This window comes from Pseudomonas sp. Marseille-Q1929, assembly GCF_017316265.1.
Lineage (GTDB): Bacteria > Pseudomonadota > Gammaproteobacteria > Pseudomonadales > Pseudomonadaceae > Aquipseudomonas.
In genome coordinates, this window is sequence record NZ_JAFLWU010000028.1 from 1 (window position 1) to 56,817 (window position 56,817).

Genomic DNA, 56,817 nt, shown 5'->3' on the forward strand with positions numbered 1-56,817 from the left:
CCACCACCGCCTCCTCCGCACCCGGATGATTGGTATCACCCCTGGGCGGCGGCAGCGGTGGTCGGGGCCACCACGGCAACGATCCTCGCCATCGGCACCCAGGTCAGCGCGGTGCCGGCGGAATGTGTGTCGGTGGTCGCCAACGGCGTGGCCTACCAGCATTGCGGGCCGACCTGGTATCAGCCGCGTTACGTCGGCAGTTCGGTGCAGTACATCGTGGTCGCCGCCCCCTGGTGATCCAGCCTTTCAAGGAGCAATGGCATGACAGCGCTCGATGATGTGAAGGCCTTGCAAGCCAGCATGGCCGAAAGTGTCCTGGGCCAGGACCAGGTGATCCGCCAGATCCTGCTCGGCCTGTTGGCCAACGGTCACCTGTTGCTGGAAAGCCTGCCGGGGTTGGCCAAGACCCGCACCGTCAAGGCCCTGGCTCGGCACCTGGACGCACAGATGAGCCGCATCCAGTTCACCCCTGACCTGCTGCCGTCCGACATCACCGGCGCCGAAGTGCTGCACCAGGTCGACGGCCAGAACCAGATCCGTTTCCAGCCCGGGCCGTTGTTCGGCAACCTGATCCTCGCCGATGAAATCAACCGCGCCCCGGCCAAGGTCCAGGCCGCGCTGCTGGAAGCCATGGAAGAACGCCAGATCACCGTGGCCGGCGCCAGTCACCCGTTGCCGCCGTTGTTTATCGTGATCGCCACACAAAACCCCATCGAGCAGGAAGGCACCTACCCGCTGCCGGAAGCGCAGATGGACCGCTTCGTGATGAAACTGCTGCTGGATTACCCCAGCGCCGACAATGAAAGCCAGGTGTTGCGCCTGCTGCGCGAAGAGGAACAGGCCACTGCGACCCAGGCCATCCAGGGTTTCACCCTGGCGCAGGCGGTGATCTTCGCCGCGCGCCAGGAAGTCAGCGCGATCCAGGTCTCCCCGGCCATCGACCGCTACCTGATCGACCTGATCAACGCCACCCGCCACCCTGGCGACTATGACCCCGACCTCGCGCGCTGGATCAGCCTCGGCGCCAGCCCCCGTGGCGGCATCGGCCTGGACCGCTGCGCCCGTGCCGATGCGTGGTTGCAGGGCCAGGCATTTGTCACCCCGGACAACGTGCACGCCGTGCTCCACCCGGTGCTGCGCCATCGCCTGCAACTGAGCTATGACGCGGTGGCCGATGGCGTCAGCGCGGATCAGGTGCTGGACCGCCTGCTGAGTACAGTGGCGCTGCCCGCATGAACGCCGACGGCCTGGTCTACGTCAGCCTGGCGCAGTTGATGGCCTTGCAGTTCCAGGCGCGGGGCTTGAGTTTTGTCGCACGTCAGCCACAAGGCAGCCTGCTGGCCGGCAACCACGCGTCACGTCTGCGCGGGCGCGGCCTGAACTTCGATGAACTGCGCCGCTATCAACCGGGTGATGACCTGCGCCATCTGGATTGGCGCGCGTCGTTGCGCACCGGCAAACCGGTGGTGCGCACCTTCACCGAAGAACGCGACCGCCCGGCGCTGATTGTGGTGGACCAGCGCATGTCGATGTTTTTTGGCTCGGTGCGCAGCTTCAAATCCGCCGTCGCCGCCGAACTGGGCGCGCTGGCCGCGTGGATGGTGTTTGACGCCGGGGACCGGGTCGGCGGGCTGGTGTTCAACGATGCACGCATCGACAGCGTGGCGCCGTTGCGCAGTCGCAAGCGCGTGGAAGCCTTGTGCAGCCGTATCGCGCAGCACAACGCCGAGCTTAAGGCCAGCAATGCCGACCACGAGGGCGACAGCCGACTAGACAGGGTATTGCAGCAATGCCTGGCCGTGGCCGGGCATGATCACCTGATCTGCCTGGTCAGTGACTTTGCCGGCGCCGGCCCGCGCACCTTGCAACTGCTGCAACAACTGTCGGCGCACAACGACGTGGTGGCGTTGCAGGTGTACGACCCCTTGGCGCTCAACGTGCCCAGCAGCGGGCAATTGCTGATTACCCAGGGTCAACTGCAAGTGGAACTGGCGGTGAGCCAACGCAAGGTGCGCCAACCCCTGGGGGATTTTCTCGGCGGGCGCCTCAAGGACGTCGCCAGCCTGCTGCGCCGCAGCCAGGTGCCGCTGTTGATGATCAGCACGGCCCTGCCCGCAGCCGTGCAGTTGCGCAATGAGCTGGGGAAACGCCGGTGAACGCCCATGTGCCGAGCATCGAACAACTCCAGGAGTTGAGCCTGCCCGCGCCCATCAGTTATTGGCCGCAGACCTGGGGCTGGGGCGTCTTGTTGGGCCTGCTCGTGCTGGGGTTGTTGGTATTGGGCGTGCGCCAGTGGCTGCATTGGCGGCGCAATGCCTATCGGCGCGAAGCCTTGGCGCAGTTGGAACACATCCGTGATCTGCGCGAGCTACCCGCCCTGCTCAAGCGCGTCGCCCTGTCGATGCCGCTGACCCCGCAGGAGCACCAGCGCGTGCCCACCTTGCGCGGCGCCGAGTGGCAAGCCTTCCTGCAACGTCATGCCGGTGCGCCGGTGCCTGAGGACTTCAGCGAACAACTGGCGCAACTCGCCTACGGCGCGCCAATTCTTGCCGTGCAACACCCGCAATTACTGGCCCAGTGCAAAGCGTGGGTGGAGCAACACCATGTGGCAGCTTGACTACCCCTGGTTGCTGCTCATGCTGCCGTTGCCGTGGTTGGCCTACCGCTATTTGCCCGCGTACCACGAAGCACGCAGCGCGGTGCGGGTGCCGTTTTTTCGTGGCATGAGCCAGGCGGTCGGTGAAGTCCCCGCTACCCATGGCGCACGCACCAATCGCCCGCAGTTGTGCCTCAACCTGCTGGTCTGGGCCCTGTTGGTGCTGGCCATCGCCCGCCCGGTGTGGGTGGAAAAACCCATCGAGCGCCAGCAACCGGTGCGCGACTTGATGCTGGCCATCGATATTTCCCAGTCCATGCAAACCCAGGACTTCACCGACGCCGACGGGCACAAGATCGACCGCCTCGCCGCTGTCAAACAGGTGGTGCAGGGCTTTATCCAACAGCGCAAGGACGACCGCATCGGCCTGATCCTGTTTGGCAGCGGCGCGTTTCCCCAAGCGCCGTTGACCCTCGACCACACCAGCCTGTCACGCTTGCTGGACGACAGCGGCATCGGCATGGCCGGGCCCAATACGGCGATTGGCGATGCCATCGGCCTGGGCCTCAAGTTGCTCGACCAGGCCCACGAGCCGCAAAAAGTGCTGATCCTGCTCACCGACGGCAACGACACCAGCAGCGCAATCACCCCGGACCACGCCGCCGACATGGCCGCCGCCAAGGGCGTGGTCATCCACACCATCGGTATCGGCGATCCCCAGGCCAGTGGTGAAGCCAAGGTCAACCTCAGTGCCTTGCAAGGGATTGCCAGCGCCACCGGCGGCCGCTATTTCCGTGCCGAGGACCGCGACAACCTCAAACAGGTCTACGCCACCCTCGACATAATCACCCCGCATCAAGTCAACACCCTCAGCCACCAGCCCAAGCGCGACCTGTTCTGGTGGCCGCTAGGGGCGGCGCTGGTGTTGCTCACGCTGTATCACCTGGGCGCAGCGCTGTGGTCGCAACGGTTCAAACGGGAGGTGGCGGATGGACTTGAGTGAGTTCCACTTCCTGCGCCCCGCCTGGCTGTTGCTGGCAATGTTTGGCGCGTTGTTGCCGCTGCTCTGGCGGCGTAGCCGTGACCTGCAACGGCGCCTGCGCGGCCATATCGCCCCGCACCTGTTGCCGTATCTGCTGCTTACGCCCAGCGACCCGCATCGGTTGCGCCCGGTGCATCTGCTGAGCGCCGTGCTGGTGCTAGGCGCCGTCACCGCTGCCGGGCCGACCTGGCAGCAGGACCGCCCGGGTTTTCTCGAAAACCGCGCGCCGCTGATCCTCGCCGTGGACCTGTCGCCGTCCATGGACACCGCCGATGTGCCGCCCACCCGGCTGACCGCCACCAAACACAAACTGCACGACCTGATCCAGCGCCGCAAAGGCGCGCGCACGGCCCTGCTGGTGTATGCCGGCAGCGCGCATCTGGTGTTGCCGCCCACCGATGATCCCGCCCTGCTCGACACCTTTATCCAGGCGCTGAGTACCGACCTGATAGACAAGCCGGGCAAGGACGTCGCCGGGGTGATCGGTCAGGCCCAGCGCTTGCTCGGACAGTCGCCTGGCACGTTGCTGCTGGTGACCGATGGCGCCGCGCAACTGCCCACACTCAAGGAAGATTCGCTGCAAGTGCTGGTCCTCGGCCTGGGCAGCAGCCCCACGCTCAAGCAACTGGCCGCGGCCACCCACGCGCCGCTGGCCAGCCTGACCCTGAATGACGACGACCTGGACTGGATCGAACGCCACGCCCAGCAACATTTCCAGGCCGCCGACGAGCAACAGCGCCTGTTGCAGTGGAAAGACGCCGGCTATTGGCTGTGCTGGCCGTTGTTGTTGCTGGTGCTGTTCAGCGTACGGCGCGGCTGGAGCCTGAACTGGACCGCCGTGTTGCTGCTGGGCCTGCTGTTGCCGCCGACGCAGGCCGAGGCCAACCCGTTCCTCACGCCGGACCAGCAAGGCCGCTGGGCCTTCGAACACCACCACTACCCCGAGGCCGCCGCACGGTTTGTCGACCCGTATTGGAAAGGCATCGCCGCCTACAACGCCGCCGACTACGACCTGGCCCAAGCCACCTTCGCCACAATGAACACGCCGCAAGCGGCGTTCTACCTGGGCAATATCCAGGTGCGCCGCTTCAAGTTCGATGACGCCATCAGCGCCTATCAACACGCCTTGCAACTGCAAGCGGATTTCCCCGAGGCCAGCGCCAACCTGGCCCTGGCAATTGCCTTGAAAAAGGACACCGAAAGCGCGGCGAACAACACCCCCGAGGTCAAGCCCGATGAAGTCAAGTTCGACAAGGCGCCCGGCAAGGGCCAGAGCAAGACGGTGCAGACTGAACAAGCGAACAACGACGCGCTGTGGTTGCAAAACCTGACCACTTCGCCGGCCAATTTCCTGCGGCGTAAATTCGCCCTCCAGGACCAGGCGGTGCAACCATGAATCGCTGCTGTGGCGTGCTGTTGCTCCTCGCCGGGCCGTTGTGGGCGGCCGAACCGCAATTGCGGGTGCAGGCGCAGTTGCTGCCGGGCAGCTCGGTGGTGGTCGGCGAACAGCTGCAGGTGCAAGTGGATGTATTGACCGACACCTGGTTTACCGCTGCAGCGACCCTGCCAGACCTCAAGTTGCCCGGCGCGCGAGTGCAGCCGCCCAATGGCGAAGCGCAGCACACCACCCAGGTGATCGACGGGCAGACCTTCTACGGCATGCGCTATAGCTACAGCATCACGCCGAACGTGGCGCAACACTTCAACGTGCCGGCGCTGACGGTCAGCGCCCAACCCGGTCAAGCCAGCGCGCCGTTGAGTGCGCAGAGCCTGCCGTTGGCCTTTGACGCGACCCTGCCCCCAGGCTTCGCGCCTGGCGAGCCGGTGCTGGTGGCCAGTGCCGTGCGCTTGAGCCAGACCCTTGAGGCCCACGACCTCAAGGTCGGTGACAGCCTGACCCGCACCCTCACCCTGCAAGCCGACAACACTCCAGGCTTGTCGCTGCCCCCGCCAAGCACCGTGCCGATCAACGGCCTGCGCCTGTACCCGCAAGCGCCGAGCATCAGCAACCTCGACGATGGGCGCGGCGCCGTCACCGGTGGTCAGCGCATCGACCATCTGGTGTTCCGCGTCGAACAAGGCGGCCATTACACCCTGCCGGCCATCAGCGTGAAGTGGTGGGACAGCCGCAACCATCGCCTGCAAGTGGCGCAATGGCCGGCGCTGACGGTCGAGGCCCAGGCGATCAGCACCTACACGCCGACGTTTGCCATCGAACAGCGGCACGGGCAATTCCCCCGGCAGTGGCTGCTGTGGATCGCCTCCATCGCGGTGCTGATTCTCGCGGGTTATCTGTTGCATGTCTTATGGCCGCGAATGGCGCGGACCTCGCGAAATACGTGGGCTGCATTGCGTTGGTGGTGTCGTCGACTACGCTTGCTTCCACTGAACCCCCGTCACGAAAAGGACTTCCCATGACGTCGCTGCGTTCTGCCCTGCCCCTGTTCCTGCTGTTGAGCCTGCCCGCCTTCGCCGCCGACCCGTTGCCCTCGTGGCACGAAGGCGCAAACAAAAAACAGATCATCGAGTTCGTCCAGGCGGTCACCACCGAAGGCTCCAAGGACTACGTCAAACCCGCCGAACGCATCGCGGTGTTCGACAACGACGGCACCCTGTGGACCGAACAACCGGCGTATTTCGAGGTGCTGTTCGCCTTTGACGAAGTCAAGCGCCTGGCGCCCCAGCACCCCGAGTGGCAAACCACCCAACCGTTCAAGGCGGTGCTGGAAGGCGACCATCAGGCGCTCACCGCCAGCGGCATGGACGGCCTGCTGAAAATCATCGGCGCCACCCACACCGGGGTCAGCACCGAGGCGTTTATCGATAACGCGAAAAACTGGCTGAAACAGGCCCGTCACCCCAAGACCGGCAAGCCCTTCGACCAGATGATCTACCAGCCCATGCTGGAAATGCTCGACTACCTGCGCAGCCAGCAGTTCAAGACCTACATCGTCTCCGGCGGCGACACCGCGTTTATGCGCGCGTTTGCCGAAGAAGTGTACGGCGTGCCACCGGAGCAGGTGATCGGCTCGAATTTCGTCACCCAGTACCAACTCAAGGACGGCCAACCTCAGGTACTGCGCACCGCCAAGCTGGCCCATAACGACGACGGCCCGGGCAAGCCGGAAAGCATCGACGCCATCATCGGTCGCAGGCCGATCCTGGCCTTCGGTAACTCCGACGGCGACCTGCAAATGCTGCAGTGGACCGCCGCCGGCAAAGGCAAGCGCCTGATGGGCCTGGTGCACCACACCGACGCCCAGCGCGAATGGGCCTATGACCGCAATTCTCAGGTGGGGCGCCTGGACAAGGCGTTGGACCTGGCCAAGACACAGCACTGGACCGTGGTGGACATGGCGAGCGACTGGCGCCGCATCTACCCGTTCGATCCAGCTGTGCAAGCAGATGTGCAATAAGCAAACACGCAGGTCGCATGCACTGCGACTCAAGCCCTACCAAGGAGCAAGTCTTATGACTCGCATACGTAAGTGGCTGCCGAAACTCGCGCTGGTAGCGGTTTCGGTGATAGGGGCCTCGGCATCCGCCTGGGCCGCTGAAAAGCCGAATATCCTGGTGATATTCGGCGATGACATCGGGCAGACCAACATCAGTGCCTATTCCATGGGCGTGGTGGGCTACAAGACCCCGAATATCGACCGGATCGCCAAGGAAGGCATGATGTTCACCGACTATTACGCGGAGAACAGCTGCACGGCCGGGCGCTCGTCGTTTATCACCGGGCAGACGCCGTTGCGCACGGGCCTGTCCAAGGTCGGCGCGCCGGGGGCGTCGGTGGGCTTGCAAAAGCGCGACATCACCATTGCCCAGGCCCTCAAGTCCCTCGGCTACGCCACCGGCCAATTCGGCAAGAACCACCTGGGCGACAAGGACGAGTACCTGCCCACCAACCATGGTTTCGATGAGTTCTTCGGCAACCTCTATCACCTCAACGCCGAAGAGGAGCCGGAGCGCCCCTATTGGCCCAAGGACGACGCCGCCTTCGTCAAGGCCAACTCGCCCCGTGGGGTGATCCACAGCTTTGCCGACGGCAAGATCGAAGACACCGGCGCCTTGACCACCAAGCGCATGGAAACCATCGACGATGAAACCACGGCCGCCGCCCAGGCGTTCATCAAGAAACAGGCCGAAGCCGACAAGCCCTTCTTCGTGTGGATGAACACCACGCGCATGCACTTGTTCACCCACGTGCGTGACTCGATGAAAGGCCAGAGTGGCATGCCCGGCAACGAATACGCCGACGGCATGGTGGAACACGACGGCGATGTGGGCAAACTCCTGCAAACCCTCGACGACCTGAAAATCGCCGACAACACCATCGTGGTCTACACCACCGACAACGGGCCGAACCAGTTCTCCTGGCCGGATGCGGCGACCACGCCGTTTCGCAATGAGAAAAACTCCAACTGGGAAGGCGCCTATCGCGTACCGGCGATGATCCGCTGGCCGGGCAAGATCAAGCCGGCCGAGGTCTCCAACGAGATGATCTCGGGCATGGACTGGTTCCCCACCCTGCTGGCGGCTGCGGGGGATACCGAGGTCAAGGACAAGTTGCTCAAAGGCTGGGCACCGACTTCCGGTGGCGCGAGCTTCAAGGTGCACCTGGACGGTTTCAACCAGCTGCCGTACCTGACCGGCCAGCAACCCAAAGGCGCCCGCGACGAGTTCTACTACTTCAACGATGACGGCGTACTGGTCTCGGCGCGCTTTGGCAACTGGAAGGCGGTGTACTGCGAACAGCGCGCGCCCGGTGGGTTCAAGGTGTGGAGCGAGCCCTTCGTGTGCCTGCGGGTGCCGAAGATCTTCAACCTGCGCATGGACCCATATGAACGTGCGGACGTGGTCTCCGATCAGTATTACGACTGGAGCACGAAAAACGTCTACCTGGTGGCGGTGGCGGTGACCAAGTCGGCGAAGTTCCTGGAAACCTTTGTTGAATACCCGCCGAGCCAGAAGCCTGCGAGTTTTAGCATTGATCAGATTCGTTCAGCGGTGGATGCGAAGATTGCCGAGAAGACAAAAGCAGGCAGTGCTCAATAACTGACACAACACAGGGCAAATGTGGGAGCGGGCTTGCTCGCGAAAGCGGTAATTCAGTCAGTATATTCGGCGACTGGCACACCGTCTTCGCGAGCAAGCCCGCTCCCACAGGGTTCTCTACGCAATTTGGGATTTGGTTATGACCACACGCACCGCCAGCAAGCCGATAACCGTCAGCCACACCCCTTCAATCCTCATCCCCGCCCTCCTCCTGTTCATCTCTGGCGGCGCGGCGTTGGTGTACCAGGTGCTGTGGATTAAGCAACTGTCGCTGGTGGTCGGCGTGGAGGTGTACGCAATCACCACCGGCATCAGCGCATTTTTTGCCGGGCTGGCCCTCGGTGGTTTACTGTTCGGCCGTTTGGCGGACCGCTTCGCGCGGCCGCTGCTGTTGTATGCCGGTCTGGAATTATTGGTCGCCCTGTTCGGCGTTGGCGCCACATGGGCGCTGGGCACGGCGGCCGAGCCGTTTGCCTGGCTGGAAGCCCGTATCGGCCTGCTGGCCTGGGCGCTGCCGTTTGCCCTGGTGGGCCTGCCGGCGTTGTTGATGGGCGGTACGCTGCCGGTGCTGGTGCGTGCGCTGAACATCGACGCCAAGGGCTTGAGCCAGGTCGGCGGGCACTTGTATGCGGCGAACACGGCGGGGGCGATTGTCGGTACGTTGCTCACGGCGTTTGTGCTGATCGCGCAGTTTGGCGTGCGTGGCAGTGCGCTGGTGGCGGCGCTGTTCAACCTCGTCGCGGCGGCGGGCGCGTTGGCCGCTGTGCGTCATCACGCGCCGGTGGTGGTTGCGCCCACGCGCGGTGAAGCGCCTGCGCGCCTGGCCCTGGTGTTGTACGCCATCGCCGGCGGCGTGGCGTTGGGGTATGAGGTGGTGTGGTCGCAATCCATCGTACAGTTCATGAGCACGCGCACTTATGCGTTTGCCGTGGTGCTTGCCACTTATCTGTGCGGGCTGTTTATCGGCAGCCAACTGATGTCGCGCCGGGTGGAGCGGATTCGTGATCCCTGGGGTGTATTCGGCCTGTTGATCGCGGGCGCGGGGCTGGTCACGTTACTGGAAATCGCCCTGCTCGGACGCTGGCTGGTGCTGCTGCAAACCCAGGCCGAGGCGCTGGTGTTGGGCCTGGGCGGCAGCGAGTTGCCAGGGATGAGCGCGCGCTTTGCAGTGGCGGCGTTGTGCATCGTGTTTGTGCCGACGCTGTTGCTGGGCGCGGCGTTTCCCCTGGCGCTGCGCCTGAGTGTCGGCCACCGCCATGTGGGGCGTGATGTCGGTGCGGTCGTGGCCTTCAACACCTTGGGCGGGATCGTCGGGGTGATACTCTGCGGTTTTGTGCTGATCCCCTGGCTGGGGTTGGTGCGCACCTTGGGGTTGCTCGCCGTGATTGCCGCCGGTGTAGGCTACCTGGCCGTGCGCCGGGGCCATGGCGTAAAAAAAGGCCGGCGCCAAGCGGTGGTCGCACTGGGCTTGGTGTCACTGGCCATAGCACTGCTGACACCGGTGGATCGCCTGGCGAAATTGCTGCCGGGGGCGCGTAATGCCAGCCTCGCGTTTTATCAGGAAGGCCGTGGCGCGACGGTCGCGGTGGTCAGCCAAGGCCAGGGTGCGCGAGCGTTTCAGCGCCTGTATATCCAGGGCGTGTCCAATACCGGTGACGCCATGCCGTCCCTGCGCTATATGCGGGTGCAGGCGTTGCTGCCGCTGTTGATTCACAACGGTGAACCCAAGTCGGCGCTGGTGATCGGCTTTGGCACCGGGATAACCGCCGGCGCGCTGCTGCGTTATCCCGGCCTGGAACAGCGTGTGGTCGCCGAGCTGCTACCTGCGGTGATCGACGCGGCGCCGCTGTTCAAAGGCAATTTCAATGCGGCCACTGACCCTGGCATCGACCTGCGCCTGCGCGATGGTCGCCAGGAGTTGCTGCGCAATCCGCAGGCCTATGACCTGATTACCCTGGAACCACCGCCGCCCTCCGCTGCTGGCGTGGTCAACCTGTATTCCCAGGATTTCTATGCCTTGGCGGCCACGCGCCTGGAGAAAAACGGCCTGCTGGCCCAGTGGCTGCCGTTGCAGACGCAGAACATCGACGATTCCCGCGCGCTGGTGCGCAGCTTCCTGAATGTGTTCCCGTATGCCTCGCTGTGGACGAGCGAATTTCACGAGATGCTGCTGGTGGGCTCTCGCGACCCCATCGAGTTGGACGCGACGCGCATCCGCCAGCGTTTCGCACAACCCGGCGTCAGCCGTGCGCTGGCCGAGGTGGGCATCGACTCGGCCGCCACCTTGCTGGCGACCTGGGTCACCGATCGCCACGGCCTGGAGCGCTTCGCCGCTGATGCGCTGCCGGTTACCGATGACCAGCCGCGCATCGAATATGCGCCGTGGGTACGCAGCAAAGAGATCAGCCGCGTCTTGCCGGCCCTGCTCGACCTGCGCGTGCCCGCACCGCTGCTCAACGCCGACGCCGCCTTCAGCCGCACCCTCGCCGCCGAACAGCAGCGCCTGATGCAGTTCTACCGCGCGAGCCTGCACGCCTACGACGGTGATCGCGATGCCTGGGGGCGTGACATCCGGGAGGTGTTGCAGCAGGACAGTGCCAACCCGTACTACCGCTGGTTTTGCGCAGCGCCTTGTGGGAGCGGGCTTGCTCGCGAAGGCGGCGTGTCAGCCAATGCATCAGGTAACTGAACCAGCGCTTTCGCGGGCAAGCCCGCTCCCACAGGGGATTGGGTTTACACGCCAGATCAGGTTGGCACCGCTCAAAAATGTGGGAGCTGGCTTGCCTGCGATGTCGGCGTGTCAGCCAATACTTCAGGTGACTGAACCAGCGCTTTCGCGGGCAAGCCCGCTCCCACATTGGTTTTGTAGTGCTGCGGGATTTAGTGTTTTTTCAGCTTTACATAAGACTGATGCAGGTCCGACGCCCAACCATCAATCACGCTTTTGACATCGTCGGCCTTCATCACCTGGGCTTCATTGGCCAGCGGCTTGCCGGTGCCTTTGCGTACCACTTGGGCGATCACCTTGCCACTGGCACCGTCGAGGAACTGCGCCTCGGTGCCCAAGGTGGTTTCCTGGTCACGGTGGCCAGACGCGGTACTGGCGGCGGCCACGACCAGCGCGACGGGGATGTATTCGTAGGGTGCGAGGGCTTCGGTCTTGCTGCTCACGGCGGTGATCGCCGCACGCACCACAATCACCCCGGGGCCAGGCGCGTTGGCCAGTGGCAGGGATTTTTCCAGCTCACGCTTGAGCGCCTGGTTGTAGTAGGTATTGATGCCGTTGAGGGTACTTTTCGGAATCTTCGCGGTTGCTTGGGGCTTGGGATAGAACTGGGTCGGCTCGACGTAGACGGCGGTGTAGCGGCTCAGGTCCAGCTTGGGATCGACCCAGCGCATCACCTCGGCACCGGACGGTGACTGGGCTTGCTTGAGGTGGCTGTAGTCCGAGAGAAAGCCGGAATACTCGTCCGGTTGGGTGACTTTGCTGGCACAGCCTGTCAGTCCGAGCGAGGCGACACACAGCGTGCTGATCACTAGCCTTAGTTTCATCATTGAACTCCCTGGCGGTCATCACTGAAACATTGAGCTGTAGGTATAGCCAACTCTGGGGAAATAGCCGTTATTTCATGTCCCGGGTTTGACAGACCTGTGACCTGCGTCAAAGCTGCACACAGCTTAAGCGCGCCGTAGAGCGTCCACGCATCAAGACAGCGGAAGTCGGAATGCCAGAGCCCAAAAAAGCCAAAAAAGCCGTACCCCACCGTGATGCATCCCGTCGTTACCTCTACCCCGTATTGATTGTGTTGCTGTTGTTGGCCATGGCCGGGATCTGGTTTTTCCTGCAAGCCAGTACGCCTCGGTTGTCAGCACCCGTTGTCGCCGCCAAGCCAGCGGCGATTGCCCCGGCGCAGATGGTCGATGAGCAACAGTGCCAGGGTTGCCACCAGGCCCAGGCCAAGGACTGGCAAGGCTCCCACCACCAATTGGCGATGCAGGTGGCGACGGCGCAGACGGTGCCGGCCGACTTCAATGACGTCACGTTCAGCGCCGAAGGCGAGACCACGCGGTTTTATCAACGGGGCGCCGAGTTCTGGGTCAATACGCCGGGCCGCGATGGCCAGGCTGCCGACTTCAAGGTGGCGTACACCTTTGGCATCGCGCCGTTGCAGCAATACCTGATCGACGTCGGCGACGGTCGCCTGCAAGCCCTTGGCGTGGCGTGGGATATGCAGCAGAACCGCTGGTTTCACCTGTACCCGGGCCAGGGCGTGAACTTCAAGAACCCGCTGCACTGGAGCAAACCCAGCCAGAACGCCAACTTCATGTGCGTGGAATGCCACACCACCGGCTACAAACGTAATTTCGACCCTGTGAAAAATAGCTTCGACAGCCAATGGAACAGCCTGGGCGTCGGTTGCCAGGCCTGCCACGGCCCGGCCTCCAACCACCTGCAATGGGCGGCGAAAAAAGGCGACCTGCTGCACGCCGGCTTCGCCGTGGACCTGAAGGACAAGGACGCCACCGTTGAAATCGAAACCTGCGCCCGCTGCCACGCGCGCCGCGCTCCATTGGGCGATGGGTTTACCGTCGGCAAACGGCTGATGGACGACTACCTGCCTAGCGTGCTGACCCGCGAGCTGTATGCCCTGGACGGCAAGATCAAGGATGAAGTGTTCGAACACGGCTCCTTCGCCCAAAGCAAAATGGCCGAAAAAGGTGTGCGCTGCAGCAACTGCCACAACCCCCACAGCAATGAACTCAAGGCCCCGGGCAACGCGGTGTGCCTGCAATGCCACAACACCGCCGGCAAGACGCCCATCGCCACGGTGGATGGACGCGGCTTGCAGGCCAAGGACTACGACTCTGCCGCGCACATGGGCAAGACCGGCGCCTTTTGTGTGGATTGCCATATGCCCGGCAAGGTCTACATGGGCAACGACTTGCGCCATGACCACAGTTTCAGCATCCCGCCCGGCGCCCGTGATGTGCTCAAGGCACCCGCCTACGCCGAAAGCATGGCGCTGATTCGTGGCGGCCAACCGGGCGCCGCCCAGGCGCTGTATGAGCAACTGGCCCGTGGCAACCTGCCGGCGATCCAGCGTGCAACGTTGCTGGTCGAGCTGCCCAATTACCCCAGTGAACAGGCGTTGAAACTCGCCACCCAGGACCTTGGCAACCCGGCGCCGCAGGTACGTGAAAGCGCCGTGCGCGCGGTCAGCGCCCTGCTCCCGCCGCCGGAGCGTGTCGCCCTCTATGGGCCATTGCTGCGTGACCCGGTGCGCGCCGTACGCATCCTCGCCGCACGGGATCTGCTCAGCGTGCCCGGCCAAGGTCAGGCCTGGAGCAGCGCCATCGCCGAATACGAACAGGTGCAACTGAGCCTGCTGGAGCGCGCCGAAGCCAACCTCAACCTGGCGATGCTCTACCAGGCCAGCGGCCGTGGCGACAAAGTCGAAGCGCAGTTGCGCAGCGCCCTGCTGCGCGACCCGGATTTCTTCCCGGCGCTGGTGACCCTGGCGCAGTGGCTGGAGGCCAATGGCCGTGGGCAAGAAGCGCGAGGCCTGATCACGGATCAGTTGGCGCAACACCCGGACGCGGCGCTGTTGCAACACACCCGCGGCTTGATGGCGATTCGCGCCGGTGACTCCGCGAGCGCCATGGCGTATTTGCGCAACGCCGTGCGCCTGGAGCCGACCAGTGCCCAGTACGCCTTTGTCCTTGCGGTGGCGCTGCATGACAGCGGCAAGGTCGACGAAGCCTGCCAGCAACTGGAAAACCTGCTCCAGCGCCAGCCGTACAACCGTAATGCACGGCTGTCGCTGATCCAGTACTACCTGGAAAATGGCCAGGAGCCAAAAGCGCAGGTGGTCATGCAGAGCTGGAAAAAACTCAACCCAGGCGATCCTGCGCTGAAGTAATCAGCCGCGTTCGCGCGGGATCAGGCTCTGCAACTGCGACGCCAGGAAATTCGCGTCAAAGCCAAAGGTGTCCGGGTCCTTGAGGCCGTTGGTCTTTTTCCACAGCCAATCGTGCTTGTCCGCCGGCAGCACCAGCGACACACTGCCGTGGCGGGCGGCGGTCAGGCCCATCACCGACACCGAGATCAGCGCACCTGCGCCCATCACTTCCGGCACAAACTCGACGCTTTTGCCGGTGATCTGCACCGTGAGTTTCTCGGTCTTGAAGGTCGAGGTCTCCAGCGGCACGCTGGGGCCACTGGCGACGTAGGCTTCACGGTGCACTTCCAGCAAGCCCACCTGCTTGACCGGTTCCAGCCACTGCTCGATCTGGCCGAACAACTCGCCGAGCTTTTGCGCCCAACGGGCGGATTGCACGTCGAATTGCTGCTTCTTGTGCGCTTCGCTGTCGGCGTAATGACGAAGCATCTCGCCCAGTTGTTGTACGTCGTCCATTGCGGATCTCCTCCGGTGAGCCAGGTTGCGTAGGCTGATCATGGCAGATGCAACGCTGGCGCGTATGACTAACGCCTCACGCGTCCATCAACCGCCCTGCATAGACCCGCTCCTTGAAGGGCTCCAGGCCGATGCGCTGCACAGTGTCGACAAAGCGCTCTTCACTCTCGCGGTAACGCACAAAGGTGTTGATCACCCGTGCGATCACATCGGGAATTTCGGCCGCGCTGAATGAGGGGCCGATCACTTTGCCCAGCGCACTGTGATTGCCCTGGGCGCCACCCAGGGTGACCTGGAACCACTCGCTGCCGTTTTTATCCACGCCCAGGATGCCGATATTGCCGATGTGGTGGTGGCCGCAGGCGTTGATGCAACCGGAGATGTTCAGGCTGATCTCGCCGAGGTCATGCAGGTAATCCAGGTTGTCAAAACGCTGCTGGATTGCCTGGGCGATGGGGATTGATTTGGCATTGGCCAGGGCGCAGAAGTCGCCGCCTGGGCAGGCAATGATATCGGTCAGCAGGCCGACGTTCGCCGCACCCAGGCCGTGGGCGCAGGCCAGTGCCCACAAGGCATGCAGGTGCTCCTTGGGTACGTCCGGCAGGACGATATTCTGTTCATGGGCGATGCGGATTTCGCCAAAGCCGAAGCGCTCCGACCACTGCGCCACCGCGTCCATTTGCTCGGCGGTGACGTCACCGGGCGGTGCGCTGATCCCCGGTTTGGTGGACAGCACCACACTGGTATAGCCCGCGACTTTGTGCGGCATTACATTGCGGCTGACCCAGCGGGCAAACGCGGGGTTTTCCGTCAACGCGGTGCCGTAGGCCAGGCTGGTGCCCGGCAGGTTTGCATAGGTGGGTGGAACGAAGGCCGCGGCCACGCGTTCGTACTCGGCGTCGGTCAATTGCGCCGGGCCGTCACGCAGGTACTGCCACTCCTCCTCAACTTCGCGGGCAAACGCCTCGATGCCCAGGGCCTTGACCAGGATCTTGATGCGCGCCTTGTATTTGTTGTCCCGGCGACCATGGCGGTTGTACACCCGCAGCACCGCCTCGACGTAGGACAACAGGTGCTGCCACGGCAACCCCTCGCGGATCTGCACCCCAAGGATCGGCGTGCGCCCCAGGCCGCCGCCTACCATCATGCGCAACAGTTTGTTGCCCTGGCGGTCGTGGTAAAGGTACAGGCCGATGTCATGCATCATGATCGCGGCGCGGTCGTCACGGGCCGAGCAGATGGCGATCTTGAACTTGCGCGGCAGGAACAGGAATTCCGGGTTGATGGTCGACCATTGGCGCAGGATTTCCGCCAGTGGGCGCGGGTCCAGCAGTTCGTCGGCGGCCACCCCGGCAAAGGCTTCGGTGGTGATATTGCGCACGCAGTTGCCGGAGGTCTGGATGGCATGCATGTTGACGTGGGCCAGGCGTTCGAGGATATCGGGCACCTGATGCAATTCGATCCAGTTGAACTGCAGGTTCTGCCGCGTGGTGAAGTGGCCGTAGCCGCGGTCGTAATCCCGCGCGATGCTCGCCAGGGTGCGCAGTTGTTCGGCGCCCAGCGTGCCGTAGGGAATCGCCACCCGCAGCATGTAGGCATGCTTTTGCAGGTACAGGCCGTTTTGCAGGCGCAATGGCAGAAACTCTGCGTCGCTCAAGTCCCCCGCGATATAGCGCCGGACCTGGTCACGAAACTGCGCCACGCGCTCGAACACCAGCGCCCGGTCGTATGCGTCGTATTGGTACATATCACGGCCTCATCAAATGATGGGGCGACTATGCACCGACGGCGCAGTGCGTTGAAGATTCAGGTGCAGTCTTAAAAAGCGGATCAGATCGCCTGAAAGCCGCGTTTTCAGGCCAAAGCAACTGATCCGCAGGAATGAGCTTTTTCTGAGTCTGTTTTGTTTTACCCACCCTTCCTACAGTGCCCGCCACTTGGAACCGTGGGAGGACTGAGCATGAGCACAGCAACAATCGGGCAGGCCTATAACTATAAAGTCGTCCGTCAATTCGTCATCGCAACTATCGTTTGGGGCGTGGTCGGCATGGCCATGGGCGTGTGGATCGCCTCGCAACTGGTGTGGCCCGAGATGAACCTGGACCTGCCCTGGACCACCTTTGGCCGCTTGCGGCCCTTGCACACCAGCCTGGTGATCTTTGGTTTTGCCGGCAGCGCACAGTTTGCCGCCAGCTATTACGCGGTACAGCGCACGTGCCAGGTGCGGCTGTTTTCGGATCGCCTCGCCGCGTTTACCTTTTGGGGTTGGCAGTCGGTGATCGTAATCATGCTGATTAGCCTGCCGCTGGGCTACACCACCACCAAGGAATACGCCGAGATCGAGTTCTCCGGCGCGGTGTGGATGGCCGTAGTATGGGTGGCTTACGCGGTGGTGTTCTTCACCACCGTGGTGCGGCGCAAGGCCAGGCACATCTATGTGGGCAACTGGTTTTTCGGCGCGTTTATCCTGGTGATCGCCATGTTGCACGTGGTCAATCACTTGGCGATTCCGGTGGATTGGTTCAAGTCCTACCCGGTGTATGCCGGGGCGACCGATGCGATGGTGCAGTGGTGGTATGGGCATAACGCCGTGGGGTTTTTCCTGACAACAGGCTTCTTGGGGATGATGTACTACTTCGTGCCGAAACAAGTCGGGCGGCCGGTGTATTCCTATCGCTTGTCCATCGTGCACTTCTGGGCGCTGATCACCCTGTATATCTGGGCCGGCCCCCACCATTTGCACTACACCGCGCTGCCGGATTGGGCGCAGTCATTGGGCATGGCGATGTCGCTGATCCTGCTGGCCCCCAGCTGGGGCGGGATGATTAACGGCATGATGACCTTGTCAGGCGGCTGGCATCAGTTGCGCACCGACCCGATCCTGCGCTTTCTGGTGCTGTCATTGGCGTTCTACGGCATGTCGACCTTTGAAGGGCCGATGATGGCGATCAAGACCGTCAACGCCCTCTCCCACTACACCGACTGGACCATCGGCCATGTCCATGCCGGCGCGTTGGGCTGGGTGGCGATGATCACGTTCGGCGCGCTGTACCACATGATCCCCAAGGTGTTCGGCCGCGAGCAGATGCACAGCGTGCCGCTGATCAACCTGCACTTCTGGCTCGCCACCATCGGCACGGTGCTGTACATCGCGTCGATGTGGGTCAACGGCATCACCCAGGGTTTGATGTGGCGCGCAGTGAACGATGACGGCACCCTCACCTACTCGTTTGTCGAGGCGTTGCAGGCCAGCCATCCGGGGTTTGTGGTGCGTTTTGCCGGGGGCGTATTTTTCCTCACGGGCATGCTGCTGATGGCCTACAACACCTGGCGCACGGTACGTGTGGCGGATGCGCGCCTGGCGCAGCTCGACGCGCGGATCGCCTGATGTGGGGCTGGCTGATGCTGCTGTGCCTGTATGGAGCGGTGGAGTACTGCTTGCGCGGGCAATCCGAGAAAAGCCTGGATGAAGCCAGCCTGATCCCCTTCGCCGACGACCCGGACGTGGCGCGGCGGGTGGAACAGGCCACCGGCAAACAGGTGAATGCCGTCGCGCCGGAGCAGGCCAAACCGGGTTGGATCAACCTGGACATGTAAAACTGCACCGGTCAAATGGCGGGCAACTGCGTATGACTATTCGGCGGCCGATGGGTAAGGTGGAGCGACTTTCCTTGTAAGGAGCATCGCATGCGCACCATCGGCCTGATCGGCGGCATGAGCTGGGAGTCCAGCGCCGAGTATTACCGCATCATCAACCAGCGTGTACGCGACCAGTTGGGCCCGCTGCGCTCGGCGCAACTGTTGATGTACAGCGTGGACTTCGGCCCGATGGAGCAAGCCCAGCAGGCCGGGCGCTGGGACGACACCGCGCTGATCCTTGAAGATGCCGCGCGTCGCCTGCAAGCCGGTGGTGCCGATTGCGTGGTGTTGTGTACCAACACCATGCACTTGGTGGCGCCACGTATCGAGGCGGCGGTGTCGATTCCGTTCCTGCATATTGCCGATGCTGCTGGGTTGGCCGCAGTGGCAGCCGGTACGCTGACGGTCGGCCTGCTGGGCACGGCGTTCACCATGGAGCAGGACTTTCTCAAGACGCGCCTGGCCGCGCACGGTTTGACCGTGTTGGTGCCTGAGGCGGACGAGCGCCAGGCCGTGCACCGGATCATTTACGAGGAATTGTGTGTCGGTGTAATCAGCGACGCTTCGCGCCAGGTCTACCAGCGAGTGATCGAGTCCCTGGCCGCGCGCGGCGCCCAGGCGATCATTCTCGGTTGCACGGAAATCGGCCTGCTGATCAAACCGGAGCACAGCGACCTACCGCTGTTGGACACCACCGAGCTGCATGCGCAGGCTGCGGTGGCGTTTGCGTTGCAGGACTAAGCCGATTGGCGCAGGCGCGCCATGCTCACGGTATCGACGAACACGCCGTCGCGCAGGGCGAAATCGCGCATGCGGCCTTCAACCTCGAAGCCGAATTTGCGGTACAGCTGCTGCGCGGCTTCGTTGTCGGCGTACACCGTCAGCTCGACGCGGCGCAGGTTCATCCAGTTGTCGGCCACGTCCAGCGCCGCCGCCAACAGCCGCGAGCCCACACCCTTGCCCTGCCAGGCCGGCGCCACGCCCATGCCGAACGAGCCGACATGACTGCGGCGTACGCGCAGCAACTGTTCCAGCCCCAGTTGGCCGATCACCTCGCCGCCATGCACCGCCACCAGCTGTAGGCGCCGCTCGTTGTCCAGCTCCAGCTTGTTGCGCCACGCCTCCACCGACTGGAAAGGCATTTGCAGCACCTGTCGGCACACCGCCGGTTCGTTATAGAGCGCGGCGACGCCCTCAAGGTGGGCCTCGGTAAAGCGCTGGATGACGATATGGGGTTCAGGCGTGTGCATGGTGTTTCATCCTTTGAAAGACACGTGGCCGACCAGTGTAGAGGCCGCGCCTGCCCGCTGGCTAGGGGGCCGGAACCGTGGACCACAACGACGGCCAATCACCGTAGAACACACCCGTGCAGCGCGGCATCATGTGAAACTCACTGAGCCGGAAGGACTTGCCGTCGAATACCCAGACGCCACCCGCGCCACAATCACCAATCCCACGCTGCTTATAGAAATAACTCAGGGTACCGGTGGCTTCGTCATAGCCGGCCGAGCCTTGTAGCGCTGCGCCGTCCATGGGCAACGGTTCGAGGTCAAGCAGGGTTTCGGTGTAGGGCGCTTGCCGCTGCCGGCTGCTGACGGCGTACTCGCAGTTGTAGGCCGCGCAGTCATAACGCACCACTGTCATCGCCTGCTCTGCGGTGAGGGCGCCAGCGTGGGCCTCCGGTTCGCCCTCTGCCGGTGTGACTGCCTTCAAGGCGGCGGCTACCAGCCCGGCCTGTTCTTGTGCGGTCAACGGTGGCACGTGAGTGAATTGGCGCAACACCGGTGTCGGCAAACGCGGCGGCACGTCACTGGCCGCGCCCTTGCCCGGTCGGGCGAGCGCGGTGGTGTTGTCTACCCGCCCCTGCACGGCATCCATCAGCAGCAATGACGCACTCAATCCGCTCAGTGAAACGTGCGCCTGCTCATCGCCTGGCAGCTGTAAGCGCTGGCCATTGCGCAGCCGCTGTAACCAGCGCCGTGCCGCCGCCTCGTCGATCACCCCGAAGGACTGCGCTTCGGGATCATTGCCTTGATCGTCCAACTCAACCTGCAAATCGCGGGTCAGCTCCAGCCCTAGAGGCTGGCCGTCCAACCGCAAAGCAGAAAGATCCACGCCCTCGCCACGATGATCGAAGCGCAAGCGCAGATACCCCTCGGGCCCCGCTTGGTGCCAGATATGCAGGGTCAGCGAGCTGTAGTCTTCTTCATCGACACCACTGGGGGCACTGAGAGCGTGGCAATTGCGCAGGTTGTCGCAACCGACGACCCACTGCTTGATTTCCCGTAGCAGTGGCACGGTTTCAGCAGGTGGTTGAGCGAAGGCTTGGGAGGTGGCGCCAGTCAAGAACAGGGCCAGCAGTGCGGGGCGCAGCATGGGGACTCTCCGTGTCGAAAAATGGCGCGGATTGTCCCATGTCTGTGAGCTCGCGTCAGCGTCGAGCGGCGGTACGCCACACCCGCGCAACATCCGCCGCACGCTCGCGCAACAACCTTGGCGCCTCGCTGCACGCCTGCTCCAGGCTCATCGGCCCGGAAGGCAAGGCGAACGCTGCTTCCACACCGTGGGCGTACATCTGTTCGTAGCCATCACCCAAGGTCCCGGCGATGACGATCACCGGGACGTTGTGCTGCTTCGCGATGCGTGCCACGCCAAAGGGGGTTTTACCGCGCAGGGTCTGGGCGTCGAAACGGCCTTCGCCGGTGATCACCAGGTCGGCGCCTTGCACGGCGGCATCCAGGCCGACCAGGTCGGCGACGACTTCGACGCCGGCGCGAAATTGCGCGCCGAGGAAGGCTTTGGCCGCAAACCCTAAGCCACCAGCCGCGCCGCTGCCGGGTTCGTCGCGTACGTCTTTATCCAAGGCGCGCGCGCAATGGTCGGCGAAGTGGCCGAGGGCGGCGTCCAGCTGTTGGACTTGCGCGGGATTCGCGCCTTTTTGCGGGCCGAAAATCGCTGAAGCACCGTGCGGGCCGCAGAGTGGGTTGTTGACGTCGGCGGCGATTTCAAAACGCACGTCGGCCAGACGCGGGTCCAAGCGCTCAAGATTGATCCGGGCCAGGCGCGACAAGGCCAGCCCACCCGGTGGCAACAGCTGGTCCTCAGCGTCGAACAGCTGTACGCCAAGCGCCTGCATTGCGCCGGCGCCGCCGTCGTTGGTGGCACTGCCGCCAATCGCCAGGATGATGCGCTGGGCGCCGAGGTCGAGGGCGGCGCGGATGAGTTCGCCGGTGCCAAACGTGGTGCTGGAGCAAGCGTCGCGTTGCCCCGGCGGAACCAGTTGCAGGCCGCTGGCTTCGGCCATCTCGATAATTGCCGTGTGGCTCTCGGCCAGCCAACCCCAATGGGCTTCGACCGTGCCGCCCAGCGGACCTTGCACGGTTTGGCTGCGCAACTCGCCGTTGCACGCCGCGAGTACCGACTCAACCGTGCCTTCACCACCATCCGCCATCGGGCATTGCACCAACTGCGCATCGGGCCAGACCTCGGCCAAGCCTGCCGCGATGGCTTGGGCCACGCCTTCTGCACTCAGGCTGTCCTTGAACGAGTCGGGGGCGATGATGATTTTCATGGGCTTTCTCCGGTTTTTATAACGCCCATGCTGCCAGTTGGCAGCGACAATGACGCCGGTCAGATGCACAAGTACGCTTTGGCTTTGTTGTTCATTCCTACAAAGCCTGGGGTAAGAGTTGCACCCCCAGATAGAGGGCGAGCATGCCGTCCAGGGTCAATGGATCGACGCCGCTGAGTTCGGCGATACGCTCCATGCGATAGCGCAAACTATTGCGGTGGATGCCCAGGGCGTCGGCGCAGGCCTGGCTTTGCCCGTCGTGTTCGCACCAACTGCGCAGGGTCGCCTGCAATTGACCGTTGCTGTCCTTGGCCAGCACTTTGCGCAGGGGGTTGAGCAACTCGTCCAGGGCGTCATCGTTGCGATGGCGCCAGAGCATCACCGGCAGGCGAAAGCGGTTGAGGGTGAGCAGCCGGGAGTGCGGCAGTACATCGCGGCCGTAGGCGAGCAAGTCGCCGACCCGACGGTAGCAACGACGCAGGCCGGCCAGGCCATCCGCCTGCCCGCCGACGGCGACGCGCAAGACGTTCCAGCCCAGGCCTTCGAGTTTTTCCAGCAACCGTGGGTTGTCCACTTGCGCCGCCGCTGGCCGACACCAGAGCAGGGAAAACTGCGCCGAGCTGACACACCAGCTGTCCGGGTAACGCGAGGTCAGCCAGGCACTCAAGGCTTCGGCCGATTGGCCCGGGCCCAGTTCAAACAGGTACGGCGTGCGCGCCAGCTGGGGCTTGAGCCCCAGTTGCTGGGCTTCGTCCACCAGGCGCGGGGAGTCGCCGGTTTCGGCGAGGAGCAACGCCAGCAGGTCATCACAACGCTGGCGTCGCCATTGTTGTTCGACTTGCTGGTGGCGGTGGCTGACGAGCATTTCAGCGGTCATGCGCACCAGTTCGGCGTAGGTGCGCAGCCCTTCCGGTTCGCCGGTAATGCCCAGCACGCCGATCAGGCGTTGGTCGTGCAGCAGCGGCAGGTTGATGCCCGGTTGCACGCCCTTGAGGTGCTTGGCGGTCTGGCCGTCGATCTCTACCACGCGCCCATTGGCCAGCACCAGTTGCGCGCCTTCGTGGCGGGTGTTGATGCGCTCCGGCTCGCCGCTGCCGAGAATCAGGCCCTGACTGTCCATGACATTAACGTTATAGGGCAGGATGGCCATGGTGCGATCGACAATATCCTGCGCCAAGTCATGATCGAGCTCGAACATGGGGCTAACTTCCTGAAAGGTGGTTGTTCACTGGCACAGCGCAAAGGGTCCTTCGCTGTGCGTGGGCACAAAGACAGTACCCCGTCACGTCGCCGAGACTGTTTGGGCGATCAACGTTAACCTCGCATCGCAAAAAATCATAATAAAGAGAGACTGCCATGTCACAGAGCGCCACTGCCGCACTGGCCACCGATGACGATAAAAACGCCATCTACAAGCGCATCACCCTGCGCCTGATCCCCTTCATCTTTATCTGCTATCTGTTCAATTACCTCGACCGGGTAAACGTTGGCTTTGCCAAGTTGCAGATGCTCGATGCCTTGAAGTTCAGCGAAACCGTCTACGGCCTGGGCGCCGGGATCTTCTTCATCGGCTACGTGCTGTGTGGCGTGCCGAGCAACCTGGCGCTGACCAAGTTCGGCCCACGGCGCTGGATTGCGCTGATGATGATCGTGTGGGGGACGTTGTCCACGTGCCTGCTGTTCGTCACCACGCCGACACACTTCTACACCCTGCGCCTGTTTACCGGTGCCGCCGAAGCGGGCTTCTTCCCCGGTGTGGTGCTGTACCTCTCGCAGTGGTTCCCCACGTTCCGCCGTGGGCGGATCATGGCGCTGTTCATGTCGGCGATCCCGGTGTCTGGCTTGCTGGGCAGCCCGTTCTCCGGCTGGATCCTCAACCACTTCGCCGCCGGCCAAGGTGGCCTCGCGGGCTGGCAGTGGATGTTCTTGCTGCAAGGCGTGCCGACCGTGATCCTTGGTGGCCTCGCCTACTTCCTGCTCAGCGACAGCTTCGCCAATGCCAAATGGCTCAAGCCCCACGAGCGTGCCGTGCTGGAGGCCGACCAGGCCACCGACTTGGCCAACAAACCGAAAACCACCACCGACTCCCTCGCTGAAGTGTTCAAGAACCCGGCGATCTGGGCCTTCGGTCTGATCTACTTCTGCATCCAGAGCGGCGTGTACGCGATCAATTTCTGGCTGCCGTCGATCATCAAGAACCTGGGCTTCAGCGATAACCTGGTGATCGGCTGGCTGAGTGCGATCCCGTATCTGCTGGCGGCGGTGTTCATGTTGCTGGTGGGCCGCTCTGCCGACTTGCGCAAGGAGCGTCGCTGGCACTTGGTGGTGCCGATGCTGATGGGCGCCGTGGGGCTGTTGATCGCGGTGAATTTCGCCACCACGCCGGCCATCGCCATTCTGGGCCTGACCATCGCGACGATGGGCGCCCTGACCGGCCTGCCGATGTTCTGGCCGGTGCCGACCGCAATGCTGAGTGCCGGCGCGGCGGCGGGTGGCTTGGCGTTGATCAACTCGATGGGGCAGATGGCTGGGTTCCTCAGCCCGTATATCGTCGGGTTTGTGAAGGATGCCACCGGGTCTACAGATATTGCGTTGTACTTGCTGGCAGCGGTGATTGTGGCCGGCAGTGTGCTGGCGCTACGAATGACCTGCACCCTCAAGGCCTGATGCGGTCAATGTGGGAGCTGGCTTGCCTGCGATAGCGGTGTTGAATTCACCAATGCTATCGCAGGCAAGCCAGCTCCCACACAAGCCGGGCCCCACAGGTTTATTCTGGGGTTACAACAGGCCGCCGCCGTCGATGTCGATGACGGCGCCGCTCATGAAGCCATTCTCCATGGCCAGCACATACCCCGCCGCCACTTCCTCAGCCCGCCCTACCCGCCCAACCGGCAATGCGCCGCCCGCCTTGGCGAACATCGCCAGGCGCTGTTCCTCCGCCAACCCCGCATACGCCGGCGTGTCGATCACCCCCGGGCTGATCACATTGACCCGACGCGGCGCCAACTCCTTGGCCAATTGCTTGCCCAGCGCTTCAGTCGCCGCGTTGATGCCGACCTTGATGAACTGCCCCGGCACGAGCTTGCGGCCCAGTTGCCCGGAGGTCAGGCTGATGCTGCCGCGCGCGTCGAGGTGAGGCAGCGCCAGTTGGATCGCCCGCAACGCGCCCCAGAGTTTCACGTTGAAGTTGTCCTGGGCTTCGTCCAAGTCGGTCTCGGCCAGGGTTTTCGCGCGCACGCTCGGCCCCGAGGTGTAGACCAGATGATCGAAGCGCCCAACGCCCTCGAACAGGCGTTGCAGCGAGGCAGCGTCGGTGACGTCCACCGGCTCGCTGCGCAGGCCGTTTTCACCACCCGATGCCAGGCGCCGCCCGGCCAATACCACCTGCGCGCCTCGGGCAGCGGCGGCCTTGGCCACGGCGGCACCAATGCCGCTGCTGCCGCCGATGACGATGACGGTTTTGCCATTAAGGGAAGAAGTCATGGAGAAATGTCCTGGCTGAAAAAGTGAGCGTTCATCTTCCCAGCTTGGCAATCAGCGAAAAATCCCGGTAAAACGACAAGATCTTTAAAGGATTTTTACAAGTGAGCTCGATTCTCGACCTTGAAGTCTTCGTGCGTACCGCTGACACGGGCAGCTTGTCTGCCGCCGCCCGTGGGCTTGGCCTCACCCCGGCGGCGGCCAGCATTGCCTTGAAGCGCCTGGAAACCCGCTTGGGCATGCGCCTGTTGGCCCGCTCCACCCGCAGCATGCGCCTGACCGAAGAAGGCCGGCGCTACCTCGACAGCGTGCGCGTGGCATTGGCGGCCTTGGCCGAAGGTGAACTGGCGCTCAAGCAGCAAAGCCAGGGCCTCAGCGGTTTGTTGCAACTGGCGGCGCCGTCGGATTTCGGACGCAATGTGCTGCTGGGTTGGCTGGATGAATTCAAGGCCGAGCACCCGAATATCCGCCTGCAATTGCTGCTCAACGACAGCAATGCCGACCTGTTCCGCGACACCGTGGACATCGCCCTGCGGTTTGGAGTGCCCCAGGACTCCAGCCTGGTGGCGCTGCCCATCGCCACCGAGCACTGCCGCGTCGCCTGCGCCAGCCCCGCTTACCTGGCACGCCACGGTACGCCGCTTGAGCCCATGGACCTGGCCCGGCACAGCGCGCTGCGCTATATGCGCCAGGGCCAGGTGAGCAAGACCTGGCGCTTTCATCGGGGCACGCAGGTGCAGGAGGTCGAGGTGAGCGGGGATTTTCTCAGCGACGACGGTGAGATCGTGCGCCGCTGGGCCTTGGCCGGGCACGGCATTGCCTACAAGGCACGGCTCGATGTCGTCGGTGATATCACGGCCGGCCGGCTGGTGCCGTTGTTCGAGGGCTGGCAGGGGGAACCAGCGCCCTTCAACCTGATGTGCCCCCACCGGCTGCAGGTGTCGGAACGAGTGAAAGTGTTGCAGCGTTTTTTACAGGCGCGTTGCCAGGCCTTGCTGAGTGCATGAAAAAACCCGTGCAGGGCTTGTTCCAGAGCGTTCGAGTCTGGTATTGCATGGCTCACGTTTCACGATCAGGAGGAGTTATCCATGATTTATCGCACGTTGGGCCAGTCCGGGTTGAAAGTCAGCGCCTTGACCCTGGGCACCATGATGTTTGGCGAACAGACCAGCACCGAGGACTCGCTGCGCATCATCCACAAGGCCTGGGACCAGGGCATCAACTTTATCGACACGGCGGACGTCTACACCGCTGGCCGCTCCGAAGAGCTGGTGGGCGAAGCCATTGCCCGCCATCGCCAGGATTGGGTGGTGGCGTCCAAAGTTGGCTTTGGCCCAGCGGACGGCTTGCCCAACCGCAGCGGCCTGAGCCGCAAGCGTATCTTCAACGCGTTGGAAGCCAGCCTCAGCCGTCTCGACACCGACTATCTGGACATCTACTACCTGCACCGCGAAGACCACGACACGCCGCTGGAGGTCACGGTGTCGGCGATTGGCGACCTGATCCGCCAGGGCAAGATCCGTTATTGGGGGCTGTCCAACTACCGTGGCTGGCGCATCGCCGAAGTGATTCGCGTGGCCGAGCGCCTGGGCGTGGACAAGCCGGTGATCAGCCAGCCGCTGTACAACATCGTCAACCGCCAGGCCGAGGTCGAGCAGATCACGGCGGCGGCAGCCTACGGTTTGGGCGTGGTGCCGTACAGCCCGTTGGCCAGGGGTGTCCTCAGTGGCAAATATGCGCCGGATGTCACGCCTGAGGCCGGCAGCCGCGCCGCGCGCCAGGACAAACGTATTCTCGAAACCGAATGGCGCGTGGAGTCGCTGCGCATTGCCCAGCAGATCCAGCAGTACACCCAAGGGCGCGGCGTGGGGATTGTGGAGTTTGCGATTGCCTGGGTGCTGAACAACGCGGCGGTGAGTTCGGCGATCGTCGGGCCGCGTACCGAGGCGCAGTGGGATGCCTACACCGGCGCGCTGGATGTGCAGATCACGGCTGAGGATGAAGCGTTTATCGATACGTTGGTTACGCCGGGGCATTCGTCCACGCCGGGGTTCAACGATATCAGCCATTTCGTCTCGGGCCGAATCGCGCGTCCATGACCTTCTTTCTCGCTGTGCTCTGAGGGAGGGCAGCGAGAAATTTTCCCGAAAAATGCCCCAAAACAGCGCAACCCTCTCACGCCAAAAGCTCCATAATCCCCTCCTCTCTTGTATCAATCGGTTTTCGCGAGGACTGCGTGTCTAAAGGTGTGGTGTTATCGGTGTTGGCCTCGGTGTTGTTTGCCGTGATGTATTACTTCACGTCACTGCTCACGCCCTTGAGCGGCCTGGAAATTTTCGGCTGGCGCATGCTGCTGACTGTGCCCTGCATGACGGTGTTCATGGTGGTCAGCGGCGAATGGCGGCGGGTGTGGGAGCTGCTGCGGGTGTTGGCGGCCAAGCCGAAGTTGATCGCGGGCGTGCTGGTTTCTTCAGCGTTGCTGGGGGTGCAGTTGTGGTTGTTCATGTGGGCGCCGCTCAACGGCCGCAGCCTGGATGTGTCGGTGGGTTACTTCCTGTTGCCGCTGACCATGGTGCTGACCGGGCGCCTGGTCTGGGGTGAGCAACTGTCGCGCCTGCAACAACTGGCAGTGTTTTTTGCGGGACTTGGGGTGCTGAACGAGTTGTACCAGGCCGGTGGTTTTTCCTGGGCGACGCTGGTGGTAATCATCGGTTACCCGGTTTATTTCGTGGTGCGCAAATTCCTCAAGACTGACCACCTGGGCGGGCTCTGGCTGGATATGGCGCTGATGCTGCCGGTGGCGTGGTGGTTTGTGCAAAACGGCGAGCAGGGTTTTGCTGTGCTGGACGCGCAGCCCAAGCTGTACGCGTTGATTCCCACGCTAGGGGTTATCAGTGCGTCGGCGTTGGTGAGCTACATTATTGCCAGTCGGTTGTTGGCGTTCAGCCTGTTTGGGTTGCTCAGCTACGTTGAGCCAGTGTTGTTGCTGGGCGTGGCGCTGTTGCTGGGTGAGGGCATCAAGGCGGGCGAGTGGCTGACCTATATCCCGATCTGGCTGGCGGTGATGGTGTTGGTCTACGAGGGCTTCAAGCACCTGATGCGCCAGCGCAAGGCGTGATGGGCCACCCGTGTCATTTCCGGGCGGCTACCACGGCTTGATGGCTTTGCGTGTTACCCCGGTCATCCAGGGTGGTGAAAGCCAGCTGTTGCTTGCTGGGCGGGGCGTTGCCGGTCTTGGACAACGGCACGGTTGCCGACGCGAACGGCCCGAGCATCGGTGGATCATCCGTACTGAATTCACCCATAGGGTTAGCCCAGGTGATGCTCGTCAAGGTGACATGGTACGGGCCAGGGTTGGTGACGTGCACGGACGAATCACCCGCAGCCCGCCATTGCAATGCATCGGGCGCTTCATTGGCCACAGGGCGCAGTGACGCGGGGCGCAAGAACAGCTTGATCCGCGTACGGAACGCGAAGTAGATCTGGCCGGCCTTGTCTTCTTGTGCCTCCCCCGAAGGCGGAATGCCCAATACGTTGAGCCAGAACAGTGATTCGCGATCCGTCGGCAGCGGCTCATGCCCGGTGGCATTAAAAAACAGGCGCAGCGCAGCGCCCTTACCCGCGTCCATGCGGGTGATCGGCGGAGTAATGGTAAACGGCACATCCGTGACCTCCGGCTCGCGCTGGGCATCCCCTTGATCAATCCAGAGTTGTACCAGTCGCGGGCCATCCGCTTCGTTTTTCAGGTTGACGGTGACCTCCCTGGCCCCGTCCGTGTAGATCACGCGGGTTCGATCGATGACAATTTCCGCGTGTGCCGACAGTGCCGCGGCAATGAGCAACACACCTGCACTGAGCCTGTGCCAAGCCCCGGCCATCAACGATAGGCCATGGTAAAAGTCGCTCGACCGTTGGCGGTCCCGGGCGAAATACCTTGCGCGGTTCGCAAGTAGCGGGCCGATATGGGGATGGTGACCGTACCATTGCCCGTGCTCCCCACGAACCATTGGTTCTGATTGCCGACCGTCGCGGAGTCGGCGCCATAGCTGATCAACGTGCCACCGCGCAACAGTTGCACGGCGACGCCCTTGGCGTTCGAATCACTGCTCAGCGTGAGGGTCGTGCTCCGGTTGGACGGTTGGGTCTGGTCGGTGACCGTAATAAATACGTCGCGCGTACCTCCTCCCCCTCCCGCGCAACTGAGGCTGATGTTTCGACTGACGTTACCGGCAGTGCTGCCGACAGCACCGAAGCTCCTGATCGGTACTTGCCCCAGTGGCAGAACGACCGCCGTAGTGGTTACCCGGCATGTGGGCTTGGCGGGTGGGCTGATGTGAACAGTACTCAGCATGACGCTATGAAACCCTGGGGATGTGATGTCGGCATCGGAGATGATGAAACTGGCGAGCTGCTGCGACGATATTGTCCCAGCCGAGACCGGGCCGGTGGCTACAAAGAATACGCGGCCATCCAGGCCCCAGAACTGCGGCTTGTTGTGGGTCCTGCCGTACAGTTCCACCTGATTATGGCTGACGGCCTTGAACGGATAGTTAGGGTCCTTGGCCATCATGGCAAAGCCGACACCCGGCACCGACGTGTTGTACACCGGCATGCTCACGCCCCCCGAGTTGAACGTACGGCCCGAATACGCACTGCTGAGCAATCGGATGTTTGACCCGGCGTAGTATTGGAACGGCCATTCGACGTAGGTACACCTCATGGCATAACCGGCCGTGGGACCGAACGCGTACCCACCGGACGCCCCGATAACCTGGCCCACCGGGTGGTTCGGCGCAACCGTCAACGTCAATGCAGGTAAGACTGATGCTGCGGTAGGGTCACATTTGCCCCTGGCAAACACCTGCGACGACACCATCGTTGCAAGAAGCATCAGCATGCCAACACTCAAGTGTTTGGCCCGCGACGCTAACCTCACACGATCAAGCCCCATCATTTGCCGCACTCCTGCACCGTCCTTCAAAACATACGAAAAAATCACAGTTTGCTGACTCCTAACCCGGCTGACGAATCCACACACAACCCTTGCAGCATTTCAGCACTCGCCTGACGCGTCGCTTTTTCCTGGGGCGCCAACTGATAGCTGATCCGGCATTGCCCATCGATCGCCTCGCTCCACTTCACGGTCAAAGACCCGGTGTCGGCAACTCCGCGCACAAAGGCTTTGCTCGCTTGGCCAATCACTCCGACTTCACGCCCATGCTCATCGAACACTTGAGCCGCAAACGGCAGTGGTTTACCGTTTTCGCGGCGGGCCTTGAGCACTACCGCACGCCCGCTGTTGGTCTCGAACGTCACCAACGACAGGGCGCCCAGGGTTGGCACGACGTTGCGCGTTGATTCCCGTAGCTCTACATCCATCGACATGCCTTCTGGATCAACACTGATCGGATTGCTCTGGAAAGCAGTAAGCGAGGGCACTACCGCGTAGCCTCCGCGGTTGATACGCGTAGCGCTGCCGGTGCCGAGCGTCGCACCCTCCGCGCCCGGCACATGGACCAGGGCAGACGCCTCGCCCAGGCTTTGTGCAAAGGTGATGCCTCCTCCATGGACGACTACGCCGCCGTCGGCGCCAAACGACACCTGGGAACTGTCGCGTGTCTGCCCGTAGCCAGCGCGCAGGCTGGTGACATCGGTGCGGTAGCCAGCGTAAGCATTTGCCTGGGTGGAACGGCTGTCACCACTGATGGCCCGGCTGGCCGAGATGCCATAGTTACCCTCGGCGTTATCGCCCACCAACCCATTGATGCCGACTTGCTGCTGACTGCCGCGGTTGTCACCGGTGTCGCGTGACAGTGAGGCGTAGACGCTCGGAGCGTTGCTTTCCTTACCCAGTGGCATGGACAACGTCAGCATGAAGCGGTTGTCGACCTTTCCTAGCTGACCATTTCGGCCAAAAAACACTTCATCGCTTTGTTCCCGGCCGGTGAGTTGCTGGGTGTCCTGGACCCGCGAACGTTGCGCCGAGAGGTTCCAGCCGATGGTGTTCCAGGTTGAGCCATAACTGGCGGTAAACGAGGTCTGCCGGCCCTGTTGCTGGCGCCAGTAATCCACTGAGCTGGCATACAGGCTCAATGTCCCGTCGCCGAGTTTTTGGTTGATCGTCAGGTCGAGCCGGCTCTTTTGCCGGGCGTAGGCCAGGGTGTCCTGCCCGCGCCGCGCCAGGTCACGCACGTTGAGTGCGTCGGGCAGGCTCAAGTAGCCTTCGGTGGAGAAGCGATAAGCGCCCATGGCCAGGTGAGTGCCGGTGGCGTGCAGGGTTTTGTTGTAGCCCAGGCCAAAACTGCGCCCCGACAGCTGCCCCTGATCTTGCACGCCGGTACTCGATAGGCTGCCATCCAGGGAAAATGCCCCCAGTGCCGTGCCGATGGCCACACCCAATTTGCCCTGGGTGTATTCTTCGGCCAGCGTGCTACCGCCGTATGCGGTCAGATAATCGCTGAGGCCATGCTGCAACGTGCCCTGCAGAATCGGTTCTTTATTGTCCGCTACACCTCTTTGCTGCACCCGCCCCGCGGTCACGCTGTACTGGGTCGCCCCTTCCCTTAACAGCTGTGGCGCCACTGAGTACGGCACCACGAAAGTATTACGACGACCGTCAACTTCGGTCACGCTCACGGTCAGGTCGCCGCCCTGCCCTGTGGCGTTCAAGTCGTCGATGACAAACGGGCCGGGAGCCACCGTCGTTTCATAAATCGTGTAGCCGTTCTGGCTGATCGTGACGGTTGCGTTGCTTTCGGCTATGCCACGCACCTGCGGCGCATAGCCCTGCTGTGATTGTGGCAACATGCGTGTGTCTGTTGCCAGGGTCACACCCCGTACCCGCACACCCTCGAGGATCTGGCCGTTGCTGAACGTGTCGCCGACGGTCAATTGGGACTCAAGGGGCGCGATGCTGCGCTGCACATAGGTGGCGGTGTTCTGGTAGGTCTGCAAGCCGTTGGGGTTGTCCCACGCTTGCGCGCCTTGGTGCCGCAGGCGCCAAGCGCCCAGGTTGAGCCCCGCATTGAGCCCCAGGTAAGCACGATCCTGCCCCTTGCCCTCGGTCACGGCCGAGGTACTGAAGTTGTAATTGAGCAGCCCGGCGGTAATCCCTTCATCCCAATAGGCCGGGTCGATATAACCCCTGCGCGAGCGCTGCATATAGGCTTGTGGCACGCTTGCACTCCACTCAAGCGTAGAAACATCGAAACTGCTGCTGGCCAGCGGAACCCATTGCCCCAGATCGCCGCAATATTGGCCGTGCAGCGCCTGCGAACCCGTGGTCTCAACCTTGTCCATCGCGATGCCCAGTTGCTCAAGCATCTCCTGGGTCAGGCAGGGTTGCGCGCTTGCGGCTTCGTTGGGCAGCTTGAAGTCCAAGTCTCGACGGCCTACAGGCTGGCCATTGACGATGATGTCCACGCGATAAGTGCCAGGGCTCATAGCATTGCTGGCATTGAAACGCGTGGTATCAACCATTTCTCCTTGCGCCGGGGAGAACGCATCCAGATCGAAACTCGATGCGGACGCAAAAGAAATCTCGGGCGACATCAGCGCGGCGCTGAAAAGGCCGCCCAGCATCAACTTACGTCGCTTGAACGGTAAAACAGGGGCGTGACGATGGGGCCTGACATGGACGTTATCATGCATGGTCATTACTTCGGTGAGTACAGAGGGTCGGGGATCAGCGTTGGAGTGCAGCGCGTATCGGCGCAGAAAACGCACCAAAATCATTGATATAGGCAAAGTCAACCTGCGCATCAGCGGGCACGCGAGGTAGGGCCTGGCGCACTGGCAAACGCAAGGTGGCGCGTGGTTCGACCATGCCCGAATCGACGGCAAACTTTTTCGCGCCGGGGGCTGCACCCATTGCCAGTGCTACGTCGTTGAACGTCACGTGATAGGCCGATGGGTTGTGCACAACCAAGGCAGGCTCTTTGGCGTTGCGATCCAGCGTCCAGCGCAGCTGTTCATGAGCACCTTCCGGCGTTCCGGGCAGACCTGCGGGACGGAAAAACACTTTGGTGCGAATGCGAAACGCGAAGCGCAGCTGGTTGCGATTGCCCTCTTCAAGCGCCGGATCAAATTCGTTGGCCGAGGGAGGCACCTCCAGGACATTGAGCCAGAACACGGACTCTCGGTCCGCTGGCAGCGGTTGCCGAGTGTAGGACAGCCGCATGACCTGGCTTTTGCCGGAGTCCAGGCGGAATACCGGTGGGGACAGACTAAAGGGAACATCGCTCGTCTCCGGGCTCTGGTCGCTGCCACCGTTGTCCAGCCAGGCCTTGACCAAGCGAGGTGCGGTTTGATCGTCATTGGTCAATCGAACGGTGATTTCGCGACGGTGCTCCGGGTAGATCTGTCGTGAGCCATCGATGACCACCCCCGCGCTGAGCACTTGAGAAACCAGCGCCATGACCAGCCCCAAAGTGACCTTCAACACGTGATGATGTAAAGAGGTTGAGAAGTTAAGCATTGCGCTTTCCTGGATCAAGTGAAGGCACCCGCCGACAGATCGTCGGGCGGGCGCTCATGCTGCAAGTGGGATGTAGGTCAACCCAACTTGATCAAGGGAAGGTAACGGTGTACTGCACGTTGGTGCTGACCAGGCCCTGGCCAGCGCCGCCGCCGGTAGCGATGTAGCGCGCGTAGAACGGCATGGACGCGACACCACCGGAAACAGTGGCGGTTGTCGCGGTGTTGCCGGTACGCAGGTCCATTGGAGTGTTCACCGCACCATCGACGATTTGCACTTCGACGTTAGTTGCCGGCGTGGCGGATGCGAGGTTTTTCAGGTTGCCTGTGGCCGGGTTGATCGCCGGGCTGGTGGCCTCATAGAGCACTGCAACCTGGGTGCCTTCCGGGCAGGACGCACCGCCGACGTGAATGAAGTACTGCTTAGCCCCAGCGGTCTGGCCGGCGGAAGCCAGCGAAGTGGTTTGAACAGTGTTCAGAACCACTGGAAAGTTGGCCCCCGAACCCGGCGCGGCGCCGGTGCCACCGCTGATGGTGCAGGTGGTCCCGGTAATAGCACCCGTGATGCTGATGGTGCCGTCGGCGGCAGATGCCGAACCGGCGCAGAGCCCGAAAATGGTCATGAACGCTGCAGCCAGTGTGTGTTTTTTCATGGTTACGCTTCCTAGGATATTGAGTTTGATGAGTGGGTGAAAACGACGCAAACCGCCTTAAGATGCGTCTGATGTACTGTGGAAAAAACGTCGAAAAGCGTTCCAGATTTTTCATTGGCGAGGTATTTCAATTTGTTTACTCACACATTTGACCGGACAGGGTCGAGCCCGCCGCTTGTTGGCATTCAATGGGGACTGATCGGCAGTGATGGTGAAAGGGCTCAAGCATTGGCGCGTCAGCGCCGGGCATGATTGGTATATGTGGAAGGGGCGCCCCTATCCCTTATAGAGAGTTCATCGCCGGAGTTTCGTAGCGATTTGATAATGCCGCGAAACATTCAGTCACGATCATTGGCGCCAAGCGTCATGTCAGAATAGGCCTAGCCGTAGGCTTTCTTTACGTCATCGTGCAGGACACTTCCTAGCACCTAGTCCTCTCTGTGAACTTCGATTGCAGTCCCGGTCTAGCCCATTTATTGGCATGAAAAAAAAAGCCCGGTAGAAGGCCTCTTCTACCGGGCTTTTTTCGTACTGTGTGACGATTAGTTAGCCGTCAAAACACCACGCCGCACTTGGTCACGCTCGATGGACTCGAACAGCGCCTTGAAGTTGCCCTCGCCAAACCCATCGTCGCCCTTGCGCTGGATGAATTCGAAGAATACCGGCCCCATCAGGGTTTCCGAGAAGATCTGCAACAGCAGGCGCTTGTCACCTTCGATGGACGAACCGTCCAGCAAGATGCCGCGTGCCTGCAACTGGTCCACCGGCTCGCCGTGGTTCGGCAGGCGGCCTTCGAGCATTTCGTAGTAGGTGTCTGGCGGCGCGGTCATGAAGCGCATGCCGATCTTCTTCAGCGCGTCCCAGGTCTTGACCAGGTCTTCGGTGAGGAACGCCACGTGCTGGATGCCCTCCCCGTTGAACTGCATCAGGAACTCTTCGATCTGGCCCGCGCCCTTGGACGATTCTTCGTTCAGCGGGATGCGGATCATGCCGTCCGGGGCGCTCATGGCCTTGGAGGTCAGGCCGGTGTATTCGCCCTTGATGTCGAAGTAGCGCGCTTCACGGAAGTTGAACAGTTTTTCGTAGAAGTTGGCCCAGTAGGCCATGCGGCCGCGGTACACGTTATGGGTCAGGTGGTCGATGACCTTGAGGCCGGCGCCTTGCGGGTTGCGGTCCACGCCTTCGATGAACACGAAGTCGATGTCATAGATCGAGCTGCCTTCGCCGAAACGGTCGATCAGGTACAGCGGCGCGCCGCCGATGCCCTTGATGGCCGGCAGGTTCAGTTCCATCGGCCCGGTTTCGATATGGATCGGCTGGGCGCCCAGCTCAAGCGCGCGGTTGTAGGCTTGTTGCGAGTCCTTGACGCGGAACGCCATGCCACACACCGACGGGCCGTGTTCAGCGGCAAAGTAGGAGGCGATGCTGTTGGGTTCGTTGTTGAGGATCAGGTTGATCTCGCCCTGGCGGAACAGGTGGACGTTCTTGGAGCGGTGGGTTGCAACCTTGGTGAAGCCCATGATCTCGAAGATCGGCTCCAGGGTGCCCGGCGTCGGCGAGGCGAACTCGATGAATTCAAAGCCCATCAGGCCCATTGGGTTTTCGTATAGATCTGCCATGGTGGCACCTCATCATTCTTGTCATAAACACAGGGTTAATTGCGAGCAAGGATGAGGTCGGATGGCGGCGCACAGGAAAGGCCTCGCACAGTGCGGGCGAGGAAGTCACCAAAGATGAGGGGGGAGCCCAGTAGCTTCATGGTTGCATCAGTCTCTGACGGCCGAGGCTTGCGTGAGCGCAAGTCCATATTCTTGTATGCGTAAATCGATTCTACACAGCGTAACCGTATTTGTCCGTACTCTTATCAAATCCCCATCGGCCTGGCCTGTGCAAGGGGTTTATTGCACAGGTAGATACCGAACAGGATCACCGCGCCGCCGCCGAGCATCGGCCAGGTCAACGGCTCGCCCAGCAACAACGCGCCGCACACCACTGCTGTCAGCGGGTTGAGTGCGATGAACACGCCGGCGCGGGTGGCGCCGATGCGACGCAGTCCATCGTAATAACCGATATACGCCAGGGCCGAGCCCAGCACTCCGAGGTACAGCAGGCTGAACACCTGGGGCGAATGAAGTGCGCTGAGCCCTGCTACCGTCATGCGCCCCGTGGCAAGCGTGGTGATCACCAGCATCGCCGTGCCCAACAGAATCGACCATGTCACCGTCTGCAACGGCCCCAGGCTGTGGTTCAACCCCCGAGAACACAGCGAGTACACGCCCCACCCCACCACACAGCCGAAAATCAACAGGTCACCCCGCCAGGCATGCGCACCACCTTGCAGCAACTGGGGGTTTCGACTGACGATCACGGTCGCAGCGCCGCCCAGGCACAGGGCAATGCCCCACCCTTTGGCCCGGCTGAAACGCTCCTTGAACAACAGCCACGACGCCAGCCCGATCACGGCCGGGTTCAACGCGACGATCAGCGACGCCCGCGACGCATTGATGGACTGCAAGCCATAGAAAAAACACAGGTTGTAGACATAAATCCCGCAGAAGCCCAACCACGCCAGCCGCAACAGTTGCGCCGGGCCCGGGCACGCCAGAGGGATGCGCGCAAAAAGCATGAACAACAACAACGCCAGGCTCGCCGCGACAAAGCGCAGGCTGGCCGCCAACAGCGGATCGACACTCGCGGCCAGGTAACGACCGGCGACAAAAGTGCCGCCCCAGATCATCGTCACGGCCGCGAGTTTCCAGTAAGTGCGGTGGTCTGCGGACAACTTCATCAATAAATGCTCGGGTGGTGGAAGGACTGGCGTATTCTTCGACTAATACTCGATCATCGTAAAATGAGTGATTGTTCATGACCCTGACCCAACTTGAAATTTTCTCCCTGGTGGCCGAGCTGCAAGGTTTTACCAGTGCGGCCCACCGCCTGGGCATCGGCCAATCGGCGGTGTCCCACGCCATCAAGGCGCTGGAACAGGAATGGGGGGTGGAAGTGTTCCGCCGTCACCAATCCCAGGTCGAACTCAGTGACATCGGCCAGCAACTGCTGCTGCGCGCCCGGGCCATACTCGGCCTGGCCAACACCCTGCAACAAGAGGCTGCCGATGCCCGCGGGATGAAACGCGGCACGCTGCGCATCGGCTCGTTTGGGCCCACGTCCTCCAATCGGTTGCTGCCGCCTATCCTGGCGCGCTTTCGCCTGGCGTATCCAGGGATCGAGGTGCATATCGATGAAGGCCCGGATCGCCAAGTAATGCAGTGGCTGGACGAGCGGCGCATCGACGTTGGGTTTGTGGTAATGGAACAGGAGCGTTTCGACACGTTTACGTTGTTCGAGGATCAGTTGGTGGCGCTGCTGCCTGCCGACCATCCGCTGGCGTCTCGCCCGGCCATCGCGTTGGAGGCCTTGTGCGACGACCCATTTATCCTGACCGAGGCCGGCTCGGCGGAACTGGTGGTTGGGCTGTTCAACAGGGCACGGCTGGTGCCGAAAGTGCGTTTTCGCTGTGCTCAGTTGTTAAGTACGCTTGAAGCGGTGAGCCGAGGCGACGGTGTGAGCCTGGTGGCTGAGGGTTCATTGCCTCAAGTGGCGGACCCACGCTACGTGGCCCGCCCTCTCGCCCCAGCAATCGCCAGCCCCATCGGGCTGGCGGTATTGGACCGACGTCAGTCATCACCTGCGACCCTGGCGTTTATCCAATTGGCACAAGGGGTTCATACTCCTACTGACCGAACGGCTAGGTAGGGCAAGCTAATTCTGGCCCGGCCAACTATCATCGAATCAAGCTGATGTGCCCTCCGGCGTTTTTTTCATACTGCAACAGGCCGTGCCCCCAATGCCCCTGACTCTCAACAGCCCGCGAAACCGCGCCAGTCGCTACCTGATCACATCCCTCAGCGCCGTGTTGCCGATCGCCCTCGGCGTGGTGATCCTGTACTGGCAGGCCGAACGCAGCCTTCAACAAAGCACCGCGCAAACCGCCCATGAAGCCGTGCGCCAATTCGACCTGATGCTCGACAACACCGCTCTTGCTGCCCAGGCCCTGCTGCCGCTAGCGGGCCAGCCGTGTGACAGTGCGGCACAACTGGCGCTGCGCGAGCAGGTTACGCGCCGGCCATTTGTGCGCGCAACGACCTTGTCCTGGCAGAAGAACATCTATTGCAGCTCGCTGTTTGGGGATACCTACGCGTCGAAGGTCAACCCGGAAGACTACGTGGACGGCCGCCTGTGGCTGATGAATGGCAACCCGGTCACGCCCGATACCGCATTGCTGGTTTACCGGCTGGTAGAGGGTGATCAAGCGGCGTTTGCCTCGATTGATGGCTACCACCTGACTAACGCTCTGCGCCTGATCAGCCGCTACGCGCAGTTGGTCTTGCAAGTCGGCCCGCACTGGCTGGGGGCTGATGGCAAGGTGCGCGACACCGCTGTGCCGCAGTTTGCCGTGGCCCATCAGCACTTGGCGTCGACGCGCTATGACTACAGCGTGGAAGCCGGTATGCCGGCAGGCGAAGTGTGGCGTTACATGGAGGCTCGCTACCCGGGTTTCTTCAGCCTGCTGGTGTTCTTCGGCATACTGGCCGGCCTCCTCGCGCATTGGCTGCAAAAGCGTTCTTCGGCGCCGACCCATGAACTGCAACGGGCATTGGCCGCAAACGAGTTCATTCCCTATTTCCAACCGGTGGTGCGTGGCGATACCCGCGAATGGGCGGGCTGTGAAGTCTTGATGCGCTGGCAACATCCGAAGGAAGGCCTCGTACGCCCGGACTTGTTTATTCCTTTGGCCGAGCATTCCGGCCTGATCGTCCCCATGACCCGCTCGTTGCTGCGCCAGACCGCTGCGCAACTGGCGCCCCATGCCGGGCGCTTTTGTCCGGGGTTCCACATCGGTGTGAACATCACCGCACGCCATTGCCAGGACTTGGACCTGGTGCAAGATTGCCGTGAGTTTCTCGCCGCCTTCGCGCCTGGCCAAGTCACGTTGGTGCTGGAGTTGACCGAACGCGAATTGATCACGCCGACCGATATCACCCGCCAGTTGTTCGATGCCCTGCACCAATTAGGGGTGCTGATCGCTATTGATGACTTCGGCACTGGCCATTCAAGCTTGGGTTACTTGCGCAACTTCAATGTTGATTACTTGAAAATCGATCAAAGCTTTGTCGCCATGATCGGTGTAGATGCACTCTCGCGGCATATTCTCGACAGCATCATAGAATTGTCCGGCAAGCTCGACCTGGGCATAGTCGCAGAAGGTGTGGAAACAGCCGAGCAATGCGAGTACCTGGCGGCACAAGGCGTAGATTTCCTGCAGGGCTATCTGTTCGGCCGGCCGTTACCCTGCGATGAATTCACCGCGTCCCTGGCGCGCCATTGAATAGCCACAGATTAACATCATGAAATAATCTTATTTAGACAAAGACGTTATTTACTCCCGGTGGATTAACTACTACAATTTTTTCTGCCGGTGCAAAACACGCAGAAAGGCCTCTTTTTTTGAGCCACCTTAAAGCTTTTGGCTTATAGCTTTGCCTGCAGTTGATATCAGCCAACTACATTATTGGAGTACAGATTTTGTCCAGACTCGCCGAATTTCGCGCAGCAGAAAAAGCCCTTCAAGAACAGCTGGCCCAGCTGGAAACCCTGAAGAATGACGCTGGCCTGAAGAAAGAAATCGAATTTGAAGAAAAGCTTCAAGCGCTGATGAAAAGCTACGGCAAAAGCCTGCGTGACATCATCTCCATCCTCGACCCTAACCCAGGCAAGGCCGGTGCAGCTGTTGCCGCCGCCCCTAAACAGCGCCGCGCGCGCGTGGTCAAGGTTTACCACAACCCGCACACCGGTGAGTTGATCGAGACCAAGGGCGGCAACCACCGCGGCCTTAAAGCCTGGAAAGAACAGTACGGCGCTGCCACTGTAGATTCCTGGCTGCGCGGCTGATCAGACCGCACTAACAAAGAGCCCCGCACACGCGGGGCTTTTTTTGCAGGTTCGTTAACGAACTTAACTAACAGTTCACTTTGTTCAAATTCGCCCTCTGCAACGCCTTCAAAGTTTCAAGCTGTCGCGCACCGAAGTGACTTCCTCCTTGCTGGTCTCGTAGGCTTGCGCCTGCCCGGCATAAGAAAAAACATACGCTTTTTCGATATCAACTGCGCCCACCAATGTTTGCGAAAGCACATGCCGCCCGTTTTCGGTAATCACGCAAGTAGTTTCCAGCGCATCAAGACGGCTCAATGTCGTTGGGTGCATTTTGCTACACACACTTTGATAACCGCCTTGGGCAAACTCTTTCTGGATGGATTTGCGCATTTCCAGCAACACGCCTGGAAGATTAACTTTGTGCCCGGTTTCAATCGGTGTAGCGGTCAACTCCATGACCATCAAGGTCGTGCCATTTTCATCGTTCTTGATCGCGCGTTGACGTGATACGACAGCGGGCGTTGCCGGCGCCTCGCCGTCCGGCACCACTTCTTCAACCTGCCAGCCACTGGGCCAATGAATTTCCGGCTCGGCCGCCAGCACCCACGGACTAGCCAACAGCACACACACGGCACTCAACAACGGTTTGCGAAATTCGATCATTGCGAAAAACACCCAGGGTTCCAGCACCAAAGTTTGAGCCCCGCCCCCCATGGGCTGCAAGGCCGGCGTGACCTTTTTCATTTGGCGCACTGGCCGGCCCTTGCGTATCATGACCCGGCTGCACGGATGCTTGCCGCAAGCCAAGGGACCGCTTTGCCCCATTTTTTCTGGAGGGCCCATGAGCCTGCACGAACTGAACACTTTCCCGGGCGTCACCGCCCAACCGGACACCGCCACGTCGAACTTCGTGTTCAACCACACGATGTTGCGGGTCAAGGACATCACAAAATCGCTGGACTTCTATACCCGCGTCCTGGGTTTCTCCCTGGTTGAGAAACGCGATTTCCCGGAAGCCGAATTCAGCCTGTACTTCCTGGCGCTGGTGGACAAGGCCCAGATCCCGGCCGATGCGGCTGAGCGCACGCAGTGGATGAAGTCGATCCCCGGCATCCTGGAGTTGACCCACAACCACGGTACCGAAAACGACGCTGACTTTGCCTACCACAACGGCAACACCGACCCGCGTGGTTTTGGCCATATCTGCATTTCCGTGCCGGACATCGTCGCCGCCTGCGCGCGCTTCGAAGCCCTGGGCTGTGATTTCCAGAAGCGCCTGAGCGATGGCCGCATGAAGAGCCTGGCCTTCATCAAGGACCCGGATGCGTACTGGGTCGAGATTATCCAGCCCGCACCGCTGTAAAAGTCCCGCGCAATAAAAAAACCCCATGATCACTCATGGGGTTTTTCATTTCAGCCAGGCAACTTACGAGGTGCGGATCAAGTGATCAAAAGCACTGAGGGAAGCCTTGGCGCCCTCGCCCACCGCAATCACGATCTGCTTGTACGGCACCGTGGTGACGTCACCGGCGGCGAACACGCCTGGCAGTGAAGTCTCGCCACGGGCATCGACAATGATCTCGCCGCGAGGCGACAGCTCGACAGTGCCTTTGAGCCAGTCAGTGTTCGGCAACAGACCGATCTGCACGAAGATGCCTTCCAGATCGACCGTCTTGAACTCACCGCTGTCGCGATCCTTGTACGCCAGGCCAGTGACTTTCTGACCATCACCTTTGACTTCGCTGGTCAGCGCGCTGGTAATCACGTCGACGTTCGGCAGGCTGAACAGCTTGCGCTGCAACACCGCATCCGCACGCAGCTTGCTGTCAAACTCCAGCAAGGTCACGTGGCTGACAATGCCGGCCAGGTCGATGGCTGCTTCAACGCCGGAGTTACCGCCGCCGATCACCGCCACGCGCTTACCTTTGAACAACGGACCGTCGCAGTGCGGGCAGAAGCACACGCCCTTGGCCTTGTATTCCTGCTCGCCCGGCACGCCCATTTCACGCCAGCGCGCACCGGTGGCCAGGATCGCGGTCTTGGATTTGAGGGTCGCACCGCTTTCGAAGCGGATTTCGTGCAACTCACCCGGGTTCTTCGCCGGCACCAGAGCACTGGCGCGCTGCAGGTTCATGATGTCCACGTCGTACTGACGCACATGGGCCTCAAGGGCGCTGGCCAGTTTCGGCCCTTCGGTTTCCTGCACCGAGATAAAGTTCTCGATGGACATGGTGTCCAGCACTTGCCCACCAAAACGCTCGGCGGCGACACCGGTACGGATGCCTTTACGTGCTGCGTAGATAGCAGCAGCCGAACCGGCTGGGCCACCACCGATGACGAGCACATCAAACGCGTCTTTGGCGCTGATTTTCTCGGCGGCTTTTTCGATGCCGCTGGTGTCGAGCTTGGCGAGGATTTCTTCCAGGCCCATGCGGCCTTGGCCGAAGTTCACACCGTTGAGGTAGACGCTGGGTACCGCCATGACCTGGCGCTCATCCACTTCTGCCTGGAACAGCGCGCCGTCGATGGCGACGTGGCGGATGTTAGGGTTGAGCACGGCCATCAGGTTCAGTGCCTGGACCACGTCCGGGCAGTTCTGGCAGGACAGCGAAAAGTACGTCTCGAAGCTGAACTCGCCTTTGAGGGCGCGGATCTGTTCAATCACTTCGACACTGGCCTTCGACGGGTGGCCACCGACTTGCAGCAGGGCCAACACCAGCGAAGTGAATTCATGGCCCATCGGGATGCCGGCAAAACGCAGGCTGATCTCGGCACCCGGGCGGTTGATGGAGAACGATGGCTTGCGCGCATCGTTGCCATCGGTTTTCAGGGTAATCAGCGTGGTGAGGCTGACAACGTCCTGCAAAAGGGCAAGCATTTCCTGGGATTTCGCACCGTCGTCGAGGGAGGCGACGATCTCGATCGGCTGGGTGACCCGTTCCAGGTATGACTTCAACTGAGCTTTAAGATTGGCGTCCAACATACGGGCGATTCCTTTAATTCTGGGTAAAAAAACGCCCGAGCGAATATCGCCCGGGCGTTTTTGAGGGCGGATGCAGCTTACTTAAGGTGCGGTGTATTCCGCCCTGAGGTGCTTCACAGACTTAGATCTTGCCAACCAGGTCCAGGGACGGAGCCAAGGTAGCCTCGCCTTCTTTCCACTTGGCTGGGCACACTTCGCCTGGGTGGGCAGCAACGTACTGAGCGGCTTTGATTTTGCGCAGCAGCTCGGAAGCGTCACGGCCAACACCGCCGTCGTTCAGTTCAACGATCTTGATCTGACCTTCTGGGTTGATCACGAACGTACCGCGATCTGCCAGGCCAGCTTCTTCGATCAGTACGTCGAAGTTGCGGGAGATGGTCAGGGTCGGGTCGCCGATCATGGTGTACTGGATCTTGCCGATGGCTGGCGAAGTGTTGTGCCAGGCTGCGTGGGCAAAGTGGGTGTCGGTGGAAACGCTGTAGATCTCGACGCCCAGTTTCTGGAATTCGGCGTAGTTGTCGGCCAGGTCTTCCAGCTCGGTTGGGCAAACGAAGGTGAAGTCGGCTGGGTAGAAGAACACCACGGACCACTTGCCTTTCAGGTCAGCGTCAGACACATCTACGAAGTTGCCGTTTTTGTAGGCGGTAGCTTTGAACGGTTTTACTTGGCTGTTGATGATAGGCATCGTTGATTCTCCGTCAGGTTTTGTAGAAGGGCTTAACAAGTTGATGGGGTGAATCCTACCCACTCTCTACGCCGATGGCTCATTGGCAAACCTGATGCTCGCGATTGGTTTTCCCTATCAGGTAACTGTATTAATAGAAGAAATCTTAAAGCAGCGGTTGCGTCGCCAAGGTCATGCCGAGAAAGGGCGTCGCTTCAACATAGCGCATGGCCGATTTCATGTCGCTCCAGCCGACGTAACTCATCAACGACTTGAGATCCCAGCCGCTGCGGTGGGCCCAGGTCGCAAAGCCCCGGCGCAGCGAGTGGCTGGTGTAAAGGTCGGCGGCGATACCTGCGCGCTCCAGCGCCTGGCGCAACAGCGGGATCACGCTGTTGGGGTGCAGCCCCTCCTCCCCCAAGTTGCCCCAGCGATCAATCCCACGAAACACCGGGCCGCGCACCAACGCCGAGGCGCTGAGCCATTCGCTGTAGGCCTGCACCGGACACAGGCGCAGTAGCGCCGGGGTCTGGTAGGTCTTGCCGAGATTGTCGCGGTCGCTTTTGCTGCGCGGCAGATACAGGCTGATGCCGGCGCCGGGCGTGGCTTGCACATGCTCGATCTGCAGGCGGCACAACTCATCGCTGCGAAAGCCGCGCCAGAAGCCCAGCAAGATCAACGCAGTGTCGCGCTTTGCACGCAGCAAGCGCGGTTGGTCATGGGCTTGGGCGGCCTCTTGCGCCTCCGTCGCCAGCGAAGCCACCACTTGCTCCAGATGCTTGAGTTGCAATGGCTCGGCCTGCTTCTCCTGTGCCGGGTGCACGGCCCGTATCCCTTTGAGCACCTTGCGCACCACTGGCGCTTTCGTCGGGTCGGGAAAGCCTTGGCTGGTGTGCCACTGCGCCAGCGCCGAGAGCCGCAGCTTCAAGGTGTTGACGGCCAGCACGCCCGCATGGGCCACCAGGTAACGCGCGACGCTGTCGCTGGTGGCCGGCAGGAAGCCGCCCCAACTCACTTCGAAGTGTTCGATGGCCGCGCGATAGCTGCGCCGCGTGTTGTCGCGGGTGGCGGCATTGAGATAACGGTCCAGATCGCTCATGGGAGGCCTATTCGTACTGCTGACGGGCGTATACGCGGTCAAAATGCGTATGACACGGGATAATACGCCAATATCCCATCTGTTAGATCATGAATTTTAACGAGTTTATATTCGTGATATAGTACGTATCTACATACTACGTACCACAGTACTAAATCGACGGAGACCTCATGGCGCGTGGCGGCATAAACAAAGCAGTCGTTCAAACGGCACGTCTGGCGATCCTCGCCCGCGGCGAGAACCCGAGCATCGATGCCGTACGCATCGAAATGGGCAATACCGGCTCAAAGACTACGATTCACCGCTATTTGAAGGAGTTGGACGATAGCGAATCGCGCCTCACCATCACCCAGGCGCCGCTCGACGATGAGCTGGGCGAGCTGGTAGCGCGACTGGCACAACGCTTGAAAGAGAAAGCCCAAGAGCCCATCGACCTGGCCCAGGCGCAATTCGAGCAACAGAAAACCGCCCTGCTCGCCCAGGCAGAAACCCTGGAAACTGCCCACGGCCAGCTCAAGCAGCAATTTGATATCCAGGCCGCCGCCCTGGCCGAAGAAAGCGCCGCCCTGCTAACCACCAGCACCAGCCTGCAGACCGAGCAAACCCGCAACGCCGGCCTCAGTCAGGCGTGTAGCGATTACGAACTGCGCATCAATGACAAGGACGAACAGATCCGCTCGCTGGAAGACAAACACCTGCACGCCCGCGACGCCCTGGAGCATTACCGCAATGCCATCAAGGAGCAGCGCGAGCAAGAACAGCGCCGCCATGAAGGCCAGCTGCAACAGGTGCAGGCGGAGCTACGCCAGGCCCAGCAGAGCGCCATGGTGCGCCAGGATGAAATCACCCAGCTGCACCGCGATAACGAGCGGCTGTTGATCGAGCACCGGGTCACCACCAAGGAGTTGGCGACCGCGCAGGAGCAGGCCCGCAAGGACCAGGCCCAGCAGCTCAAGTTGAACGAACAGGTGAACCAGATAGAGGGCGAACGCAGCCTGCTTCAGGAGCGTTTGCGTGTGGCCGTGCTGGAGTGCCAGTCGCGCCAGGAGGCGCTGGCCGAACATCAGCAGGTGAACAAGACGCTGGAGCTGGACCTGATCAAGGCCCAGGCCAGCATCGAGGCGTTGCGCCTGGCCGCCGTCGTTGCAACGGCACCAGAGGCAACGCCAGACGCCTGATCAGCCCGCTACAGGCGTGCGCATGGTGACGAATTCTTCCGCCGCCGTAGGATGCACGCCGATGGTTTCATCGAAATGCCGCTTGGTCGCGCCCGCCTTGAGCGCAATCGCCAGACCCTGGACGATTTCGCCGGCATCCGGGCCGACCATGTGGCAACCCAGCACCTTGTCGGTGTCGGCATCGACTACCAGCTTCATCAGGGTTTTTTCCTGGCACTCGGTCAGGGTCAGCTTCATTGGGCGGAAGCGGCTTTCGAAGACCTGCACGTTGTGCCCTTTCTCCTTCGCCTCTTCTTCCGTCAGCCCCACGGTGCCGATGTTCGGCAGACTGAACACCGCCGTCGGAATCATCGCGTAGTCCACCGGGCGATATTGCTCAGGCTTGAACAAGCGACGCGCCACCGCCATGCCTTCGGCCAGGGCAACCGGCGTCAGCTGTACGCGACCGATCACATCACCAATGGCGAGGATCGACGGTTCGGCCGTCTGGTACAGGTCGTCCACTTCGACAAAACCACGCTTGTCGAGTTTGACCCCGGTGTTTTCCAAGCCCAGGTTATCCAGCATCGGGCGCCGGCCAGTGGCGTAGAACACGCAATCCGCCTCCAGCACGCGACCGTCTTTCAAGGTTGCTTTCAGGCTGCCGTCGGCTTGCTTGTCGATGCGTTCGATATCGGCATTGAACTGCAAATCCAGACCGCGCTTGGTCAGCTCTTCCTTGAGATGGGTGCGCACCGCGCCATCGAAGCCGCGCAGGAACAGGTCGCCGCGATACAGCAGCGACGTTTTCGCACCCAGGCCATGGAAAATCCCCGCGAACTCAACGGCAATGTAGCCACCGCCTACCACCAGCACGCGCTTGGGCAGCGCCTTGAGGAAAAACGCCTCGTTGGAACCGATCGCATGCTCGCGCCCCGGAATCTCCGGGATCTGCGGCCAGCCGCCCGTGGCGATGAGGATATGTTTGGCGCTGAAGCGCTCGCCATTGATCTCGACCTCGTGCGGGCCGGTCATACGCGCGTGCCCTTCGTGCAGGGTCACACCACTGTTGACCAGCAGGTTGCGATAGATACCGTTGAGGCGATTGATCTCACGGTCCTTGTTGGCGATCAGGGTCGCCCAATCAAAGTTCGCCTCCCCCAGCGACCAGCCAAAGCCGCTGGCTTGCTCGAAGTCTTCGGCAAAGTGCGCGCCGTACACCAAGAGCTTTTTCGGCACGCAGCCCACGTTTACGCAGGTGCCACCCAGGTAGCGGCTTTCGGCAACGGCCACCTTGGCACCAAACCCTGCAGCAAAACGCGCTGCGCGAACACCGCCGGAACCGGCGCCAATTACATACAAGTCAAAATCGTAGGCCATTTCACTCTCCTCGGCAGGACATCAGCATACCGACTTACAGGGTACTGAAAAACGAAAAAGCCACCCGAAGGTGGCTTTCGCTTAAAACCGGTATGGCAACCGTGAATCAGTATGCCTTGCCAGTCTTGTAGAAGTGCTCGTAGCAGAAGTTGGTTGCTTCGATGTAGCCTTCAGCACCACCGCAGTCGAAACGACGGCCTTTGAACTTGTAGGCAATCACGCAACCGTCTTTGGCTTGCTTGAGCAAGGCGTCGGTGATCTGGATTTCGCCGCCCTTGCCTGGCTCGGTTTCTTCGATCAGCTTGAAGATATCCGGAGTCAGGATGTAACGACCGATGATCGCCAGATTCGACGGGGCATCTTCCGGCGCCGGTTTTTCAACCATGTCACGTACGCGGATCAGGCCATCACCAATGTCGTCGCCGGCGATTACGCCGTACTTGTTGGTTTCTTGAGGATCAACCTCTTGAACGGCAACGATGGTGCAACGGTATTTCTGGTACAGCTTGACCATCTGGGTCAGCACGCCGTCACCTTCCAGATTGACGCACAGGTCGTCCGCCAGTACCACGGCGAACGGCTCGTCACCGATCAGCGGGCGGCCGGTCAGGATCGCGTGGCCAAGGCCTTTCATCTGGGTCTGGCGGGTGTAGGAGAACGAGCACTCGTCGAGCAGCTTGCGGATGCCAACCAGGTATTTTTCCTTGTCGGTGCCCTTGATCTGGTTTTCCAGCTCGTAGCTGATGTCGAAGTGGTCTTCCAGTGCGCGTTTACCGCGACCGGTCACGATGGAGATTTCGTTCAGGCCGGCATCCAGTGCCTCTTCGACGCCGTACTGAATCAGTGGCTTGTTCACCACCGGCAGCATCTCTTTAGGCATGGCTTTGGTCGCTGGCAGGAAGCGAGTGCCGTAACCGGCTGCTGGGAACAAGCATTTCTTGATCATATAAGTCCTTACAAAGGGCTGTGCGTACGGAATTCGGCGCAGTCTAATCAGGCCGCAGTCACCTTACAATGGGTCCTGCTGGCGTTGCGATGTCATCATAGAGAAAAAATCCCGACGTAAGTTCCACTTATCTTACGAAGAGCCTCCTCACCAGCGCTGAAAAAACCGCTGGCGCCCCAGTATTTCCAGGGCCTGCATCCTGTTTAGCACGTTTTTGCCCCTTGGGCACTGAGCGGCAATAACATGCGCGGCCCCGCGACATTTGGCGCTATCATTAGCCCCTTGAACCACACCCCCGAGATTGATAGATGTCAGAACCAAAAGGCGTAAACGGCTACCTGATCACCCAGCGTGCAGATGGCTGGCACTTGATCAACTTTCATGGCGACAGCGTCGCGGGCGCATTTGCCACCGAAAGCCAAGCGATTGCGGTAGCCGAAGTGTTTGTGGATGAAGCCGGCCATGCGTCCAGCAAGCGACCGAAGGGCAAGTAAGCTTCAAGGCCCTGCACAAAGAAGCCCCGCCGAGCGGGGCTTTTTTGTGCGCATTGATTTTTCGCAGCTCAAGACTTTTATCACCCACAGCCCAGCATTAGTTAGATAAAACTGCATGAGCCATTATTGCTTTCGCAAGTCCGTAATCCCATTCTTACAGCCAAAGCAAAACACAAAACACCCTCACTCAGTGCAATGTAGTAAAAATCCTACAGATGCATTTTAAGTTTTGGCAAATAGCCATAACCCTCTTACACATTTCGACACGCTCAGACCACGTAACTAGACGAATCAGGCGACTTACTTTTTCAAGTCTAGCTCCAATAATTGCCGTGCTTTGAACAAACCCAGAACTGGCAATGCAATTAGTTGAAAAAACAACTGTTCATACTGACGTCGAGGGATGCACCGAAGCCGCAACACCCGCTTGGCAATGGTACTGACCATTGTTTCAAGCCTGGAAGGTCCTGCCCGCAACTGCGAAAGGATTTATTCATGACACTTACTAATCGATGGGTCTTTGCAAATGAAAATTGAAATGAAAACTACGCTGTTGGCGATCAGTCTGCTCGCGGGTTCGATCGCCACTGCTCAAGCGGCGGATGGAACCGTTACGTTTTACGGCTCTGTTCACTCTGGTGCCTGCTCCATCAAGCCTGAGTCCGTAGATCAATCCGTCAACTTGGGCGCCATTGCCAAGCACCAATTGCAAAATGGTGGAAAATCCAATGCCCGTCCTGTGCTCATCGAACTTGAAGGCTGCGATATGACTGGCCTTACCGACAAAACCGTAACCACGACTTTCACGGCTGCGCCATCAACTGTAGTACCGGGGGCGATTGGTATTGTCGGGGGGGCGGGTAACATCGGCATCATGATGACACATGGTAGCAGCGTTATTGAACTGGGTGTGCCAACTACCCCGCAAGCCATTGTCGCGGGTGATAACACACTGCAATTCGGTGCCTATGTACAAGGTGCGGCTACGGGCGCCATCGTCCCTGGTGATTTCACCGCAGTCACCAATTTCACCCTGGCTTACCAGTAAGTGTTTCCCCCGCCACTTGAATGTGGCGGGGGAACTTGGCGGGAGATAACGGTGAACACATTCATACACCTCGCTATTGCCACTTCACTGCTGATGTTCATCCGCCCTGTGGTCTTTGCACAAGGTCAAGGCGATGGGGTCGTCACATTGGGTGGAAACATTGTTGATTCTGCCTGCGGGCTGGAATTGTCCAGTATCGATCAAACGATTGATATGCCTGCAGAGCCCATCGGCCGACTCTTGAGAAACTCGCTGGGCGCGCCACACCCCTTCCAACTGCGCTTGGTCAACTGTTCACTGACTCGCCCTGATCCAAATCGCCCTGGCGCAACGTTGCCCGACTGGGAGCATATGCGCGTGACGTTTGACGGAGATCGCGACAGAGACGGTCGCTCGTTCGCCACGTCAGGCTTATCCCAAGGGGTGGCCTTGCATATTTGGGATTCCTTGGGTCAAGAGAGCGTGCCAGGCGAGCGGATGCCTCCACATCCGTTGAATGAAGGCGACATGACGCTGAACTACACGCTTCGCCTGGTCGGCAACGGGCTGCAGGTATTGCCTGGCGTCCACACTGCTGCGGTGCGGTTCAAGTTGGAATACTTTTGAACATTGATGGATTGCTTTCATGTTGAATGCGTCGAAGATCATAAATGCATTACGCCCAAGTTTACTCTTTGGCGGTTTAATATCGGTGGCGGGAACTGCACTGGGTGCCGCAGATATCGAGTTCAACACTGATGTCCTTGATCTCAGTGATCGCTCCAACATTGACTTGTCCCGTTTTGCACGCAGTGGCTTTATTCTGCCGGGCACTTATTCAATGGTGATACAAATAAACAACCAGCCGACATCTGAATACTCAGTGGCCTTTTACCCTCCCGATAACGACCCTAAAGGAAGCCTGGCTTGTTTATCGCAAGGCCTTGTATCGCAGTTGGGTTTGAAGGCTTCCGGCACCGCCAAACTGACGTGGTGGAAAGATGGAGAATGCCTGGACATCCAGAGCCTGCCAGGGATGGAAGTCAGGGGTGACTTGGCCACTTCCACGCTGAACATCAACCTGCCTCATGCTTACCTTGAATACAACGCGACCAATTGGGACCCGACCTCACGCTGGGACGAAGGGGTGTCAGGACTGCTGATTGACTACAACATGACGGCACAAACCGGTCAGCAGTGCAGTGAGCGGGCGCGCAGCAACATCAGTGGTAACGGTACGATCGGGGCCAATGCCGGGGCCTGGCGGTTGAGGGCTGACTGGCAGGGCCGTGTCGACCAGGATCGCGAAGACTCGCCCGGGCGTCGACACCGGTTGGAGTGGAGCCGTTACTACGCTTACCGCGCCATCCCACAACTGCAAGCACGGCTGGTAGTGGGCGAAAACTATCTTTATTCGGACTTGTTTGACAGCTTCCGTTTCACCGGGGCCGCGCTCAATTCGGACGAAAGCCAATTGCCGCCCAACTTGCGTGGCTATGCCCCGGAAGTGGTTGGTGTGGCCAAAACCAACGCCAAGGTCATCATCAGTCAGCAGGGGCGCGTGCTCTATGAAACGCTGGTCGCAGCGGGCCCATTTCGCATTCAAGACCTCAATGACGCGGTCACTGGCAGACTGGATGTAAGGGTGGAAGAGCAGGATGGTTCGGTACATAGCTACCAGTTCGATACGGCTGGCGTGCCCTACCTGACGCGTCCTGGGCACGTTCGTTACAAAGTGGCGACGGGGCGGCCTTCCAATCTCCAATATGGCGCCGATGGCGACTTTTTTGGGACGGGGGAGTTTTCCTGGGGGATCAACAACGGCTGGTCGCTGTATGGCGGCGGCATCGCGGATAACAACTACCGCGCATTGTCTGTCGGGGTAGGCCGTGACTTGCTGGCCTTCGGCGCGCTCTCGCTGGACGTCACGCAATCGCGTGCTGAGGTGTGGAGTGAAACGCTCTCGGGTAAATCGTACCGACTTCAATACTCCAAGCACTTCGAAGAGTACGACAGCCAAATCACTTTTGCCGGTTACCGGTTCTCCGAGAAGAACTACCTGAGTATGAGTGAATACTTGGACGCCCGTCATTACGGCCTGAATGGCGAACTTGCCGAGCGTGACGCCAGCGGTGATCTCTTGAGGGGCTGGAGACCTATCGGTGATAGCAAGGCGCTGTATACCGCGACCATCAATAAACAGTTTCGCGATTTAGGGGCCACCGTGTACGCCAGCTACAACAAACAAACGTATTGGGGCCGGCCCGCCACGCAGCGTTGGAACTTGTCGGCGTCGCGCTACTTCAATATCGGAACCGTCAAAAACATGAACGCATCCCTGAACGTATATCGCACGCTGGATTACAACTATCGGGATAACGGCGTATCGCTGACGGTCAGCCTGCCGTTTGGGCACACCGGCACATTGTCGATGGACGCCAATAGAACCGCAGGCAAGAACGGCTTTGGCACGCGCTACACGGATCGCCTCGATGAGCGCAACAGTTACCAGCTCAGTGCCAGCGACAAGGCCGCCAGTGGTTACTTGAATCATACCGGCGACCAGGCTGACATCGACCTTGCCGCCAGCCGGCAGGAAGGCGGTTACTCGACGCTCAGTGTGTCGGCTCGCGGTGGTGGCACGCTCACGCGCCATGGCGCAGCACTGCATCGCACCAACAGTACCGGCGGAACCCGCCTGATGGTTGACACGGGTGGAGTCGCCGATGTGCCCGTGCGCGGTTACGGCGCACCGACCCGCAGCAATGTGTTCGGTAAAGCGGTGATTGCCGATGTCGGCAGCTATCTGCGCACAGCGGCCAGTGTCGACCTGGAAAACTTGCCGAGCAATATCGAAGCCACCCAATCCGTCACGCAGCTGACGCTCACCGAAGGTGCTATCGGTTATCGGTCCCTGTCCGTGATTGCCGGCGAAAAAGCCATGGCCGTTCTGCGCCTTCCGGATGGCAGTTCACCGCCCTTCGGCGCAACGGTGAAAAACGTGAAACAGCAGGACACCGGCATTGTGAATGACGGCGGCAATGTCTACCTGAGCGGCATCCAGGCCGGCCAACAAATGATCGTCAGTTGGGGTGGCACCGAACGTTGCATCCTGACCTTGCCCAACGTCCTGCCTGCTGATGGCTTGACCGATGCCTTGCAACTGGGCTGCCGGATGGTAGCCACCGACCCCTCATCGCCTGAGCCCGCCACCTTGACCGGCCAGCGCACCGATACGGAGAAAACATCCTCATGAGGCTCAATACCCCCCTCGCAGCCCAGGCCTTCACGCTGTTGGTCCTGGCCTTGAGTCAGAACGTCAACGCCGCCGTCGGCCTGGACCGTACCCGAGTGATTTTCGATGGTGGCAAAGAAGCTACCAGCGTAAATATCACCAACAACAACACCCAGCTACCGTATTTGGCTCAAGGCTGGATTGAGGATGAGGAAGGCAAAAAAATCACGTCGCCCTTGATCGTGCTACCGCCGGTTCAACGCCTGGAACCTGGAAAACAAAGCCAGTTGAAAGTACAGGCATTACCAGCGGCCAAGTCGCTACCGCAGGATCGAGAGACGGTCTACTACTTCAACTTGAGAGAGATTCCGCCGCGCAGCGATAAACCCAACACCCTGCAGATTGCGCTGCAGACGCGGATCAAATTGTTCTACCGACCGAAAGCTATTGCGCCCAGTCAGCAAGACCTCTCCAACCCCTGGCAGGAAAAGCTCACGCTGATCCGTGAGGGTGAACGTTATCAAGTGAACAACCCGACGCCTTACTACGTGACGCTGGTGGATGCGCGCACCACCAAGGACGGCAAAACCGTAGCCGGCTTTGAACCGCTGATGATTCCCCCAAAAGCTGCGCTGACCTTGGGGCCAACGGCCAAGGCGCTCGGTACCACGCCGCATTTGGCGTATGTGAACGATTACGGCGGTCGCCCACTGATGGCTTTCACCTGTGTTGGCAACACGTGCAAAGTCAACGCGCAAGCAGCAACGCCCAATGAATAACGCTGGCTGCCGGAGAAAGTCATGAAGTCGCACAACGCGAAGCTCTTGGGTGCATTGCTGCTGGTCTCTATTGGGAGGGCATACGGTGAGGATGAAGATGTTGAAGGCATGAGCGGTCTGCTGAACATCAATGGGTCCATGCATGAAACCCCCTGCATTCTGGAGATGACATCGATGCACCAGACGATCGATCTCGGGGCCATCTCCACCAGCCAATTACGACGGCCTGGTGATCAGGCCAGCCCGGTCGCCTTTCAACTGCGCTTTGCCGATTGCCAACGCAAAGCCGGTGGCATCCGCAGTGAACGCACGGGGAACTTGGTGTGGAGTGCCTTTCAACCCGTGGTGTCAGTGGCGTTTTACGCCCCCGCCGATGCTGATGACCCCCGGTTGGTCAAGGTGCAAGGCATCACGGGAATGGGCCTGCGCCTGACCGACGCCTTGGGGCGCGATGTACAGCTGGGCTCCAGGGGCGAACCCTTGTTTTTGCCCCTGGGCAGCAATACCCAGACCTGGAATGTTCAAGCCACTCGCACCTCCGCATCTTTATCCAGCGGAGCGTTTCGGGCAGTGGTGGATTTCCGGCTCAACTATGAGTAAGGCCACAATGAGAGTGAACACAACCGGTCTTTGGACCGTTTTGATAGGGGGTGGCCTCATGTGGGCCGCCAGCCAAGGTGTGCAGGCAGAGACCAGCCTGACTATCCGCGCAGTCATCATCGCGCCTCCGCCCTGTGTCATTAACGGCGGTACTACGTTGGATGTGCCTTTTGGCAACGACTTGCTGACGTCGCGGGTGGATGGGGTCAATTACCGGCGAAATGTGCCGTATACCGTCACCTGTAACTCCCCGTTCAGCAACGCGCTGAAACTGGAGCTCAAGGGCACGGCGGCCGGGTTTGACAATCGCGTACTGAGCACGCGGAAACCGGACCTGGGGATAAAGTTGTTCGTCAACGGTGGCGACTGGCCCTTGAATACTGCCGTGAATTTCACTTACCCGAATTTTCCGACGGTGCAGGCGGTTCCAGTCAAGCGTGCGGGCAGCACATTGACGGGAGGGGCATTTGATGCGACCGCCACTCTGGTGGTCGATTATCAATGAAGAGGAATGATCAATGAGATGCTGGCAGCAGCGAGCGTTGCTCGCCTTGTGCTCTATCGGCCTATGCGGTGGTGCTTCGGCCAACCTGACGTTCAGCGGAACGTTGAATGAGCCCCCGCCTTGCACCATCGATGCAGGCAACACAATTGAAGTTGATTTTGGCGATGTGGGGGTCAAGCACGTAGACGGTGTGAAGTACCGCAGGGCGGTCCCTTACACCATCACCTGTGGCCCGGCCACCCTGCCCTGGCAGCTGAAGTTGAGTGTCAACGGCACGCCCACGGCATTTGATGGTGCGGCGGTGCAGGCCAACGTGCCGGCGCTGGGTATCCGGATTTTTCGCAACAACGCGCCGTTTCCGCTCAATACACCCATCAATATCGTCCTGTCGTCACCACCGACATTGGAAGTAGTGCCCGTCAAACAACCCGGTGCAACGCTGATCCCCGCTAGTTTTGCAGCGGTGGCCACGTTGCTGGCTGAATACGAGTAGGAGCCATGCCCATGCGACATGAAAGGGATCATAAAGGGTGGCCATGTGCTTGGCTGGCGTTGCTGTTGAGCTTTGGGCTCGCGCCCAAGGGGAATGCGGCGGACAACCTGAGCTTCAAGGGAAACCTGGTTGAAGAGGCATGCACGATCCGTCCGGGTGACGACGCGATCACGCTGGAACTCTGGGACGTGACCAGCAAGCACCTCTACATCAACACGCGCACTCAAGGCAAAGGGTTCAAGGTGCATCTGGAAAACTGTGACACCACGATTGGAGACACGGTAACCATCATGTTCGGCGGCGCGGAAAACGTGAAGCTGCCTGGGTTGTTCGCACTGGACAGTGGCAGTGGTGCCACCGGTGTTGGGCTCGGCATAGAGACACCGAACAACAAGCCATTACCCGTGAACAGCGTCAGCGACAAGCACGTGTTGAGCAATGGCAGCAACGTCATTGAACTCAAAGCCTATGTGCAGGGCGAGCCGGATGCGATCAGGGATCAAACCATCGGGCACGGCAGGTACACGGTGACCTCCACTTTCACGCTGGATTACCCGTAACAACCTCAAACAAACACAACCCGCCTTACGA

52 protein-coding genes and 1 pseudogene are annotated in these 56,817 nt (G+C 60.9%); 32 read left to right on the forward strand and 21 right to left on the reverse strand.

Translation table 11 applies throughout. From position 1 onward, the window contains the following. From J1G37_RS23790 to J1G37_RS23835, 10 genes and pseudogenes are all read left to right on the forward strand, one after another. Positions 1-237: pseudogene (locus tag J1G37_RS23790) on the forward strand (hypothetical protein); the annotation flags it as partial. Positions 238-261: 24 nt separating this feature from the next. Then, complete coding sequence (locus J1G37_RS23795; RefSeq protein WP_207045702.1) at positions 262-1,236, forward strand: MoxR family ATPase; 975 nt, start codon at positions 262-264, stop codon at positions 1,234-1,236. After that, complete coding sequence (locus J1G37_RS23800; RefSeq protein WP_207045705.1) at positions 1,233-2,156, forward strand: DUF58 domain-containing protein; 924 nt, start codon at positions 1,233-1,235, stop codon at positions 2,154-2,156. The genes J1G37_RS23795 and J1G37_RS23800 overlap by 4 nt, the downstream gene beginning before the upstream one ends. Next, entirely contained in the window at positions 2,153-2,617 is a 465-nt protein-coding gene (locus J1G37_RS23805; protein ID WP_207045706.1) for a DUF4381 domain-containing protein, read from the forward strand. Before J1G37_RS23800 ends, J1G37_RS23805 begins: the two co-directional genes overlap by 4 nt. Next, positions 2,604-3,599 (forward strand): VWA domain-containing protein, encoded by a 996-nt coding sequence (locus J1G37_RS23810; RefSeq protein WP_207045708.1) that lies wholly within the window; start codon positions 2,604-2,606, stop codon positions 3,597-3,599. The genes J1G37_RS23805 and J1G37_RS23810 overlap by 14 nt, the downstream gene beginning before the upstream one ends. After that, entirely contained in the window at positions 3,586-5,034 is a 1,449-nt protein-coding gene (locus J1G37_RS23815; RefSeq protein ID WP_207045710.1) for a VWA domain-containing protein, read from the forward strand. Before J1G37_RS23810 ends, J1G37_RS23815 begins: the two co-directional genes overlap by 14 nt. Further along, positions 5,031-6,056 carry a BatD family protein gene (locus J1G37_RS23820; protein ID WP_207045712.1) on the forward strand — a complete coding sequence of 342 codons (1,026 nt, stop codon included), beginning with the start codon at positions 5,031-5,033 and terminating at the stop codon, positions 6,054-6,056. The genes J1G37_RS23815 and J1G37_RS23820 overlap by 4 nt, the downstream gene beginning before the upstream one ends. Beyond that, positions 6,053-7,054 (forward strand): HAD family hydrolase, encoded by a 1,002-nt coding sequence (locus J1G37_RS23825; protein WP_207045714.1) that lies wholly within the window; start codon positions 6,053-6,055, stop codon positions 7,052-7,054. The genes J1G37_RS23820 and J1G37_RS23825 overlap by 4 nt, the downstream gene beginning before the upstream one ends. A gap of 55 nt (positions 7,055-7,109) precedes the next feature. Beyond that, positions 7,110-8,696 (forward strand): arylsulfatase, encoded by a 1,587-nt coding sequence (locus J1G37_RS23830; RefSeq protein WP_207045716.1) that lies wholly within the window; start codon positions 7,110-7,112, stop codon positions 8,694-8,696. A gap of 139 nt (positions 8,697-8,835) precedes the next feature. Then, the gene (locus J1G37_RS23835; protein WP_207045718.1) at positions 8,836-11,385 is read left to right on the forward strand and encodes a fused MFS/spermidine synthase; all 2,550 of its coding nucleotides are present in this window, start codon (positions 8,836-8,838) and stop codon (positions 11,383-11,385) included. A gap of 191 nt (positions 11,386-11,576) precedes the next feature. Here the strand turns inward: J1G37_RS23835 and J1G37_RS23840 are convergent, their stop codons facing one another. Beyond that, positions 11,577-12,248 carry a DUF3313 domain-containing protein gene (locus tag J1G37_RS23840; RefSeq protein ID WP_207045720.1) on the reverse strand — a complete coding sequence of 224 codons (672 nt, stop codon included), beginning with the start codon at positions 12,246-12,248 and terminating at the stop codon, positions 11,577-11,579. 173 nt (positions 12,249-12,421) lie between these two features. Here J1G37_RS23840 and J1G37_RS23845 point away from each other — a divergent pair, with 173 nt between their 5' ends. Beyond that, entirely contained in the window at positions 12,422-14,617 is a 2,196-nt protein-coding gene (locus J1G37_RS23845; RefSeq protein WP_207045721.1) for a tetratricopeptide repeat protein, read from the forward strand. On the opposite strand, the gene J1G37_RS23850 is transcribed toward J1G37_RS23845, so the two are convergent. Then, on the reverse strand, positions 14,618-15,112 hold the full coding sequence (locus J1G37_RS23850; RefSeq protein ID WP_207045722.1) for a hypothetical protein: 495 nt from the start codon (positions 15,110-15,112) through the stop codon (positions 14,618-14,620). Between the two features lie 76 nt (positions 15,113-15,188). Beyond that, positions 15,189-16,859, reverse strand: a complete 1,671-nt coding sequence (locus tag J1G37_RS23855; protein ID WP_207045723.1) for a nitrite/sulfite reductase — start codon at positions 16,857-16,859, stop codon at positions 15,189-15,191. Positions 16,860-17,072: 213 nt separating this feature from the next. On the opposite strand from J1G37_RS23855, the gene ccoN reads away from it, so the two are divergent. The 3 genes from ccoN to J1G37_RS23870 all read left to right on the forward strand — a co-directional run bounded on the left by ccoN (position 17,073) and on the right by J1G37_RS23870 (position 19,492). Further along, positions 17,073-18,500, forward strand: coding sequence for a cytochrome-c oxidase, cbb3-type subunit I (gene ccoN, locus J1G37_RS23860; RefSeq protein ID WP_207045724.1), 1,428 nt, complete (start codon positions 17,073-17,075; stop codon positions 18,498-18,500). Continuing rightward, positions 18,500-18,709 carry a cbb3-type cytochrome c oxidase subunit 3 gene (locus tag J1G37_RS23865; RefSeq protein WP_017735569.1) on the forward strand — a complete coding sequence of 70 codons (210 nt, stop codon included), beginning with the start codon at positions 18,500-18,502 and terminating at the stop codon, positions 18,707-18,709. The genes ccoN and J1G37_RS23865 overlap by 1 nt, the downstream gene beginning before the upstream one ends. Positions 18,710-18,799: 90 nt before the next feature. Beyond that, positions 18,800-19,492: an aspartate/glutamate racemase family protein gene (locus tag J1G37_RS23870; protein ID WP_207045725.1), complete on the forward strand. Its 693-nt coding sequence runs from the start codon at positions 18,800-18,802 to the stop codon at positions 19,490-19,492. On the opposite strand, the gene J1G37_RS23875 is transcribed toward J1G37_RS23870, so the two are convergent. The 4 genes from J1G37_RS23875 to J1G37_RS23890 all read right to left on the reverse strand — a co-directional run bounded on the left by J1G37_RS23875 (position 19,489) and on the right by J1G37_RS23890 (position 23,520). After that, positions 19,489-20,001 carry a GNAT family N-acetyltransferase gene (locus tag J1G37_RS23875; RefSeq protein ID WP_207045726.1) on the reverse strand — a complete coding sequence of 171 codons (513 nt, stop codon included), beginning with the start codon at positions 19,999-20,001 and terminating at the stop codon, positions 19,489-19,491. The genes J1G37_RS23870 and J1G37_RS23875 overlap by 4 nt on opposite strands. Positions 20,002-20,062: 61 nt before the next feature. Then, positions 20,063-21,127, reverse strand: a complete 1,065-nt coding sequence (locus tag J1G37_RS23880) for a DUF1176 domain-containing protein (RefSeq protein ID WP_207045727.1) — start codon at positions 21,125-21,127, stop codon at positions 20,063-20,065. A gap of 55 nt (positions 21,128-21,182) precedes the next feature. Continuing rightward, complete coding sequence (locus J1G37_RS23885; protein WP_207045728.1) at positions 21,183-22,322, reverse strand: glycerate kinase; 1,140 nt, start codon at positions 22,320-22,322, stop codon at positions 21,183-21,185. A gap of 97 nt (positions 22,323-22,419) precedes the next feature. Beyond that, positions 22,420-23,520 (reverse strand): sugar diacid recognition domain-containing protein, encoded by a 1,101-nt coding sequence (locus tag J1G37_RS23890; RefSeq protein ID WP_207045730.1) that lies wholly within the window; start codon positions 23,518-23,520, stop codon positions 22,420-22,422. Between the two features lie 158 nt (positions 23,521-23,678). On the opposite strand from J1G37_RS23890, the gene J1G37_RS23895 reads away from it, so the two are divergent. Continuing rightward, the gene (locus J1G37_RS23895) at positions 23,679-24,989 is read left to right on the forward strand and encodes an MFS transporter (protein ID WP_207045732.1); all 1,311 of its coding nucleotides are present in this window, start codon (positions 23,679-23,681) and stop codon (positions 24,987-24,989) included. A gap of 111 nt (positions 24,990-25,100) precedes the next feature. Here the strand turns inward: J1G37_RS23895 and J1G37_RS23900 are convergent, their stop codons facing one another. After that, complete coding sequence (locus J1G37_RS23900) at positions 25,101-25,805, reverse strand: SDR family oxidoreductase (protein ID WP_207045734.1); 705 nt, start codon at positions 25,803-25,805, stop codon at positions 25,101-25,103. Positions 25,806-25,906: 101 nt separating this feature from the next. Between J1G37_RS23900 and J1G37_RS23905 the strand changes: the two genes are divergently transcribed. From J1G37_RS23905 to rarD, 3 genes are all read left to right on the forward strand, one after another. Then, a complete protein-coding gene (locus J1G37_RS23905; protein WP_207045736.1) occupies positions 25,907-26,809 on the forward strand; it encodes a LysR family transcriptional regulator in 903 nt (300 codons plus the stop codon). A gap of 81 nt (positions 26,810-26,890) precedes the next feature. After that, positions 26,891-27,901 carry an aldo/keto reductase gene (locus J1G37_RS23910; protein ID WP_207045738.1) on the forward strand — a complete coding sequence of 337 codons (1,011 nt, stop codon included), beginning with the start codon at positions 26,891-26,893 and terminating at the stop codon, positions 27,899-27,901. A 137-nt stretch (positions 27,902-28,038) separates the two neighbouring features. Continuing rightward, on the forward strand, positions 28,039-28,920 hold the full coding sequence (gene rarD / locus J1G37_RS23915) for an EamA family transporter RarD (protein ID WP_207045741.1): 882 nt from the start codon (positions 28,039-28,041) through the stop codon (positions 28,918-28,920). A 13-nt stretch (positions 28,921-28,933) separates the two neighbouring features. Here the strand turns inward: rarD and J1G37_RS23920 are convergent, their stop codons facing one another. The 7 genes from J1G37_RS23920 to J1G37_RS23950 all read right to left on the reverse strand — a co-directional run bounded on the left by J1G37_RS23920 (position 28,934) and on the right by J1G37_RS23950 (position 37,718). Further along, the gene (locus J1G37_RS23920; RefSeq protein WP_207045743.1) at positions 28,934-29,647 is read right to left on the reverse strand and encodes a molecular chaperone; all 714 of its coding nucleotides are present in this window, start codon (positions 29,645-29,647) and stop codon (positions 28,934-28,936) included. Between the two features lie 32 nt (positions 29,648-29,679). Further along, a complete protein-coding gene (locus J1G37_RS23925) occupies positions 29,680-30,699 on the reverse strand; it encodes a fimbrial protein (RefSeq protein ID WP_207045745.1) in 1,020 nt (339 codons plus the stop codon). A gap of 98 nt (positions 30,700-30,797) precedes the next feature. Further along, entirely contained in the window at positions 30,798-33,452 is a 2,655-nt protein-coding gene (locus tag J1G37_RS23930; protein WP_207045747.1) for a fimbria/pilus outer membrane usher protein, read from the reverse strand. Between the two features lie 34 nt (positions 33,453-33,486). Next, positions 33,487-34,278 carry a fimbria/pilus periplasmic chaperone gene (locus J1G37_RS23935; protein WP_207045749.1) on the reverse strand — a complete coding sequence of 264 codons (792 nt, stop codon included), beginning with the start codon at positions 34,276-34,278 and terminating at the stop codon, positions 33,487-33,489. A 91-nt stretch (positions 34,279-34,369) separates the two neighbouring features. Next, on the reverse strand, positions 34,370-34,930 hold the full coding sequence (locus J1G37_RS23940; RefSeq protein WP_207045751.1) for a hypothetical protein: 561 nt from the start codon (positions 34,928-34,930) through the stop codon (positions 34,370-34,372). Between the two features lie 542 nt (positions 34,931-35,472). Continuing rightward, on the reverse strand, positions 35,473-36,549 hold the full coding sequence (gene hppD, locus J1G37_RS23945; protein ID WP_207045753.1) for a 4-hydroxyphenylpyruvate dioxygenase: 1,077 nt from the start codon (positions 36,547-36,549) through the stop codon (positions 35,473-35,475). A 245-nt stretch (positions 36,550-36,794) separates the two neighbouring features. After that, positions 36,795-37,718 (reverse strand): EamA family transporter, encoded by a 924-nt coding sequence (locus tag J1G37_RS23950; protein ID WP_207045755.1) that lies wholly within the window; start codon positions 37,716-37,718, stop codon positions 36,795-36,797. Positions 37,719-37,795: 77 nt separating this feature from the next. Here J1G37_RS23950 and J1G37_RS23955 point away from each other — a divergent pair, with 77 nt between their 5' ends. The 3 genes from J1G37_RS23955 to J1G37_RS23965 all read left to right on the forward strand — a co-directional run bounded on the left by J1G37_RS23955 (position 37,796) and on the right by J1G37_RS23965 (position 40,882). Continuing rightward, complete coding sequence (locus J1G37_RS23955) at positions 37,796-38,686, forward strand: LysR family transcriptional regulator (RefSeq protein ID WP_207045757.1); 891 nt, start codon at positions 37,796-37,798, stop codon at positions 38,684-38,686. 91 nt (positions 38,687-38,777) lie between these two features. Further along, positions 38,778-40,319: an EAL domain-containing protein gene (locus tag J1G37_RS23960; RefSeq protein WP_207045759.1), complete on the forward strand. Its 1,542-nt coding sequence runs from the start codon at positions 38,778-38,780 to the stop codon at positions 40,317-40,319. Positions 40,320-40,516: 197 nt separating this feature from the next. Next, a complete protein-coding gene (locus J1G37_RS23965) occupies positions 40,517-40,882 on the forward strand; it encodes a histone-like nucleoid-structuring protein, MvaT/MvaU family (RefSeq protein WP_124524701.1) in 366 nt (121 codons plus the stop codon). Between the two features lie 108 nt (positions 40,883-40,990). On the opposite strand, the gene J1G37_RS23970 is transcribed toward J1G37_RS23965, so the two are convergent. Continuing rightward, complete coding sequence (locus J1G37_RS23970; protein WP_207045814.1) at positions 40,991-41,527, reverse strand: DUF4946 domain-containing protein; 537 nt, start codon at positions 41,525-41,527, stop codon at positions 40,991-40,993. A gap of 178 nt (positions 41,528-41,705) precedes the next feature. Between J1G37_RS23970 and gloA the strand changes: the two genes are divergently transcribed. Continuing rightward, entirely contained in the window at positions 41,706-42,227 is a 522-nt protein-coding gene (gene gloA, locus J1G37_RS23975) for a lactoylglutathione lyase (protein WP_207045761.1), read from the forward strand. A 63-nt stretch (positions 42,228-42,290) separates the two neighbouring features. Here gloA and ahpF read toward each other — a convergent pair whose 3' ends face one another. From ahpF to J1G37_RS23990, 3 genes are all read right to left on the reverse strand, one after another. Then, entirely contained in the window at positions 42,291-43,847 is a 1,557-nt protein-coding gene (gene ahpF / locus J1G37_RS23980) for an alkyl hydroperoxide reductase subunit F (protein ID WP_207045763.1), read from the reverse strand. Between the two features lie 121 nt (positions 43,848-43,968). Then, complete coding sequence (gene ahpC, locus J1G37_RS23985; protein WP_010210361.1) at positions 43,969-44,532, reverse strand: alkyl hydroperoxide reductase subunit C; 564 nt, start codon at positions 44,530-44,532, stop codon at positions 43,969-43,971. A 145-nt stretch (positions 44,533-44,677) separates the two neighbouring features. Beyond that, positions 44,678-45,610 (reverse strand): site-specific integrase, encoded by a 933-nt coding sequence (locus J1G37_RS23990; RefSeq protein ID WP_207045765.1) that lies wholly within the window; start codon positions 45,608-45,610, stop codon positions 44,678-44,680. Positions 45,611-45,780: 170 nt separating this feature from the next. Here J1G37_RS23990 and J1G37_RS23995 point away from each other — a divergent pair, with 170 nt between their 5' ends. Next, positions 45,781-46,788, forward strand: a complete 1,008-nt coding sequence (locus J1G37_RS23995) for a DNA-binding protein (protein WP_207045767.1) — start codon at positions 45,781-45,783, stop codon at positions 46,786-46,788. Here the strand turns inward: J1G37_RS23995 and gorA are convergent, their stop codons facing one another. Next, positions 46,789-48,147 (reverse strand): glutathione-disulfide reductase, encoded by a 1,359-nt coding sequence (gene gorA / locus J1G37_RS24000; protein ID WP_207045769.1) that lies wholly within the window; start codon positions 48,145-48,147, stop codon positions 46,789-46,791. A 106-nt stretch (positions 48,148-48,253) separates the two neighbouring features. After that, on the reverse strand, positions 48,254-49,093 hold the full coding sequence (gene galU / locus J1G37_RS24005) for a UTP--glucose-1-phosphate uridylyltransferase GalU (protein WP_003212579.1): 840 nt from the start codon (positions 49,091-49,093) through the stop codon (positions 48,254-48,256). A gap of 308 nt (positions 49,094-49,401) precedes the next feature. Here galU and J1G37_RS24010 point away from each other — a divergent pair, with 308 nt between their 5' ends. From J1G37_RS24010 to J1G37_RS24050, 9 genes are all read left to right on the forward strand, one after another. Next, complete coding sequence (locus J1G37_RS24010) at positions 49,402-49,587, forward strand: hypothetical protein (RefSeq protein WP_049713265.1); 186 nt, start codon at positions 49,402-49,404, stop codon at positions 49,585-49,587. Between the two features lie 526 nt (positions 49,588-50,113). Continuing rightward, on the forward strand, positions 50,114-50,635 hold the full coding sequence (locus J1G37_RS24015; RefSeq protein ID WP_242551707.1) for a fimbrial protein: 522 nt from the start codon (positions 50,114-50,116) through the stop codon (positions 50,633-50,635). A 51-nt stretch (positions 50,636-50,686) separates the two neighbouring features. Continuing rightward, positions 50,687-51,241: a fimbrial protein gene (locus J1G37_RS24020; protein WP_207045771.1), complete on the forward strand. Its 555-nt coding sequence runs from the start codon at positions 50,687-50,689 to the stop codon at positions 51,239-51,241. Between the two features lie 19 nt (positions 51,242-51,260). Beyond that, positions 51,261-53,870, forward strand: a complete 2,610-nt coding sequence (locus J1G37_RS24025; RefSeq protein ID WP_207045773.1) for an outer membrane usher protein — start codon at positions 51,261-51,263, stop codon at positions 53,868-53,870. After that, the gene (locus J1G37_RS24030; RefSeq protein WP_207045775.1) at positions 53,867-54,628 is read left to right on the forward strand and encodes a fimbria/pilus periplasmic chaperone; all 762 of its coding nucleotides are present in this window, start codon (positions 53,867-53,869) and stop codon (positions 54,626-54,628) included. Before J1G37_RS24025 ends, J1G37_RS24030 begins: the two co-directional genes overlap by 4 nt. A 21-nt stretch (positions 54,629-54,649) precedes the next feature. Continuing rightward, entirely contained in the window at positions 54,650-55,228 is a 579-nt protein-coding gene (locus J1G37_RS24035) for a fimbrial protein (protein WP_207045777.1), read from the forward strand. A 58-nt stretch (positions 55,229-55,286) separates the two neighbouring features. After that, a complete protein-coding gene (locus tag J1G37_RS24040) occupies positions 55,287-55,733 on the forward strand; it encodes a fimbrial protein (protein WP_242551708.1) in 447 nt (148 codons plus the stop codon). Between the two features lie 13 nt (positions 55,734-55,746). After that, entirely contained in the window at positions 55,747-56,226 is a 480-nt protein-coding gene (locus J1G37_RS24045) for a fimbrial protein (protein WP_207045779.1), read from the forward strand. An 11-nt stretch (positions 56,227-56,237) separates the two neighbouring features. Next, the gene (locus tag J1G37_RS24050; RefSeq protein ID WP_207045820.1) at positions 56,238-56,786 is read left to right on the forward strand and encodes a fimbrial protein; all 549 of its coding nucleotides are present in this window, start codon (positions 56,238-56,240) and stop codon (positions 56,784-56,786) included. The last annotated feature ends 31 nt before the right edge of the window (positions 56,787-56,817 follow it).

Excerpts from the sequence above, each read along its gene's own strand:
- J1G37_RS23855 (WP_207045723.1), bottom strand. The coding sequence starts at position 16,859 with ATGTACCAATACGACGCATACGACCGGGCGCTGGTGTTCGAGCGCGTG.
- J1G37_RS23970 (WP_207045814.1), bottom strand. The coding sequence starts at position 41,527 with ATGATCGAATTTCGCAAACCGTTGTTGAGTGCCGTGTGTGTGCTGTTG.
- galU (WP_003212579.1), bottom strand. The coding sequence starts at position 49,093 with ATGATCAAGAAATGCTTGTTCCCAGCAGCCGGTTACGGCACTCGCTTC.
- J1G37_RS23995 (WP_207045767.1), top strand. The coding sequence starts at position 45,781 with ATGGCGCGTGGCGGCATAAACAAAGCAGTCGTTCAAACGGCACGTCTG.
- J1G37_RS23820 (WP_207045712.1), top strand. The coding sequence starts at position 5,031 with ATGAATCGCTGCTGTGGCGTGCTGTTGCTCCTCGCCGGGCCGTTGTGG.
- J1G37_RS23880 (WP_207045727.1), bottom strand. The coding sequence starts at position 21,127 with ATGCTGCGCCCCGCACTGCTGGCCCTGTTCTTGACTGGCGCCACCTCC.
- ccoN (WP_207045724.1), top strand. The coding sequence starts at position 17,073 with ATGAGCACAGCAACAATCGGGCAGGCCTATAACTATAAAGTCGTCCGT.
- J1G37_RS24050 (WP_207045820.1), top strand. The coding sequence starts at position 56,238 with ATGCGACATGAAAGGGATCATAAAGGGTGGCCATGTGCTTGGCTGGCG.
- J1G37_RS23850 (WP_207045722.1), bottom strand. The coding sequence starts at position 15,112 with ATGGACGACGTACAACAACTGGGCGAGATGCTTCGTCATTACGCCGAC.
- J1G37_RS23895 (WP_207045732.1), top strand. The coding sequence starts at position 23,679 with ATGTCACAGAGCGCCACTGCCGCACTGGCCACCGATGACGATAAAAAC.
- J1G37_RS23830 (WP_207045716.1), top strand. The coding sequence starts at position 7,110 with ATGACTCGCATACGTAAGTGGCTGCCGAAACTCGCGCTGGTAGCGGTT.
- J1G37_RS23930 (WP_207045747.1), bottom strand. The coding sequence starts at position 33,452 with ATGCATGATAACGTCCATGTCAGGCCCCATCGTCACGCCCCTGTTTTA.
- J1G37_RS23955 (WP_207045757.1), top strand. The coding sequence starts at position 37,796 with ATGACCCTGACCCAACTTGAAATTTTCTCCCTGGTGGCCGAGCTGCAA.
- J1G37_RS23935 (WP_207045749.1), bottom strand. The coding sequence starts at position 34,278 with ATGCTTAACTTCTCAACCTCTTTACATCATCACGTGTTGAAGGTCACT.
- hppD (WP_207045753.1), bottom strand. The coding sequence starts at position 36,549 with ATGGCAGATCTATACGAAAACCCAATGGGCCTGATGGGCTTTGAATTC.
- J1G37_RS23810 (WP_207045708.1), top strand. The coding sequence starts at position 2,604 with ATGTGGCAGCTTGACTACCCCTGGTTGCTGCTCATGCTGCCGTTGCCG.
- J1G37_RS23845 (WP_207045721.1), top strand. The coding sequence starts at position 12,422 with ATGCCAGAGCCCAAAAAAGCCAAAAAAGCCGTACCCCACCGTGATGCA.
- J1G37_RS24010 (WP_049713265.1), top strand. The coding sequence starts at position 49,402 with ATGTCAGAACCAAAAGGCGTAAACGGCTACCTGATCACCCAGCGTGCA.
- J1G37_RS23950 (WP_207045755.1), bottom strand. The coding sequence starts at position 37,718 with ATGAAGTTGTCCGCAGACCACCGCACTTACTGGAAACTCGCGGCCGTG.
- J1G37_RS23840 (WP_207045720.1), bottom strand. The coding sequence starts at position 12,248 with ATGAAACTAAGGCTAGTGATCAGCACGCTGTGTGTCGCCTCGCTCGGA.
- ahpC (WP_010210361.1), bottom strand. The coding sequence starts at position 44,532 with ATGCCTATCATCAACAGCCAAGTAAAACCGTTCAAAGCTACCGCCTAC.
- J1G37_RS23910 (WP_207045738.1), top strand. The coding sequence starts at position 26,891 with ATGATTTATCGCACGTTGGGCCAGTCCGGGTTGAAAGTCAGCGCCTTG.
- gorA (WP_207045769.1), bottom strand. The coding sequence starts at position 48,147 with ATGGCCTACGATTTTGACTTGTATGTAATTGGCGCCGGTTCCGGCGGT.
- J1G37_RS23870 (WP_207045725.1), top strand. The coding sequence starts at position 18,800 with ATGCGCACCATCGGCCTGATCGGCGGCATGAGCTGGGAGTCCAGCGCC.
- J1G37_RS24030 (WP_207045775.1), top strand. The coding sequence starts at position 53,867 with ATGAGGCTCAATACCCCCCTCGCAGCCCAGGCCTTCACGCTGTTGGTC.
- J1G37_RS23865 (WP_017735569.1), top strand. The coding sequence starts at position 18,500 with ATGTGGGGCTGGCTGATGCTGCTGTGCCTGTATGGAGCGGTGGAGTAC.
- J1G37_RS23925 (WP_207045745.1), bottom strand. The coding sequence starts at position 30,699 with ATGCTGATGCTTCTTGCAACGATGGTGTCGTCGCAGGTGTTTGCCAGG.
- gloA (WP_207045761.1), top strand. The coding sequence starts at position 41,706 with ATGAGCCTGCACGAACTGAACACTTTCCCGGGCGTCACCGCCCAACCG.
- J1G37_RS24040 (WP_242551708.1), top strand. The coding sequence starts at position 55,287 with ATGTGGGCCGCCAGCCAAGGTGTGCAGGCAGAGACCAGCCTGACTATC.
- J1G37_RS23940 (WP_207045751.1), bottom strand. The coding sequence starts at position 34,930 with ATGAAAAAACACACACTGGCTGCAGCGTTCATGACCATTTTCGGGCTC.
- J1G37_RS24015 (WP_242551707.1), top strand. The coding sequence starts at position 50,114 with ATGAAAATTGAAATGAAAACTACGCTGTTGGCGATCAGTCTGCTCGCG.
- ahpF (WP_207045763.1), bottom strand. The coding sequence starts at position 43,847 with ATGTTGGACGCCAATCTTAAAGCTCAGTTGAAGTCATACCTGGAACGG.
- J1G37_RS23815 (WP_207045710.1), top strand. The coding sequence starts at position 3,586 with ATGGACTTGAGTGAGTTCCACTTCCTGCGCCCCGCCTGGCTGTTGCTG.
- J1G37_RS23875 (WP_207045726.1), bottom strand. The coding sequence starts at position 20,001 with ATGCACACGCCTGAACCCCATATCGTCATCCAGCGCTTTACCGAGGCC.
- J1G37_RS23825 (WP_207045714.1), top strand. The coding sequence starts at position 6,053 with ATGACGTCGCTGCGTTCTGCCCTGCCCCTGTTCCTGCTGTTGAGCCTG.
- J1G37_RS23960 (WP_207045759.1), top strand. The coding sequence starts at position 38,778 with ATGCCCCTGACTCTCAACAGCCCGCGAAACCGCGCCAGTCGCTACCTG.
- J1G37_RS23795 (WP_207045702.1), top strand. The coding sequence starts at position 262 with ATGACAGCGCTCGATGATGTGAAGGCCTTGCAAGCCAGCATGGCCGAA.
- J1G37_RS23835 (WP_207045718.1), top strand. The coding sequence starts at position 8,836 with ATGACCACACGCACCGCCAGCAAGCCGATAACCGTCAGCCACACCCCT.
- J1G37_RS23900 (WP_207045734.1), bottom strand. The coding sequence starts at position 25,805 with ATGACTTCTTCCCTTAATGGCAAAACCGTCATCGTCATCGGCGGCAGC.
- J1G37_RS24025 (WP_207045773.1), top strand. The coding sequence starts at position 51,261 with ATGTTGAATGCGTCGAAGATCATAAATGCATTACGCCCAAGTTTACTC.
- J1G37_RS24045 (WP_207045779.1), top strand. The coding sequence starts at position 55,747 with ATGAGATGCTGGCAGCAGCGAGCGTTGCTCGCCTTGTGCTCTATCGGC.
- J1G37_RS23800 (WP_207045705.1), top strand. The coding sequence starts at position 1,233 with ATGAACGCCGACGGCCTGGTCTACGTCAGCCTGGCGCAGTTGATGGCC.
- J1G37_RS24035 (WP_207045777.1), top strand. The coding sequence starts at position 54,650 with ATGAAGTCGCACAACGCGAAGCTCTTGGGTGCATTGCTGCTGGTCTCT.
- J1G37_RS23885 (WP_207045728.1), bottom strand. The coding sequence starts at position 22,322 with ATGAAAATCATCATCGCCCCCGACTCGTTCAAGGACAGCCTGAGTGCA.
- J1G37_RS23990 (WP_207045765.1), bottom strand. The coding sequence starts at position 45,610 with ATGAGCGATCTGGACCGTTATCTCAATGCCGCCACCCGCGACAACACG.
- J1G37_RS23890 (WP_207045730.1), bottom strand. The coding sequence starts at position 23,520 with ATGTTCGAGCTCGATCATGACTTGGCGCAGGATATTGTCGATCGCACC.